General features: G+C 70.4%; 52 protein-coding genes and 3 pseudogenes (1 of these 55 cut by a window edge). 34 read left to right on the top strand and 21 right to left on the bottom strand.

Annotated features, from left to right (window positions below):
- The 7 genes from EEJ42_RS01310 to EEJ42_RS01280 form a co-directional block, all read left to right on the top strand.
- Nucleotides 1–197, top strand: the 3' end of a protein-coding gene (locus EEJ42_RS01310; protein ID WP_123098196.1) for an ATP-binding protein. The gene continues 1222 nt to the left of window position 1, outside the view; 197 of the gene's 1419 nt are visible here — the last part of the coding sequence; its start codon lies beyond the left edge, outside the window; the stop codon is at nt 195–197.
- 115 nt (nt 198–312) lie between these two features.
- Nucleotides 313–1467, top strand: a complete 1155-nt coding sequence (locus EEJ42_RS01305) for an acyl-CoA dehydrogenase family protein (RefSeq protein WP_123098195.1) — start codon at nt 313–315, stop codon at nt 1465–1467.
- 54 nt (nt 1468–1521) lie between these two features.
- Complete coding sequence (locus EEJ42_RS01300) at nt 1522–1890, top strand: hypothetical protein (protein ID WP_123098194.1); 369 nt, start codon at nt 1522–1524, stop codon at nt 1888–1890.
- Nucleotides 1887–2642: an SDR family NAD(P)-dependent oxidoreductase gene (locus EEJ42_RS01295; RefSeq protein WP_123098193.1), complete on the top strand. Its 756-nt coding sequence runs from the start codon at nt 1887–1889 to the stop codon at nt 2640–2642. Before EEJ42_RS01300 ends, EEJ42_RS01295 begins: the two co-directional genes overlap by 4 nt.
- Nucleotides 2643–2676: 34 nt before the next feature.
- Nucleotides 2677–3174 carry a flavin reductase gene (locus EEJ42_RS01290; protein ID WP_246095946.1) on the top strand — a complete coding sequence of 166 codons (498 nt, stop codon included), beginning with the start codon at nt 2677–2679 and terminating at the stop codon, nt 3172–3174.
- Nucleotides 3175–3249: 75 nt separating this feature from the next.
- A complete protein-coding gene (locus EEJ42_RS01285) occupies nt 3250–4725 on the top strand; it encodes a DUF1996 domain-containing protein (protein ID WP_123098192.1) in 1476 nt (491 codons plus the stop codon).
- Between the two features lie 136 nt (nt 4726–4861).
- The gene (locus EEJ42_RS01280; RefSeq protein ID WP_123098205.1) at nt 4862–5515 is read left to right on the top strand and encodes a TetR/AcrR family transcriptional regulator; all 654 of its coding nucleotides are present in this window, start codon (nt 4862–4864) and stop codon (nt 5513–5515) included.
- A 22-nt stretch (nt 5516–5537) separates the two neighbouring features.
- On the opposite strand, the gene EEJ42_RS01275 is transcribed toward EEJ42_RS01280, so the two are convergent.
- From EEJ42_RS01275 to EEJ42_RS01255, 5 genes are read right to left on the bottom strand one after another with little or no spacing between them, the layout of a single operon-like run.
- Complete coding sequence (locus EEJ42_RS01275; RefSeq protein WP_123098191.1) at nt 5538–6413, bottom strand: branched-chain amino acid aminotransferase; 876 nt, start codon at nt 6411–6413, stop codon at nt 5538–5540.
- A complete protein-coding gene (locus tag EEJ42_RS01270) occupies nt 6410–7672 on the bottom strand; it encodes an ATP-grasp domain-containing protein (protein WP_246095945.1) in 1263 nt (420 codons plus the stop codon). Before EEJ42_RS01270 ends, EEJ42_RS01275 begins: the two co-directional genes overlap by 4 nt.
- Complete coding sequence (locus EEJ42_RS52180) at nt 7669–8676, bottom strand: DMT family transporter (RefSeq protein ID WP_246095944.1); 1008 nt, start codon at nt 8674–8676, stop codon at nt 7669–7671. The genes EEJ42_RS01270 and EEJ42_RS52180 overlap by 4 nt, the downstream gene beginning before the upstream one ends.
- The gene (locus EEJ42_RS01260; RefSeq protein ID WP_123098188.1) at nt 8673–9941 is read right to left on the bottom strand and encodes a DUF6421 family protein; all 1269 of its coding nucleotides are present in this window, start codon (nt 9939–9941) and stop codon (nt 8673–8675) included. Before EEJ42_RS01260 ends, EEJ42_RS52180 begins: the two co-directional genes overlap by 4 nt.
- Nucleotides 9938–10519, bottom strand: a complete 582-nt coding sequence (locus tag EEJ42_RS01255; protein WP_123098187.1) for a type 2 periplasmic-binding domain-containing protein — start codon at nt 10517–10519, stop codon at nt 9938–9940. Before EEJ42_RS01255 ends, EEJ42_RS01260 begins: the two co-directional genes overlap by 4 nt.
- A gap of 342 nt (nt 10520–10861) precedes the next feature.
- Here EEJ42_RS01255 and EEJ42_RS01250 point away from each other — a divergent pair, with 342 nt between their 5' ends.
- From EEJ42_RS01250 to EEJ42_RS01205, 11 genes and pseudogenes are all read left to right on the top strand, one after another.
- Nucleotides 10862–11365 carry a hypothetical protein gene (locus EEJ42_RS01250; protein WP_184502875.1) on the top strand — a complete coding sequence of 168 codons (504 nt, stop codon included), beginning with the start codon at nt 10862–10864 and terminating at the stop codon, nt 11363–11365.
- A complete protein-coding gene (locus EEJ42_RS01245) occupies nt 11335–12759 on the top strand; it encodes a hypothetical protein (RefSeq protein ID WP_123098185.1) in 1425 nt (474 codons plus the stop codon). Before EEJ42_RS01250 ends, EEJ42_RS01245 begins: the two co-directional genes overlap by 31 nt.
- Nucleotides 12756–14282 (top strand): vWA domain-containing protein, encoded by a 1527-nt coding sequence (locus tag EEJ42_RS01240; protein WP_123098184.1) that lies wholly within the window; start codon nt 12756–12758, stop codon nt 14280–14282. Before EEJ42_RS01245 ends, EEJ42_RS01240 begins: the two co-directional genes overlap by 4 nt.
- Nucleotides 14283–14364: 82 nt before the next feature.
- Nucleotides 14365–15477 carry an ATP-binding protein gene (locus tag EEJ42_RS01235; protein ID WP_123098183.1) on the top strand — a complete coding sequence of 371 codons (1113 nt, stop codon included), beginning with the start codon at nt 14365–14367 and terminating at the stop codon, nt 15475–15477.
- Nucleotides 15474–18335, top strand: coding sequence for a DUF5682 family protein (locus EEJ42_RS01230; RefSeq protein ID WP_123098182.1), 2862 nt, complete (start codon nt 15474–15476; stop codon nt 18333–18335). Before EEJ42_RS01235 ends, EEJ42_RS01230 begins: the two co-directional genes overlap by 4 nt.
- A 98-nt stretch (nt 18336–18433) precedes the next feature.
- Nucleotides 18434–19521: pseudogene (locus EEJ42_RS52175) on the top strand (hypothetical protein); the annotation flags it as partial.
- Nucleotides 19433–19918: pseudogene (locus tag EEJ42_RS54410) on the top strand (DUF2201 family putative metallopeptidase); the annotation flags it as partial. The pseudogenes EEJ42_RS52175 and EEJ42_RS54410, both read left to right, overlap by 89 nt.
- On the top strand, nt 19888–20562 hold the full coding sequence (locus tag EEJ42_RS54405) for a vWA domain-containing protein (protein WP_425472836.1): 675 nt from the start codon (nt 19888–19890) through the stop codon (nt 20560–20562). The pseudogene EEJ42_RS54410 and the gene EEJ42_RS54405, both read left to right, overlap by 31 nt.
- A 110-nt stretch (nt 20563–20672) precedes the next feature.
- Entirely contained in the window at nt 20673–21791 is a 1119-nt protein-coding gene (locus tag EEJ42_RS01215; RefSeq protein ID WP_123098204.1) for an amidinotransferase, read from the top strand.
- Between the two features lie 102 nt (nt 21792–21893).
- On the top strand, nt 21894–22451 hold the full coding sequence (locus EEJ42_RS01210) for a carboxymuconolactone decarboxylase family protein (protein ID WP_123098181.1): 558 nt from the start codon (nt 21894–21896) through the stop codon (nt 22449–22451).
- Nucleotides 22448–23296, top strand: a complete 849-nt coding sequence (locus tag EEJ42_RS01205) for an RNA polymerase sigma-70 factor (protein WP_123098180.1) — start codon at nt 22448–22450, stop codon at nt 23294–23296. Before EEJ42_RS01210 ends, EEJ42_RS01205 begins: the two co-directional genes overlap by 4 nt.
- Nucleotides 23297–23325: 29 nt before the next feature.
- Here EEJ42_RS01205 and EEJ42_RS01200 read toward each other — a convergent pair whose 3' ends face one another.
- On the bottom strand, nt 23326–24108 hold the full coding sequence (locus tag EEJ42_RS01200) for an MBL fold metallo-hydrolase (protein WP_123098179.1): 783 nt from the start codon (nt 24106–24108) through the stop codon (nt 23326–23328).
- Nucleotides 24109–24188: 80 nt separating this feature from the next.
- Here EEJ42_RS01200 and EEJ42_RS01195 point away from each other — a divergent pair, with 80 nt between their 5' ends.
- Nucleotides 24189–24806 carry a CGNR zinc finger domain-containing protein gene (locus EEJ42_RS01195; protein WP_123098178.1) on the top strand — a complete coding sequence of 206 codons (618 nt, stop codon included), beginning with the start codon at nt 24189–24191 and terminating at the stop codon, nt 24804–24806.
- A 42-nt stretch (nt 24807–24848) separates the two neighbouring features.
- Here the strand turns inward: EEJ42_RS01195 and EEJ42_RS01190 are convergent, their stop codons facing one another.
- The 6 genes from EEJ42_RS01190 to EEJ42_RS01170 all read right to left on the bottom strand — a co-directional run bounded on the left by EEJ42_RS01190 (nt 24849) and on the right by EEJ42_RS01170 (nt 32344).
- Complete coding sequence (locus EEJ42_RS01190) at nt 24849–27218, bottom strand: transketolase-like TK C-terminal-containing protein (RefSeq protein ID WP_123098177.1); 2370 nt, start codon at nt 27216–27218, stop codon at nt 24849–24851.
- A gap of 538 nt (nt 27219–27756) precedes the next feature.
- Nucleotides 27757–27879, bottom strand: coding sequence for a hypothetical protein (locus tag EEJ42_RS53710; RefSeq protein ID WP_281291383.1), 123 nt, complete (start codon nt 27877–27879; stop codon nt 27757–27759).
- A gap of 7 nt (nt 27880–27886) precedes the next feature.
- Nucleotides 27887–28723 (bottom strand): carbohydrate ABC transporter permease, encoded by an 837-nt coding sequence (locus tag EEJ42_RS01185; RefSeq protein ID WP_123098176.1) that lies wholly within the window; start codon nt 28721–28723, stop codon nt 27887–27889.
- Nucleotides 28720–29709: a carbohydrate ABC transporter permease gene (locus EEJ42_RS01180; protein WP_123098175.1), complete on the bottom strand. Its 990-nt coding sequence runs from the start codon at nt 29707–29709 to the stop codon at nt 28720–28722. The genes EEJ42_RS01185 and EEJ42_RS01180 overlap by 4 nt, the downstream gene beginning before the upstream one ends.
- Nucleotides 29710–29711: 2 nt before the next feature.
- On the bottom strand, nt 29712–31013 hold the full coding sequence (locus EEJ42_RS01175; RefSeq protein WP_123098174.1) for an ABC transporter substrate-binding protein: 1302 nt from the start codon (nt 31011–31013) through the stop codon (nt 29712–29714).
- An 86-nt stretch (nt 31014–31099) separates the two neighbouring features.
- Entirely contained in the window at nt 31100–32344 is a 1245-nt protein-coding gene (locus tag EEJ42_RS01170) for an aminotransferase class V-fold PLP-dependent enzyme (RefSeq protein ID WP_123098173.1), read from the bottom strand.
- Nucleotides 32345–32582: 238 nt separating this feature from the next.
- On the opposite strand from EEJ42_RS01170, the gene EEJ42_RS01165 reads away from it, so the two are divergent.
- The 6 genes from EEJ42_RS01165 to EEJ42_RS01140 all read left to right on the top strand — a co-directional run bounded on the left by EEJ42_RS01165 (nt 32583) and on the right by EEJ42_RS01140 (nt 38932).
- Entirely contained in the window at nt 32583–33281 is a 699-nt protein-coding gene (locus EEJ42_RS01165) for a FadR/GntR family transcriptional regulator (RefSeq protein WP_123098172.1), read from the top strand.
- Between the two features lie 67 nt (nt 33282–33348).
- A complete protein-coding gene (locus EEJ42_RS01160; RefSeq protein ID WP_123098171.1) occupies nt 33349–34200 on the top strand; it encodes a TetR/AcrR family transcriptional regulator in 852 nt (283 codons plus the stop codon).
- Nucleotides 34201–34262: 62 nt separating this feature from the next.
- Nucleotides 34263–34835, top strand: coding sequence for a thioesterase family protein (locus tag EEJ42_RS01155; RefSeq protein ID WP_123098170.1), 573 nt, complete (start codon nt 34263–34265; stop codon nt 34833–34835).
- A gap of 57 nt (nt 34836–34892) precedes the next feature.
- Entirely contained in the window at nt 34893–36065 is a 1173-nt protein-coding gene (locus tag EEJ42_RS01150) for an acyl-CoA dehydrogenase family protein (RefSeq protein WP_123098169.1), read from the top strand.
- A 7-nt stretch (nt 36066–36072) separates the two neighbouring features.
- A complete protein-coding gene (locus tag EEJ42_RS01145) occupies nt 36073–38154 on the top strand; it encodes an acetate--CoA ligase family protein (RefSeq protein WP_123098168.1) in 2082 nt (693 codons plus the stop codon).
- Entirely contained in the window at nt 38147–38932 is a 786-nt protein-coding gene (locus tag EEJ42_RS01140) for an enoyl-CoA hydratase-related protein (RefSeq protein WP_123098167.1), read from the top strand. The genes EEJ42_RS01145 and EEJ42_RS01140 overlap by 8 nt, the downstream gene beginning before the upstream one ends.
- Before the next feature lie 15 nt (nt 38933–38947).
- Here the strand turns inward: EEJ42_RS01140 and EEJ42_RS01135 are convergent, their stop codons facing one another.
- On the bottom strand, nt 38948–39373 hold the full coding sequence (locus EEJ42_RS01135; RefSeq protein WP_123098166.1) for a VOC family protein: 426 nt from the start codon (nt 39371–39373) through the stop codon (nt 38948–38950).
- A gap of 64 nt (nt 39374–39437) precedes the next feature.
- Nucleotides 39438–41702, bottom strand: a complete 2265-nt coding sequence (locus EEJ42_RS01130; RefSeq protein WP_123098165.1) for a heavy metal translocating P-type ATPase — start codon at nt 41700–41702, stop codon at nt 39438–39440.
- A gap of 178 nt (nt 41703–41880) precedes the next feature.
- Here EEJ42_RS01130 and EEJ42_RS01125 point away from each other — a divergent pair, with 178 nt between their 5' ends.
- A complete protein-coding gene (locus EEJ42_RS01125; protein WP_123098164.1) occupies nt 41881–42864 on the top strand; it encodes a hypothetical protein in 984 nt (327 codons plus the stop codon).
- A 9-nt stretch (nt 42865–42873) separates the two neighbouring features.
- Here the strand turns inward: EEJ42_RS01125 and EEJ42_RS01120 are convergent, their stop codons facing one another.
- Nucleotides 42874–43350, bottom strand: coding sequence for an acyl-CoA thioesterase (locus EEJ42_RS01120; RefSeq protein ID WP_246095943.1), 477 nt, complete (start codon nt 43348–43350; stop codon nt 42874–42876).
- Between the two features lie 199 nt (nt 43351–43549).
- Between EEJ42_RS01120 and EEJ42_RS01115 the strand changes: the two are divergent.
- Nucleotides 43550–43864, top strand: a pseudogene (locus EEJ42_RS01115) (sensor histidine kinase); the annotation flags it as partial.
- A gap of 8 nt (nt 43865–43872) precedes the next feature.
- On the opposite strand, the gene EEJ42_RS01110 reads toward EEJ42_RS01115, so the two are convergent.
- The 4 genes from EEJ42_RS01110 to EEJ42_RS01095 all read right to left on the bottom strand — a co-directional run bounded on the left by EEJ42_RS01110 (nt 43873) and on the right by EEJ42_RS01095 (nt 48422).
- On the bottom strand, nt 43873–45273 hold the full coding sequence (locus tag EEJ42_RS01110) for an LLM class flavin-dependent oxidoreductase (RefSeq protein ID WP_123098162.1): 1401 nt from the start codon (nt 45271–45273) through the stop codon (nt 43873–43875).
- Nucleotides 45274–45581: 308 nt separating this feature from the next.
- Nucleotides 45582–46376: an IclR family transcriptional regulator gene (locus EEJ42_RS01105; protein ID WP_123098161.1), complete on the bottom strand. Its 795-nt coding sequence runs from the start codon at nt 46374–46376 to the stop codon at nt 45582–45584.
- Nucleotides 46377–46454: 78 nt separating this feature from the next.
- Nucleotides 46455–46895, bottom strand: coding sequence for an NUDIX domain-containing protein (locus EEJ42_RS01100; protein WP_148081805.1), 441 nt, complete (start codon nt 46893–46895; stop codon nt 46455–46457).
- 156 nt (nt 46896–47051) lie between these two features.
- The gene (locus EEJ42_RS01095; RefSeq protein WP_221179299.1) at nt 47052–48422 is read right to left on the bottom strand and encodes an MFS transporter; all 1371 of its coding nucleotides are present in this window, start codon (nt 48420–48422) and stop codon (nt 47052–47054) included.
- Between the two features lie 377 nt (nt 48423–48799).
- On the opposite strand from EEJ42_RS01095, the gene EEJ42_RS01090 reads away from it, so the two are divergent.
- From EEJ42_RS01090 to EEJ42_RS01065, 6 genes are read left to right on the top strand one after another with little or no spacing between them, the layout of a single operon-like run.
- Nucleotides 48800–49297 carry a flavin reductase family protein gene (locus EEJ42_RS01090; RefSeq protein WP_123098159.1) on the top strand — a complete coding sequence of 166 codons (498 nt, stop codon included), beginning with the start codon at nt 48800–48802 and terminating at the stop codon, nt 49295–49297.
- A 20-nt stretch (nt 49298–49317) separates the two neighbouring features.
- The gene (locus EEJ42_RS01085; RefSeq protein ID WP_123098158.1) at nt 49318–50106 is read left to right on the top strand and encodes a 2-keto-4-pentenoate hydratase; all 789 of its coding nucleotides are present in this window, start codon (nt 49318–49320) and stop codon (nt 50104–50106) included.
- A 39-nt stretch (nt 50107–50145) separates the two neighbouring features.
- Nucleotides 50146–51447, top strand: a complete 1302-nt coding sequence (locus EEJ42_RS01080) for a flavin monoamine oxidase family protein (RefSeq protein WP_123098157.1) — start codon at nt 50146–50148, stop codon at nt 51445–51447.
- 35 nt (nt 51448–51482) lie between these two features.
- Nucleotides 51483–52964, top strand: a complete 1482-nt coding sequence (locus EEJ42_RS01075) for an aldehyde dehydrogenase (NADP(+)) (RefSeq protein WP_123098156.1) — start codon at nt 51483–51485, stop codon at nt 52962–52964.
- 47 nt (nt 52965–53011) lie between these two features.
- Complete coding sequence (locus EEJ42_RS01070; RefSeq protein WP_123098155.1) at nt 53012–53779, top strand: SDR family NAD(P)-dependent oxidoreductase; 768 nt, start codon at nt 53012–53014, stop codon at nt 53777–53779.
- 12 nt (nt 53780–53791) lie between these two features.
- The gene (locus tag EEJ42_RS01065) at nt 53792–54553 is read left to right on the top strand and encodes an SDR family NAD(P)-dependent oxidoreductase (RefSeq protein ID WP_123098154.1); all 762 of its coding nucleotides are present in this window, start codon (nt 53792–53794) and stop codon (nt 54551–54553) included.
- A gap of 12 nt (nt 54554–54565) precedes the next feature.
- On the opposite strand, the gene EEJ42_RS01060 is transcribed toward EEJ42_RS01065, so the two are convergent.
- Both EEJ42_RS01060 and EEJ42_RS01055 read right to left on the bottom strand, forming a co-directional pair.
- Nucleotides 54566–55423, bottom strand: a complete 858-nt coding sequence (locus EEJ42_RS01060; RefSeq protein ID WP_123098153.1) for a 3-hydroxybutyryl-CoA dehydrogenase — start codon at nt 55421–55423, stop codon at nt 54566–54568.
- Between the two features lie 125 nt (nt 55424–55548).
- Nucleotides 55549–56229, bottom strand: coding sequence for a TetR family transcriptional regulator (locus tag EEJ42_RS01055; protein ID WP_123098202.1), 681 nt, complete (start codon nt 56227–56229; stop codon nt 55549–55551).
- A gap of 203 nt (nt 56230–56432) precedes the next feature.
- Here EEJ42_RS01055 and EEJ42_RS01050 point away from each other — a divergent pair.
- The coding region (locus EEJ42_RS01050) for an electron transfer flavoprotein subunit beta/FixA family protein (protein ID WP_425472835.1) at nt 56433–56689 on the top strand (257 nt) is incomplete at its 3' end.

Genomic DNA, 56689 nt, shown 5'->3' with positions numbered 1-56689 from the left:
CCGTCACCGACTGGGGAAACGGTCTGCCGCCCGGCGACCGCATCTTCGACGGTGTCTTCACGTCCAAGGAGAACGGCAGCGGCATCGGCCTGGCGCTGAGCCACCGCATCATCACACGCCACGGCGGCCGGATCGAGGCCACCCCGAACCAGCCGCACGGCGCGGTCTTCCGGTTCACGCTGCCCGCGGGCGCGTAGGGGAATTCCCCTACGCAACGCCGCCGAATCCCCAATGGCCGACGGCCCGTTGGCGGGCGTAGCGTCGTCGCCAGGCGGGAGAGGGAACCGCCGGGCAACGCGAGGAGCATCTCCCATGACCCATGCAACTCCCATCACCCAGTCGCCGGATTCCCCGGACCCGACCCGGATCGACGACGTGCTGACCGTGGTGGCCGAACGGCGACTGGAATTCGAGGAGAAGCGGCACATCCCACGGGATGTGATCGATGTGTTCAAGCGCGCGGGCCTCTACCGGGCGAGCACCCCGAAGCGATTCGGCGGCGACCCCCTGCCGCCCGCACGATTCCTCTCGCTCATCGAGCGGATATCGGCCGTCGACGGCTCCGCAGGATGGGTCGCCAGTTTCGGCTCGTCCCTCGTCTACCTGGCCGCGCTGCCACTGGAGACCCAGGCCGAGCTGTACGCCGACGGGCCCGATGTGGTCTTCGCGGGCGGGCTGTTCCCGGTGCAGACCGCCGAGCGCGTGGAGGGCGGCTACCGGGTCCGCGGCCGGTGGAAGTTCGCCAGCGGCTGCCCGGGCGCGGACGTCCTCGGCGTGGGCATCAAGGCCGGTGAGGACGCCACCGGCCGACCCCTGACCGCGGTGCTGCGTCCCGGGCAGGTACGGATCGCCGACAACTGGAACGTGGTCGGCCTGCGCGGCACCGGCAGCCACGACCTGGTGGTGGACGGCGCCGTCGTCCCCGAGGAGTGGACGTTCGTCCGCGGCGGCGAGCCCACCGTGGACGAGCCGCTGTACCGCTACCCGACCGTCCCGTACGCCGCCCAGGTCCTGGCCGTCGTCGGCCTCGGCGTCGCCCGTGCCGCGCTCGACCAGGCCATCGCCGCAGGGGGCCGCGCGAGCTACACCGGCGCACCCCGGCCCGCCGACCGCGCCACCTACCGCATCGCCGTCGGCCAGGCCGAAGCCCAACTCCGGTCCGCGCGGGCCTTCTTCTACGAGGCCACCGAGGAGACCTGGGAAACGGTGGTGGCGGGCGGCCCCGCGACGGCCCGGCAGACCGGTCTGCTGCGGCTGGCCGCCGCCCATCTCGCGAAGACCTCCTTCGAGGTCGTACGGGCCGCGTACCAGCTCGGCGGCATTGCCGCCATCGCCGACGACAGCCCCATGCAGCGCTATCTGCGCGACGCCTCCGTGGTCCCGCAGCACGCCTTCCTCCAGGAGGGCATGTACGACGGCGCCGGGGCCGTGCTCATGGGCGTTCAGCCCTTCCCCGGCTTCCTGTGAACGCCCGCCCCTTCCGATTTCTCCGAACCGATTTTCCGAAAGGCAAGAACCCTCATGCCGGATTCCCCCTCGGCGCCCCTGCGGGTGCTCTTCTGCATCGGTGTCAACCAGAACTTCTTCGACCTGCCCACCGGCCAGGGCAAGGCGGTCTGGGACGGCTTCATGACCATGCTCACGCGACTGCGCGAGCTGCCCGGGGTGACCGTCCTGGGCACCATGGACGACGACCAGCACATGGTCGGCCCGTCCGGCTCGTGGCCCTGGACCTCGTACCTCCTCGCCGATGTGGTCGACCAGCCGACGGTCGCCGCCGCCTGCAACCTCTTCCGCACCGTCCAGGTCGGCGAGCACGGGTTGTGGCGCTACATGCAGATCGAGGCGCGCATCGGCCGTCCCCTGCCGGAGCCGGAGGCTACCCGATGACCACCACGACCCCCGCCCGGGTCGCGCTCGTCACGGGCGCGGCCCGCGGGCTGGGCGCGTGCATCGCGGGCAGGCTGTACGGCGCGGGCTACCGCGTCGCCCTGACCGACCTGGACGAGGCGGCCGTCGTCGCGGCCGCGGCGGATCTCGACCCGGACGGGCGGAACGCCATCGGCCTCGGCCTGGACGTACGTGACAAGGACGCCTTCGTCCGCGTCCGCGACCAGCTCGTCGAACGCTGGGACGCCGTCCACGTCCTGGTCAACAACGCCGGGTACTCGAAGGTCGAGCCGCTGATGGAGATCACCCCCGACAGCTTCGGCTCGGTCGTGTCGTCCAACCTCGACGGCACGTTCTTCGGCTGCCAGGTCTTCGGCGCCTACTTCGCCGGGCGCGGCTACGGCCGCATCGTCAACATCGCCTCCCTCGCCGGTCAGAACGGCGGCTCGGCCACGGGCGGCCACTACGCGGCGGCCAAGGGCGCGGTGACCACCCTGACCAAGGTCTTCGCCCGCGAACTCGGCCCGCAGGGGGTGACGGTCAACGCGATCGCCCCGGGACCACAGGATCTGCCCGTCGTACGCGAGCTGGTGCCCCCGGACCAGCTCGCCCGGATCGAGGAATCCATCCCCGTGGGCCGCCTGGGACGGCCCGAGTTCGTCGCGGACATGGCCGTGCTGCTCGCCGCGGACCACGCGGACGCGGTCACCGGAGCGTGCTGGGACGCCAACGGCGGCCTGTACATGCGCTGATGGCCGGACACGACACGAGAGGAGCGGTATCGCCGTGACCCCCAGCCAGGCCGATTTCCGGGAGGCGATGGCGCACCTCCCGGCGGCCGTCAACATCCTGACGACGGACGGCCCGAACGGCCGCTGCGGCATCACCGTGAGCGCCGTCTGCTCCGTCACCGACGACCCGCCGACCGTCCTGGTGTGCGTCAACCGCCGCAGCGCCATGCACGACGTGTTCCGGGCCAACGGCCGGGTCTGCGTGAACGTCCTCGGAGGCGAACAGCAGGATCTCGCGCTGCACTTCGCCGGTGCCACGAAGGTGGCGATGGCGGAGCGCTTCACCTGGGACATCTGGGACCACACCCAGGAGGTGCCGGTCCTCAAGGACGCCCTGGTGACCGCGATCGGCACCATCACGGACGCGATCCCGATGGGCACCCACAGCGTCCTCTTCGCCACCATCGACCGCATCACCACCCGTGCGGGCGGCCAGAGCCTGGTCTACTTCAACCGGGCGTTCCACCGGATCGACGCCGGATCGGCGGCCTGATCCACCCCGCTGCCCGGGCCCGGTCGCATGGCTATACCCTTCCGTCGAACGCGTCCGACATGACTAAGGAGTTCCATGCGACGCAACACGCGTAGACGGTCGAAGGTTGCGAGACGGGCGATCGTCGCCACTGCCGCACTGGCCCTGGGGGCGGGCGGACTGGTGACGGTCAACATGTACGCCTCGGCCGACGCGGGCGACTCGCAGCAGAGTGACACCCGCGGCCGGGAGTTATCCGCCCGAGCCTCCACCATCGACTGTCCCGACGTCGGCCAGCGCCTGAGCGCGGTTCCGCAGCGGGCCAGGGCCGAGGTGGACCGGGAGCTGGCCCTGCTGGACAAGCAGGTCGCCGAGGCGTACCAGCGGCTGGCCGGTTCCCAGCGGGCGATCCAGCAGGATGCCAACTTCGCACAGAACGCGATCATGGGTCCGCTGAAGGACAAGCGCACGGCGGCCATCGACCGCATCTCGATCGCCATCGGCAGGGTGGCCGCCACCCCGCAGGGCCTGGACGGGCTCGCCACCTGCACGCTCAAGGCCTCCGGCAACCAGGGCGGCGCTGGCCAGGGCGGCGGTCAGGGCGGCGGTCAGGGTGAGAACCAGGGTGGCAACCAGGGCGGCAACCAGGGCCAGAACGGCAACGGCCCGGTGGCCGCGGACTTCGTGGACATCACCACCGTCAAGCCCAACGCGCGCACACCGCGCCCGGCGCGGAACGCCTCCAAGGGCCTCTTCACCACCAAGTGCGGCGTCAACGCCAACAAGCTCTACAACACCGACAACGTCATCGTCGCCCCGGGCGTGTCCAACGGGGCACACCACACGCACGACTACGTCGGCAACCAGGCCAACAACGCCTTCGCCGACAACAACACCTTCGCCCGTGGCCGCACCACCTGCCAGAACCAGGGCGACAAGTCGACCTACTACTGGCCGGTGCTGCGTCTTCAGGACGGCACCCGGGAGTTCGACGCGGACCGGCAGGGCGGTGGCGCCGAGGGCAACACCGGCCGCATCCTGACGGCCAAGAAGGTCACCCTGGAGTACGCGGGCAACCCGCGCGGCAAGGTCGTGGCGATGCCCAGGTTCCTGCGCATCATCACCGGCGACGCCAAGGCCTTCAGCAACGGGACGGCGAACGCCAACGCCTCCTGGAGCTGCACCGGCTTCGAGGACCGGCAGCTGAAGGACAAGTACCCGATCTGTCCGCAGGGCAGCGACGTGGTGCGTACGGCGAAGTTCCAGAGCTGCTGGGACGGCAAGAACGCCGACAGCGCCAACCACCGCTCCCACGTGGCATTCACGGACGCCGACGGCCGCTGTCCCAAGGGCTTCGTGGCGATTCCGCAGCTGGTGCAGCGCCTGGTCTACGACGTGGACGCGCCCAGTCTGAAGGACAACGGGAAGACCCGGCCGTTCTTCGCCGTGGACGGTTTCCCGGAGCAGTTGCACAAGCCGGTCACCGACCACGGGGACTTCATCAACGTCTTCGACGAGCGGGTGATGAAGCAGATGGTGCGGTGTATCAACACCGGACGCACCTGCCGCTGAGGCGGAGCGCCCTGCCGACGGCCGTACGCCACACCGCCGGCAGGGCGCGCACGGCCGCCCGGAGCGACACCGGGTATGCTTTAAAGCAAGGGATTGATTTAAGGCGGTGTGTGCGGAGCGGAATAGGGTGGTGATGATGACGGCCAGGACGAGGCAGGACGAACGGGTCAGCGCGACACGGGAGGCGCTGCTGACGGCGGCGGAGCGGCTGTTCGCCGAGCACGGCGTGCACGCGGTCGCCAACCGCCAGATCAGCGCGGCCGCAGGACAGGGCAACAACGCCGCGGTCAACTACCACTTCGGCACCAAGACCGACCTGGTCCGCGCGATCGTCCGCCGGCACGCCGAGCAGATGGAGCGGATCCGCGCGGGGATGCTGGCCGACATCGGCGACTCCACCGAGCTGCGGGACTGGGTGGCCTGTGCGGTCCGGCCGACCACCGAACACCTGGCGGAGCTGGGCCATCCCAGCTGGTACGCGCGGTTCATCGCCCAGGTCACGGCCGACCCTGCGCTCCAGGCGGTCACCACCGAGGAGGCCTTCGCCGCCGCCCCGTCGCTGCACCCGTTGCAGGACGGGGTGAACCGCTGCCTGCCCGACCTGCCCGACGAGGTGTACGCGGAGCGCGGCGCCATGACACGTCACCTCATCACGCAGATGACCGCCGAGAGGGAGCGCGCCCTCGCCGACGCCGCCCCCACCTCCCGTACGACGTGGCACGACACCGCCACCGGGCTCATCGACGCGATCGTCGCCCTGTGGCAGGCCCCGGTCACCCGGGAGCCGTGACCGGGGCCATCGCTTCCGGACCCTAGGGCGTGCGCACCAGACGGGCGTACGCCTCGGCCAGCGCCGACGTCACCTTGCCGACGCCGTACCGGTGGCCGTCCACCGCGCGGACCGGCTGCACCTCGTAGGCGGTGCCGGTGAGGAACACCTCGTCGGCGTCGGCCAGGGCGTCCGGCTCCAGGGGGCGCTCATGGACCGGGATGCCGAGGTCATGGGCGAGGCCGATGACGGTCTGGCGGGTGATGCCGTTGAGGAAGGTGTCGGGGACGGGGGTGTGCAGGGCGCCGTCGATGACGAGGAAGAGGTTGGCGCCGGTGGCCTCGGCCAGCAGCCCCCGGTGGTCCAGCAGCAGCGCGTCGTCGTAACCGGCGGCCTCGGCCTCGTCACGGGCGAGGGTGCAGATGTTGTACAGCGATGCCGCCTTGGCGTGCACCGGCGCGGTGTCGGGCGCCGGGCGGCGCCAGCGGGAGGTGCCGAGGCGGATGCCCTCCTCCTGGGTCGCGTCCCCGAAGAGCCGCGGCCACTCCCAGGTGGCGATGGCGACGTGGACGCGGTTGCCCGTACTGGACACGCTGAGCTGCTCGCCGCCCCGCCAGGCCACGGGCCGGACGTATCCGTCGGTGATGCCCTGCCTGCGGACGAGTTCCCTGCCGGCCTCGGCGAGTTCGGGCACCCCGAACGGGATGGCGAAGCCCAGGGCGCGTGCGGAGGTGTGCAGCCGCTCGGCGTGCTCGGTGAGTTTGAAGATGGCGCCGTCGTAGACGCGCATCCCCTCGAAGACGCCACCGCCGTAGTGCAGCCCGTGGGAGAGGACGTGCAGGGTCGCGTCGCGCCAGGGCACGAAGGCGCCGTCGTACCAGATGACGCCGTCACGGTCGTCGAAGGGGAGGGAGGTCATCGGCCACCTTCCGGGGCGTACTCGATGCGGATGGCGGTCTCCAGCGCGCGGTGGAACTCCTCGGCCTCGGCGGTGGTGGCGTGCCGGGACAGGACGAACGCCGGGTATCCGGTGAAGTCCGGGTAGGGGCGCACCACGTCGCCGGGGAAGAGCATCTGCACGATGTGGTCCACCCGGGGGTCGGCGCGCAGCTCGTCCAGGCCGTGGATCGCGGTGATCCGCCCCGAACCGCCGCACGGCACGATGTAGTTGGCCGCCGCGCCCGTGGCGGCGGGCGGGCGAGCGGAATCGAAGGAACGTGGCGGCAGCCCGGCGGCGATGCGCAGCGCGTCCGCGGCGAAGTCCCGCCCGGTGACGTTCCGGACGATGTACTCCGAGACCCCCGAACCGCCGATGCGGGCCCCCAGCTCCAGCAGGTACGGCCGGTCGCCGCGCAGCCGCAGTTCGGTGTGGGTGGGCCCGTCGGCGATGCCGAGGGCCGCGTGTGCGGCGGTGACTTCGTGCCGGATGGCGTCCCGTACCGCCTCGGGCAGGACGGCCGGGGCGCGGTAGACGCTCTCCTCGAAGTAGGGGCCCTCGGGCTCGCCCTTGTAGCCGATGCTGCACACCGTCACCTCACCGCGGTGGGCGAGGGATTCCACGGCGAATTCGGGCCCGTCGAGATACTCCTCCACGATCAGGCCCCGGGCCTCGCCCAGCTTGCCGCGGCAGACCTGCCCCACCTCCTCGACCACGGCCTTCAGCTCGTCCGGGTGTTCCGCTTTGGTGACGCCGAGGCTGGAGAAGCCGTGCGCGGGCTTGACCACGACGGGAAAGTCCAGGTGCGCGGCCTCCTCCCAGGCGGAGGGGTCCTTCAGGCCCACGAAGCGGGGCACGTTGAGCCCCGCCGCGGCCAGCCGTTCCCGCATCACCCGCTTGTCCTGCGCGCCGAGCGCCGCGTCCCGCCCGATGCCGGGCAGCCCGAGGAGTTCGGCGGCCTCCGCGACGAACGGCACGGCCGGGTCGTACAGGGTGCAGATGCCCTGGAACGGAGTGGCCTCGTGCACCTGCCGCAGCGTGGCCAGCGCTCCCGCGCGGTCCCCGTCGATGTCCAGGCGCAGCACGTCGGCCACGGCCGGGGGCAGCCGGTCCGCGGTCACGGTCTCGTCGGGGCGGGGGACCAGGATGAGGCGGATGCCCGCGCGCTCGGCGCTGTCGAAGACCCAGGGCAGCGTCGTCCGCTGGTACACCAGGACGACGCGGGGCTGCTGTGTGCTCACGATGTTCCTCGTATCTGTGGTACTCCGGCTCCTTCGCCGGTGTCGTCGGTCGTGCCGGACCCGGTGGCCGGGGTCTGCGCCCGGCGGGAGCCGCCCACCGTCAGCCACACCCCGGCCGAGCAGGCGACGATCAGGACGAGCACCAGCGGACCGGGCGCGCCCGCCCACCCCAGCGCCCATTCACCGAGGCGGATCAGGAACGGCACCACCAGGGCCACGGCGGAGGTGTGCAGCGGGCCCTTGCGCAGGATGAGTTCGTGCGAGATGAGGAAGACCGGGGCGGTGAGCCCCGCGCCGAGCAGCGCCACCCCGCCCCAGTCGGCCGCCGTGACGCCGCCCATCGGCACGAAGACGGCCGTCGTCAGCCCCAGCATGACGGCGCCCGCCCCGGTGATGGCGGGCAGCGCCGCCAGCGGTGAGATGTCGGCCATGCGCTGCCGGTAGACATAGCCGTAGAGCGCGTACGTGAACGTGCCGCCCAGCGCCAGCAGGACACCGGCCGACAGGGTGGCCCCGTCCGCCGCCGCGTCGCCGCCCGCCCCGTCCGCCACCGCGTAACCGCACGCCGCGGCCACCGCGAGCAGGGTGCCGCACACCTTGCGGACGGTCCCGCGCTCGCCGAAGGCCACGATGCCGATGACGAACGTCACGCACGGCAGCAGCGAGACGATCAGGCCCACCCGGGAGGCGCCGATCCGGCCGATGCCGAGCAACGTACCGGAGTAGTACGCGAAGAACCCCAGGAACGCCAGCAGCACGAACCCGCCCGGGCGGCCGAACCCCTTCCGCACATCCGGCCAGCTGCGCGGGCGGAGCGCGGCGATCGCCGAGATGGCCAGGAAGCTGGCCGCCGTACGGCCGCTCGCCACGGCGAGCGCGGGAACACCGTCGACCAGCCGGGCCGACATCAGCCAGCCCGCGGCGAGCAGCAGCACCATGAGCACCGACAGGGCGGGCACCACCAGCGGGCCGCCCCCTCGGCGCGGCTCGGGGTCGCCCCTCACCACTGCGCGAGGCCGAACGTCAGTGGCGGCAGCCGGTCCAGGCTCTGCTTGGCACGCAGCAGCACCCGCTGGTCCTCGGTGAACCGGTAGCGCTGCTTGGCCTCCCCGGCGGGCAGATAGGTGCGTACCAGGGCCTTGGCGGCGGCCCGGTACTCGTCGTCGGTGGTGACCTCGGACTCCAGCTTCTCGACCGTGGTGACGTAGTCCCGCAGCGCGGTCACGGTGGCGTCCCGGTCCAGGCGCAGCAGCCCGCCGTCACGTACGGAACCGGTCAGCGCGCCCCGCTCGCGCAGCCAGGAGTAGAGGAAGACACCGGTGCCGGAGTCGAAGTTGCGGGTGGCATCGTCGGCCTGCGGGTAGCGGAAGACACGTTCCAGCAGAATCATGGCGATCTGCTCCTCGGCGTACGGGACTTCGCCGTCGGCGCAGGACAGCGCGGTCTTCGCGTCCACCTTGATCTCTTCGAGCAGGCCGACGAACCAGTTCATCTTGAGCGAGATGTGTTCGTCGAACGGCCACAGCCCCTGGTAGTGCATGCGGTCGTGCAGATAGCCCCACAGGGCACGGGCCTCGTAGCACACGTCCGGGGCCAGCCCGGTGGAGGCGCGGGGTATGGAGTCCGGGGTCAGGACGGCCGCCGCGCCCGGGAGCGCGTAGGTCGCGTGGATGGCGCGCATCTTGTTGAAGAAGAACATGGCGTACGGCTGGTCGGTGATCTTGTCGTGGGCGGCCACGTTCTCCGGGAAGACCACCAGGCAGTTGCCGTGGGCGAAGCCGTCGCTGCCGGTGATGAGGATCAGGGACTGGCAGTTGTTCTTGGGGTGCGGGTGGGTGACGGCCAGGCCGGGCAGCGCGTCGGGCTCCTTGCGCAGCGCGTAGAAGCAGTCCAGCCGCTTGCCGACGGGCGGCGCGCTGTTGGTGGTCTGGAGCGGCGCGAGGAAGAAGACCACGCCCCCGTCCTCGGGCGGGCGCAGCGCGTCCCGGGAGCGGGCGAAGTGGGGCGGGGTGTCCAGCCCGGCGTCCAGCCACCCGGCGACGTCGGCGTCCAGGGCGTCGGCCTGGTGCCCCAGCCCGTTGCGCCGGTACCAGGCGCACGCCTCGTCCTTGATCCGGGTGAGCAGCGCAACGTCGTCCGCCGTGGGGGCGGTGACCGTGCCGTCGTCGGCCTGGCGCGCCCGGAAGCGGTTGACCTGCGGTATGAGCGATTCCGTCAGGGGCCGCGCCTCGGCCAGGTGCGCGGGGCTCAGGGGTGCCTGGGCGGTCACAGCGACACCGCCCCCGCAGCCAGCGGCTCCCCGGCCCCGGCGTCCACGCTCAGGACCTGGTGGACGGTGAAGACCATGGGGACCGGGCCGAAGTCGCGGAGGACCCGCAGTCCGTGCCGCTCGGCGGCCACGATCGTGGTGATGCAGCCCTCGACCTTCCCGGCGGCGCAGTCGATGGCGGCCTGCGAGTTGCTGAGCACCTCGTGGACCTCGGCCGAGTCGGGGACGAGCCCCCTGGGTGCCGGATGTGAGGCGACGGTGGCGGGGACCGGCGTTCCCGCGGAGGCGAGCACCATGTTGTGCGTCGGCATGATGAAGCTGTCCACCATCCGTAACCGGTGGAGGTTGCCGAAGACCAGGGTGTGCAGGGCCGGGTAGACGGCGCAGGCGGTCAGGGCGTGCTGCCCGTCGGCCGGTACGGCTTCCAGGGCCGATTCGATGGAGGAATGCAGATGAACCGTTCCCTCAACGCCGCGTCTGCGCAGCCATTCGTGTGAGGCGGCCTCCAAGTTGGTCCCGTGCGGACCGAGTGTGTGCAGGTTGCGGACACGGTCCGGCCCGGCATGGATATGCCGCATGGTCTCCCCATGTTCTGTTCTTGTTCTGGTGGTTCCCGATCGGCTTCGACGGGTGCTTCGTTGAAGCTGAGAGGATGAAAACAGGAGCAAACGGCAATAAACAAGGGTTTTCTGTAAAACATTCCACATGGCGAGATCCGATGCCTGTTCGAGGATGTTATTCGGCCAACTGGTCCTCCAGGTAACGGAACTAGATATTCCGCCTCTCGCCGATCCCTCTCCCCGGCTCCCTCTGCCCCGCCTCCTCCGCTCCGAGGGGCGTTGTCAGTGGGCGCACGTATGTTCATTCGTGCCGCGCCGCTGTGGTGCGGAACTACCCCTGTGTGCAGAGGAGATGGCGCGTTGTCCGATTGGGAGAGGTCGAGTACGGCGCGGGTGATCCCGTCCGCACGGCCGCGCAAGCTCGCCAAGGTCCCGTTCGTCGAATTGGCCGACGGACGCCTCCAGGGCGTGGTGTCCAGCGGCTCGGACATCGGGCGGGTCTATGTCTCGTCCGTCGCGGCCGGTACGTACGCGTTCGCTTGCAGCACCAACAACAACCGCCCCTGCGGGGGCGCGCGCGGCTCGTACTGCAAGCACATCATGGCCCTGATCAGCGAGGCGGTGCTCCAGTACGGCGCCGAGCGCGTCGCCCGCTATCTGAAGGTCGAGACCGCGGACGGGCAGCCCACCGCGCTGTCCATCGCCGCAGATATGACCGACACCCATCCTTCGCAGGCGGGCTCCCAGGCCGCCGCGGCGGTCTTCAGCCGCTTCCTGCGCCATCTGACCTACCTCGAACTGGCCCCGGTCACCGCGCCGTTGCCGGAGATGCAGTGGTTCCCGTCGACCAGGGCGGTGGCCTGATGCGCGCCGATCTGCTCGCCGAACCCATTGCCGACCTCGACTCGGCCCTGGCCGCCGTCGACGCCTTCGACCAGGCACTCGTCACCGGTCTGCTCCGCCCCCAGCTCGGCCGGGCCACCGGCCTGACGGATCTCGCCCAGGCCGTCGCGGGCACGCCGCTGGCCGCCCGGGTCGCCGAGGCGGCGGAGAAGGCGGCGGCCGGAGCGGCGGGCGAGGACCACTTCGTCGCCCTCGCCGCCGCCCGCACCGCACTGCTGGGGTCCGTCCACGACGCGCTGATGACCCGGATCGAGGAGGCGACCGCCCGGCCCCGCGCCGAGGAGACCGCCACTCTCCCTGCGCCCGGCGGGCAGGAAGCGGTGAACCTGCGCGCCGCCGCCCGTTCCTGGCTGTCCGACCTGGCGCGCTCCGGATGGCAGGGCATCGACCACGACGTGGTCTCCGGGGCGGCGCAGATCGTCTCCGCCATGCTTCCGGACCCGGCCCTGCGGCGCCTGGCGACGCTCCTCGACGGCTTCGCCGCCGAACTCGCCGCGTCCTGCCCCGGCGCCGCCCTGGACCGCGTCCCGGCGCGCCGATGGGCGGACCTGTGGGCGCGGGCGCTGCTGCTGACGCTGCCCGGTGCGGCCGACGCACCCGCGACCGGCGCGGTCACCGGCCGTCTCCTGCCCCTCGGCGTCGATGTGCAGGAACACGCGACGGCGGCACAGGCCCAGGTCCACGCGGTGTTCGAGCCCGCCGACGGCGGGGCACCCCGCCTGGTGCGCGCCAGCGTGTCGGTCCCCAAGCCCGATACGGTCGTCGGCGTCGGCGTCTGGCAGCTGCTGCGGCCGCACATGTCGCTCCTGGCGGCCGTCAGCGAGGGCCGCTCGATGGATCTCACCGACATGCCGGTCACTGCCGAGGGCGACCTGCTCTGGAGCGACGCGTACGCACGTCAGGGCGAGCCCGCCGACCCCTTCGCCACCGCCCGCGTCGCCCTGCCCACCGCCGCCGACGCACCGACCGTGCCCCTGGACCGGCATCCGGCGCGCATCGCCGTCCCCGTCTTCCTGGAGCGCTACGACTCCCAGAAGGGTGACGACGCGCTGACGTTCACCGTCGCCGGACACCCTCTCGCCGTCGACACCGACCGCATTCCGACCGCCGGTCCGCTCACCCCCGAGACCGTCGTGGGGTCGAGCGCCTGCATCGGGCTGCTCCGCTGGGACGCCGGGGCGTATCGCGTCCAGCCCCTGGCCGTCGAGAAGACGGTGCGGAAGAAGGCGGTCGTCCTGCACGCCGGGGGATGGGCCGGGGGTACGACCGACAAGGCCGGAGTCAAGGCCGAGAAGGCCGCCACCGAAGCGGTGGCCGCGCTGCGGGAACGGGCCGGGAGGCTGCTGCGGACATGACGGAGCACACCACCGAACACACCGACCCGCACACCACCGAGCACACCGACCGACAGGCCACCGAGCACACCGACCACACCGACTCGCACGCGGCTCATGACAACCGCCGTCAGGTCCTGTACTGGCGGCTGCTCGCCCGTCTCTTCGACGCCGAGGAGCAGGCCACCCTGGAATCGGCGAGCCTCGCCGTCGTGGAGGACATCGGACTGCCGTCCGCCCTGCTGGACCCCCAGGCCTCCGTCGACTCGATCGTGCAGCGCCACCCGGAGCTGGCCGCCGAGTTCGACGGTCTGATGGCGATCGACCCCGGCGACGACGGAGGACGCGACCGGGCCGCCGAGGTACGGCGCGCGGCGCTCGCCTCGAAGGTCCTGCTCAACGTCTTCGCCCGCGGCTCCGGCACGGTCACCGCCGGACAGCTGGCGCGCTGGCAGTCCGACGCGGGCTGGCTGGAGCGCGCCCTGGGCTGCAAGCCCGGCGAGCTGCGCGGGGGCCGCTCGGCCGGGAATTCCGGCGGGCACCCCGGTGGCTCTTCCGCCGGGCAGTCCGGCGGAAGGGCGGCGGGCGGGCCGGGCGTCAGCCCGACCGGCACCGGCGGCCCGGGCGTGACGCCCGACCTCAGCCGGCTCATCCCGGAGATCGGCCCGGAGCTGGGCGCACTGGAGGCCGACCTGGTCAAGCGGATGCGTCTGCGCGAGGTGCTGGCCGACCCCCAGCTCGCCGCGCAGCTGACCCCGAGCATGTCGCTCATCGAGCAGCTGCTGCGGGACAAGGACAACCTCTCGGGCGTGGCCCTGGCCAACGCCAAGGCGCTGATCCGCCGCTTCGTCGACGAGGTCGCCGAGGTGCTGCGCACCCAGGTGGAGAAGGCGACGGTCGGCGCCTTGGACCGCTCCGTCCCGCCCAAGCGGGTGTTCCGCAACCTCGACCTCGACCGCACGATCTGGAAGAACCTCACCAACTGGAGCCCGGAGGAGGAGCGGCTGTACGTCGACCGCCTCTACTACCGGCACACCGCCCGCAAGACGACGCCGCAGCGGCTGATCGTCGTCGTGGACCAGTCGGGCTCGATGGTCGACTCGATGGTGAACTGCACCATCCTGGCGTCCATCTTCGCCGGGCTCCCCAAGGTGGATGTCCACCTGATCGCGTACGACACCCAGGCGCTCGACCTGACGCCGTGGGTCCACGACCCCTTCGAGACGCTGCTGCGCACCAACCTCGGGGGCGGCACCGACGGCACGGTCGCCATGGCACTGGCCCAGCCGAAGATCGCCGAGCCTCGCAACACCGTCGTGGTGTGGATCTCCGACTTCTACGAATGGCGGAGCGAGCCGCTGTTCGAGAGCATGGCCGCCATTCACCGCTCGGGGGCCAAGTTCATCCCGGTCGGCTCGGTGACCAGCTCCGGACGCGGCAGCGTCAACCCGTGGTTCCGGGAGCGCTTCAAGGATCTCGGTGCGCCGGTGCTCTCCGGCCACATCCGCAAGCTCGTCCACGAACTCAAGACGTTTCTCGCCTAGTTCGCCGCTCACTGAGTTTCCCGCTCGCCTACTTTCCTGCTCGCCTACCTTCCCGCTCCGACCTGCTCAGAAAGGCCCTGTGATGTCCGACCTGTTGCGCGCCCCCGCCGAGATCAAGTACGCCGAGGAGCTGGACTGGCTGGAGTCCATCGACGACAACCCCAAGCCCTTCTCCTGGCGTCTGTCCCCGAAGATGATCCGCGTGTTCATCCTGGGCTCCGAGCGCTCCGACGGCCTGGACCGGGAGATCGCCCAGAAGTGGTTCGGCGACCGCAGTTTCGTCGAGCGCTCCATCGTCACGCTGGCCTCCGACCGCGGCCTGCTGCTCATCGGCGACCCCGGCACCGGAAAGAGCTGGCTGGCCGAGCTGCTGTCCGCCGCGATCTCGCGCAACTCCACGCTGGTCGTGCAGGGCACGGCCGGCACCACCGAGGACCACATCAAGTACTCCTGGAACGTGTCCATGGTCATCGCCAAGGGTCAATCGCGGGAGTCGATGATCCCCTCGCCGATCATGACCGCCATGGAGAGCGGCGCGATCGGCCGATTCGAGGAACTCACCCGCTCCACCAGCGATGTCCAGGACGCGCTGATCTCGATCCTGTCCGAGAAGTACATCTCCGTTCCCGAACTGGACAGCGACGGCATCGTCTTCGCCAAGCCCGGTTTCTCGATCATCGCCACGGCCAACAGCCGTGACCGGGGCGTCAACGATCTGTCCTCGGCCCTCAAGCGCCGCTTCAACTTCGTCCGCATCCCGGTGATGACGAACAAGAAGAGCGAGGCGGAGATCGTCCGCTTCCGCACCGAGGAGCTGCTGCGCCGCCACCAGATCGAGCTGGATGTGCCGCCGACGCTGCTCGACGTACTGCTCCAGAGCTTCGCCGATCTGCGCGCTTCGGCGGCCGCGGCCGGAAGCGACGACGAGAAGCTGGAGTCCGCGCTGTCCACAGCCGAACAGATCGGTGTGCTCGAGGACGCGATCCTGCACAGCAATTTCTTCGGCGAGCGCGCCCTGACCGCCCACACCCTCGCCACCTCGCTCGTCGGGTCGCTGGCCCGGCGCGAGCCCGAGGACCTGGCCATCCTCAACAAGTATCTGCACGGTGTCGTGGAGCCGCGCAGCAAGGACGAGGGCGGATCCTGGCCGGAGTTCCTCGAGGGCGGCCGCGACGCGATCGCCACCCTGTCATGAGCGGCACCCACCAGGGGACCTTCGAAGCGCTGCGCACGCAGCTGCGGGAGGCCGCCGCGACGTTCGCCGACGGGCCCGACGCCCTGGAGGGCATCCTGCTCGGCCTCGTCGACGACGTCGACCGCGCGGCGGGCGAGCCACTGGAGATCTTCCCCGTCTGCCACCACTCGCCCGCCTCGGCGATCGCGATGGCCCGCCGTCTGCGCCAGAAGCAGCCGAAGGTCGTGTACCTGGAGCTGTGCGAGGACATGGCGCCGCTGCTGACCGAACTACGCAATTGCAGACTCCCGGTGGCGGTCCAGGCGTTCGCCACCGACGTCGACGGCTTCCCGCCCGAATGGTCTCCGCTGTCGGTGGTCGCACCGGTCACCGAGGCCTCGGCCGAGTACCAGGCGATCGCCTACGCGCTCGACACCCCCGGAGTCGAACTGGTCCTCGTCGACCGTTCCTCGGACCACGTCTTCCAATGGGACGCGCGCGGAATACCGTCCGACGAGCCCGCCGCCGACGTGGGGGAGCCGGACGCGTCCGCCGCCGACGAAGAGGCCGCGCTGCACGGCGACGCGGTCGGCGTGGAGATCGGCGACCTGCGGCCGCGCTTCGCGGAACTGGAGGAACACCTGCTGCGCCACGGCAAGGTGCGGCACTGGTCGGAGTGGTGGCACCAGTACGTCGAACTGCCGCTCGGCGACGGCGACCACGACACCTACCGCCAGGTCATGTTCCTGATCGGCAGCCTCTTCCGGCGCCTCGCCCCCGGCGACCCACACCGGGTGCGCGTGGATGAGGACCGCGAGCGCTACATGTGGACCAGGATGCGCGAGCACCTGGCCGCGACCGGCACCGATCCCGCGGACTGCCTCTACGTTTGCGGCGCCTTCCACGCCGCCAGCCGCGTCGAGGAGTTCGGCGTCCACGGCGCGGACACCTATCGGATCAGCCCGCGCACGGCCACCACATGGCAGTACGGCCTGATCCCGTCCAGCCACGCGGCGATCGAGGCTCAGTTCGGCCTCGCCGCCGGTTCGGTGTCGATCGCCGCCACGGTCTGGGCGAAGAACGTCAAGCGCACCCGCGTGGAGCCGTACCGCCTGGAGGGCCAGGCGGGCCAGACGGACGCGCAGAAGACCAAGGCGCAGAAGGCCAAGGCACAGAAGGGCAAAGCGCAGAAGACCGCGCCCGCCACGGCTCCCGCGCCCGCCACCCCGCAACCGGCCTCCGACAGGCTGACCGGCTTCCTGCGGCAACCACCCGTACTGGACCGGCTGGACGAGACCGAACTGCTCGGCTGGTCGGTGGAGATCGTGCGCGCCGCCCGCCGGAACGGCTACCTCGCCTCCACCGCCGACGCCATCGCGGTGTTCGAGACGTCGATCCTGCTGGCCGGGATGCGCGACCGGGCCAAGCCCACCCCGTACGACTTCCAGGACGCGGCCGTCACCTGCATCGAGAAGGACACCGTGCCCGGTCGGCGCGATGTGCGCCGCCTCGTGGAGATCATGATGGGTGGCGACCGGATCGGAAAGGTCGGCTACGACGCGCTGCCACCGCTGGCCCGCGACGTGCACGACCGGCTCGCGCCGCTGAACCTCAAGCTCCAGCAGCGCGGTGTGCAACGGGCGCTGCTGGACATCGCCTCCCGGCCGGAGCTTCAGCAGTGCTCCGACGTGCTGTGGATCCTGCGCTACCTCATGCCCCACGGCACCGCCCGCCCGATCATGGGCGAGCGGACCCTGGGGGAACGGCCGATCCAGGAGTCATGGGACGTGGCGCTGGGCACCCACCAGCGTGCGCTCATCGAGCTGGGCTACGAGGGCGTCAGCATCGAGCAGGTCCTGGAGCAGCGCCTCCGCCGCACGGCGTACGACCCCCAGGCCACCGCGGCGACCGTCCTCCGAGCCGTCGAGGACGCGACGCTGTACCTGCGTAGCCGCCGTCTCGCCGACGAACTGGGCACCCGCGCCCTGGAGGTGCTGTCGGCCGAGCGCAGCGTCGACGGGGCGCCGGAGGTGCTGCGCCGGGTGCGGCGGCTGCTGGCGTACTACCGCACCAGCGAGCCGGTGCTGCCGCCGTGGATCGAGTCCTTCGTCACGACCGGATACGCGCACTACTGCACCCTGCTGCCGACGGCGTTCACCGACGACGACGCCACCGTCCGCCAAGTGGCGGCGATGCTGGGCTTCCTGTTCAGCATGGAGAGCCTGGCGCTCTCGCTGGGGTGCGACCGCACCCAACTGGAGCTGGCCGTCGCCCAGTCGCATCCGCGGGACCCGTCGAAGACGGCGCTGCTGTGGGCGGCACAGCAGCAGCTCGGACACCTCTCCCGCACGGACCTTCGGGCGCGGTGCGACGAACTGCTGGCCAACCCCATGGTGCTGCCCGCGTATCCGCGCTACCTCAGCGGCTTCGTCCACGCGCTGGAGCCCGTCCCGGGCCTCACCGACTTCGTCGTGGAGGCGGTGTCGAGCGCCTTCGCACGGCTGCCGGACACGGTGCTCCTGCCGTGGCTGCCGACCCTGATCACCACCCTGCGATCGGGCGGCGCCGAACTGGCCCCGCTGCTCATCCGCGAGGCCGGACGGATCTTCCCCGGCCGTCTCTCGGCGCTGGACGCGTGGGTGCCGCCGTGGCAGGCACAGCCGGAACCGGAAGCCACGCCATCCGCGGCGCACGCGGACGGCAACCGGCGCAGTGCGCTGCTCGCCGCCCACCCGGCGACGTGCGACGCGGTGGCGAACCTGCTGGGCTGCGACGGGACATGGGCGACTGCGGACTCCCACCACCCGGCGGGCGCGGCACTGGCCGGTCGCCATCCGGATACGGCCGTGGCCTTGGAGGCGCTGCTGACCAGCGCGTGATTTTTCACCTGACAGATCATCGCGGGGAGCGTTACGCTCCCCGCGATGACTCATTCTGTAGACAGATTGGGGGTCCCGTCCGCGCAAGGTGAGTGCTGATGCTCACCGACACCGCGACGGGATACTGCTGCCTTTTCTTCCGGCGCCTTTCCTTCTGGCGGCGCGTGCGGGAGTTCGCCGTGCCGCCGTCCATGATCGAGACTGCGACCGCCCGCCGCCGCAGGCTTCGACGTCGACATCCATCCGCGTTCCGTGGCGCGTACCCACGGCCGGGAACTCGCGGCCCGGGTGCGGGACGACCTCCGCCATCTGGCGCCCGACCTGTTGCGCTGGCACATGCCGAGGATCGCCGCCCCTGACGGACTGCTGCGCCCCGGCCTGACCATCGCCCTCGCGCGCTACGACGCTCCGGGGCGCGATGGCACCGGCCCCGTCCACCTCGTCGCCCGGACGCCGCCCGCCTGGGCGGATGCCGGGCAGCGCATCAGCCTCGCGCTGTGGGACGGATCCCGCTCCGGCCGTCATCCGCATGCCGGGGCCGGTGCCGCCGGGCCGTCGCTGTGCCGTCCACCGGGGGGCGGCCGAGGCGCGGCTCGTGCTCCACGCCGAGGGCGCGTCCGCCGATGCCGTCCTCGTACGGCTCGGCGGCCGCCACCGGCTGGTCCTGGACCTCGCCGCGGATGGCGCGGACCACGCAGGCGACCCGAGCGCTGCCGGGCCGCTCGCCACGTTGCCGATCCTGCCCGACGCGGCGACCTGGGTCCTGCCGAACCTGGAACTGCTCCGCACCGGCCCGTCCCGGCTCCCGGACCGGGCAGGACAGCCGCGCCTGGTGGAGTGCCGGGGAGCCCGGCACCGGATCGGCCTGGTCAACGGGGTGTTGGCGCCGCTGGACCACGCCCCGGCCGACATCCGGCGCGAGGAACTGCTCGCCGCACTCACCGGCACGCCGCTTCCCTGTCTCCAGGCCGTCGATGAGGCCCACCGCCATCCGGACTGCCTCGCCGGGGTCCGCGAACGGCTGGACCACGGCGACACCGCCGGTGCGCTGGCCGTCGTCGAAGGGCTGCTGGGCCCCGACGCACTGCTGCGCGACGGTGCGCTGCGGGACGAACTGGACGCGGCCGCGCAGCGCCGCCCGCGCCCGTCCCTACCTGGCGACGGCGCTGTTCGCCCTGCACACCGTCGAGTCGCGGCAGGTACCGACGATGGCCGTCGACCGGCACTTGCGGTGCTGCGTGTCCCCCGCGTTCGTGGACCGGACACCCGTCGAGGAACTGGCCGCCGTGTGGGTGCACGGGGTGTCCCAACTGCTGCGCGACCACTACGGGCGCGGCGACCGGGTCGCGCGGGAGCGCGGGCTGACCGGTCCCGCGGAGCGGCTGCGGATGAACATCGCCGCGGACTGCGAGATCAACGACGATGTGTTCGGCGACGGGCTGGTCCGTCCCGAAGGCGCCGTCGACCCCGCGTTCCTGACGCTGCCCGAAGGGGAGCTGATGGAGGACTACCTGCGGCAGTTCCGGCTCGGGCCGCCCACCCAGAGCATGGCGTGGCTGGACTGCGGGACGCGGTCCGGTTCCGGGTGGCGCAGGGCATCACCGCCCGTCCGGGCAACGCGCCGAAGGGGTGGCAGCGGTGGGCGGAGGAGGCGTTCCACCCGCCGCAGCCGTGGCGCGAGTTGCTGGGCGCGGCCGTCCGCTCGGCGGCCTCCGGGCCCGGCGCGGGCGAGGGCCCGTCGCGGCGCTCGGCCGCCGTGGCAGGCGCCGTACTGCCGAACCTGCGGCGGCGGCCGCCCCGGGTCTCGGTGGTCATCGACACCTCCGGCTCGGTCAGCGACAGCGAACTGGGCAGCGCGCTCCTCGAGGTCGCCGCCATCTCCCGTGCCGCGGGCGGCCGCCGCGACCTGGTCAGCGTGCTGCCGTGCGACGCGGCGGCCGACACGGTGCACCCGCTGTGCCGCGCCGAGGGAATACCCCTCGTGGGCGGCGGGGGTACGGACCTCCGTACGGGCTTCGCCCGGGCCCTGCGGGCACGCCCCCGCCCCGATGTCATCGTGGCCCTCACCGACGGCCAGACATCCTGGCCGGGTACCCGACCGCCGTGCCGGACGGTGGTGGGTCTCTTCCCCCGCCACCGGGCAACCCGGTCATGGGACGAGGACAACCCGGATTACGTGCCGGATACGCCACCCGACTGGGCGCGCGTGGTGGCCATCGGGGAGTGAGGCCAAATGGATGGTTCTGCTCGCCGAGGTGGAGGAGTACACCCGGTCGCTCGGGGAACCCCGTTGAATACTTTAAGTTGCCTGACTTCGGTGATCGGAAGCGATTGACCATGGTGGTAGTAGAGCGATCCGAGCTTCCCGCGGAGCATCTCGTTTCTCCGGTCAATTCACACAATGAATGGGATCCGCTGGAGGAAATCATCGTGGGCCGCCTCGACGGCGCGACGATCCCCTCCAGCCACCCCGTGGTGTCCTGCAACCTCCCCCGGTGGGCGGCGCGGTGGCAGGGGCTCGCCTCCGGCATCAAGTATCCGCGCAAGCTCATCGAACCGGCGCGGGAGGAACTCGATCAGTTCATCGCTCTCCTGCGGTCCCTCGGCGTCACGGTCACGCGCCCGGACGCGGTCGACCACAGGAAGCGCTTCGGCACTCCCGACTGGTCGTCGCGCGGTTTCTGCAACACCTGTCCGCGCGACAGCATGCTCGTGATCGGCGACGAAATCATCGAGACACCGATGGCATGGCCGTGCCGGTATTTCGAGACCCATTCCTATCGCCCGATTCTCAAGGACTACTTCCGCCGCGGCGCACGCTGGACGGCGGCGCCCAAACCACAGCTCACCGACGCGCTGTTCGAGCCGGATTTCCGTACCCCGGAGGACGGCGAACCGATGCGCTACATCCTCACCGAGTTCGAGCCGGTGTTCGACGCGGCGGATTTCGTCCGGGCGGGGCGTGACCTGTTCGTCCTGCGGAGCAACGTCACCAACTGCATGGGCATCGACTGGCTGCGCCGTCACCTCGGTCCCGAATACCGCATCCACGAGATCGAGAGCCGCTGCCGTACGCCCATGCACATCGACACGACGTTCCTCGTGCTGGCGCCGGGAAAGGCGCTGGTCAATCCCGAATACATCGATGTCGACCGCCTGCCCGACCTTCTGAACTCATGGGACATCCTGATCGCCCCCGAACCCGACCGGATCGAGGAACGCCTGCTCAGGCTGACCTCGATGTGCGGCAGGTGGCTCAGCATGAACATCCTCATGGTCGACGAAAAACGGGTCATCGCCGAGCGCCACCACACCGACATGCTGCGCGCGCTCGAAGGCTGGGGGTTCGAGCCGATCCCGTGCGACCTGCTGCACTACGCGCCGTTCGGCGGCTCCTTCCACTGCGCGACGCTCGACGTCCGGCGCCGCGGCACGCTCGAATCCTATTTCCCCTGAGCGACCCGCTCAGCGACCCGCCCGGATGTCACACTCCGGCGGTCTCCCTTGTCACACCTCCAGAAGACACGACCAACGGATACGACAAGAGGAGCGCCTGCCATGGCCCGGATCTCGCTCACCCCGCCCAACACCCTGCTCAACCGCATCGGTGCCTGGTACTCCCGGCGCACCTACGGCAAGGCGCTCGACCCCGGGCTGGCCCTCGGACACAACGCGCGGGTGCTGCTCACCTATGTGCGGCAGGAGCGCGGCGCCGCCAAGTGGAACCGCCTCGACCGGAGCCTCAAGCACCTCGCCGTCATGGCCACGGCCACCAGGATCAACTGCTCGTGGTGCATGGACTTCGGACACTGGGAGGCCGACGTCCTGGGGCTGCCCATGGACAAGATCTCCAAGGTCCCGCAGTGGCGCGACCACCAGGAGGACTTCACCGAGCTGGAGCTGCTCGTCCTGGAGTACGCCGAGGCCATGACCGAGACTGAGCCCCGCGTCACCGACGAGCTGGCCGCCGTCCTGGTCGAACGGCTCGGTGAGGCCGCGTTCGTCGAACTCACCGCCATGGTCGCCCTGGAAAACTACCGTTCGCGCGTCAACAGCGCCTTCGGCCTGACCAGCCAGGGCTTCTCGGACGCCTGCGAGGTACCGTCGCGGACGTGATCGACGCAACCACCTTTGAACACCACCGAGGCATGCTGTTCGGCATCGCCTACCGCATGCTCGGCAGCGTCGCCGACGCCGAGGACCTGGTGCAGGACACCTGGCTGCGGTGCAGCCAGGTGTCCACCGCCGTGGACAACCCGGCCGGCTATCTGACCCGTACGGTCACCAACCTCGCGCTCAACCGGCTCACCTCGGCCGCCGCCACCCGCGAGCAGTACGTCGGGCCCTGGCTGCCCGAGCCGCTGGTCACCCAGCCGGACGCCGCCGAGGAGGTGGAGCTGGCCGAGTCGGTCTCGCTCGCCATGCTCGTCGTCCTCGACACCCTGTCGCCCCTGGAGCGCGCGGTCTTCGTCCTCAAGGAGGTGTTCGGCTTCTCGTTCCGGGAGATCGCCGGAATGCTGGAGCGCGGCGAAGCGTCCGTACGGCAGGTGGGTCACCGCGCCCGGTCACACGTCCAGGCCCGGCGGACGCGCTACGACACACCGGCCGAGGTGCGGCGCCAGGTCACCGACGAGTTCCTGGCCGCCTGCATCGGCGGAGACATCAACCGGATGATGGAGCTGCTCGCCCCCGATGTGACGGCGTGGAGCGACGGCGGCGGCAAGGTGAAGGCCGCCCTCCGCCCGCAGCGCGGCGCGGACAAGGTCGCCCGTTTCCTCGCCGCTGTCGCCACCCAGCCGATGGAGGACCCCCGCGTGCACGCGGTCGACGTCAACGGTCGGCCGGGACTGCTGCTCACCGTCGCGGGCCGCCCGGACACCGTCGCCTGCGCGGAGGTCGTCGACGGCCGGATCACGGAGATCCGCATCATCCGCAACCCGGACAAGCTGCGACACCTCTAGCCGCCTCGGCGCATCAGCCCGTCAGCACATCAGCCCAGGTCCAGCCGGTCGGCCAGCCCGGTGGCGGTGAAGGCGGCCACCACGTCGCCGCGGCCCTCGGTGAAATGGGCCCAGCTGTCGCAGTGGACGGGGACGACGCGGCGGGCGTCGAGGATCTTCGCCGCCTCCGCGGCCTGCGCGCTGTCGAGCACGATCAGCGCGCCGTCGTACAGATTGGGGAAACGGGGCGCACCGGCGAAGAGGATGGCGGTGTCCACCGGGGCGAAGCGCCGGGCGATCTCCTCGACCAGGGCGAGCTGTGCGTTGTCGCCGCTGACGTAGACCGTGGGCAGATCCTCGGCGGTCAGGACGAAGCCGACCACCTCACCGGTGGTCGCCTCGACCTCCGCGCGCGGTCCGGGGCCGTGGAGGGCGGGCACGCCGGTGACGGTCACGGTCCCGCCGCCCGGGCGGTCCAGCTCGATCGACTCCCAGTCCGCAAGACCCTTGGCCCGCCCGCCCAGGCGCCGCCCGCCGCCGGGCGTGGTCAGGGTGAGCGGGACGTCGGCGAGCAGGGCGCGGCCGGAGTGGTCGAGGTTGTCGGGGTGCTCGTCGTGGGAGAGCAGGACCACATCGACGCGGCCCAGCTCGGCGGGGCCACCGGCGGCAGGGGCCGTCTTGGTCAGGAACCGGCCGTCGTGCCTCGGGTAGTCGCCGGGGGCGTCGAAGGTCGGGTCGGTCAGGAAGCGCAGTCCGCCGTACTCGAAGAGGGCGGTCGGTCCGCCGAAGACACGGACGGGGAACCGCTGGTCGGCAGGGCTGGTCGCAGACATGACGAAAAACCTCACGGATAGAGGGGTGTGTATCCGTGAAGTACGGTACGGGTTTCTCACGCATAAAGGCAACCCGTACCATGAGAACCATGAGGGAGACCGAGACAGCCGAACCCGCCGTGCCGCCGGCGCCCGGCGCGGAGCAGCACCCCGCACTCGACTTCGCCAACAGCGTCATCGCCCTCCCCGGCGGGCACCACCTCGACCTCCTCGCCACCCCCGGCGCCGCCGAACAGTGGCTCGTCGACCGCGGCCTCGCCCCCGCCGACACCGGCATGATGGAGCTGTGCGCCAACCTGCTGCGCGCCCTGCGCGAACAGGTCCGGGCGCTCCTCGCCGCCCACACCGCCGACCTGCCCGCCCCCGACGGGGCGCTGGCCGCCGTCAACGACGCGCTCACCCGCGCCCCCGCCGCCTCCCTGCTCCGCTGGGACGCGGCCCGCGGCCTCTACCGCGAGACCGCCCACCCCACCACGCAGATCGTCGAGCACGCCCTCGCGGTCCTCGCCGCCGACACCGCCGACCTGCTGACCGGCCCCGACGCCCCCCGTCTCACCGCCTGCGGCTCCGCCCCCTGCAACCGTTTTCTGCTGCGCACCGGACGCCGCCACTGGTGCTCCACCCGTTGCGGTGACCGCGCCCGCGCAGCCCGCGCCTACGCCCGTCGCACCCGCACCACGACGCACCCCGAACGCTGACGTGTCCCAAGCGTCGCCATTGATGCGCCGTGCTCGGGAAGCTCAGTCGATGAGGTCGAGGGCGGCGGCGATGACGCTGTCGCCGTCGATGCCGTGGTACCGGTAGACGTCGTCGAGGGCACCGCACTGGCCGAACCGGGTCACGCCCAGGGTGGTGACGGGCACCTGATGCACCGTGGCGAGGAAGGCCAGGGTGTGCGGATGGCCGTCGAGCACGGTGACCAGCGGGGTGGCCCGGTCGGCGGGGAAGGCGCGGTCGAGGATCCAGTCCGGGTCCTCGGCGAGGCCACGCCGCGCCTGGAGAGCGCGGAACAGCAGATCCGGGCTGGTCACGCACACCACATCGGCGCCGTGGCCGAGAGCGTCGAGCCGTTCTGCGGCGGCCAGGGCCTCGGGGACCAGGGCGCCCATCGCCGCGATGGTCACCACCGGCTCGTCGTGGCGCCGCAGCCGGTACGCGCCCGCCACCACCTGCCGACGCCGTCGCTCACGCGCCGCGGGGTCGGTGGGCACGGCGGCCAGGGACTGGTCCACCGGCCGGGTGGACAGCCGCAGGTACGCCGAACTCCCCTGCGGCTGACCGAGGTTGCCCAGGGCGGCGAGCAGACACCACTCGGTGTCGATGGCGAAGGCGGGCTCGTACGACACACACCCCGGCTGCTCGATGCCGAGCGACGGAGTGGTGATCGACTGGTGTGCACCGCCCTCCGGGGCGAGCGTGATCCCGGACGGGGTGCCCACCAGGATGGACTGGCCGCCCGCGTACATGCCGAACGACCACGGCTCCAGCGCCCGGTTGACGAAGGGGTCGTACACCACGCCGATGGGCAGCAGCGGCTGACCCCAGCGGCTCCAGGTGGCGCCCAACTCGCCCAGCAGGCCCACCAGGTTGGTCTCGGCGATGCCCAGTTCCACATGCTGTCCGGTCGGCTTCTCCCGCCAGTGCAGGATCGTCTCGGCGTCGTCGGCGAACCAGTCGGTGCCTTCCGTGGCCGACCACACGCCGACCTTGTTCAGCCAGCCGCCCAGGTTGGTGGTCGAGCTGACGTCGGGGCTGACGGTGACGATCCGGCCCGCCGCGTCCGGCGCCCGGCGGGTGAGGTCCAGCAGCGCCCTCCCGAGCGCCTGCTGGGTGTGGCCGGTCCCGGTGGGCACCGGGCGGCCGAGGTCGGCCGGAAGGGCGGGCGGCTGCTGCGGCTCGCGCTCGGGCCTGCGCAGCCGCTCGGCGGCGGCCGCGCACAGCGACGCCTCCGCCGAGCCTTCGGGGAAGAGGGCCCAGGGGCGGTCCAGGTCCGCCCCCAGCCGCTCGGCCAGCGGGCGCATCTGGTCGCCGGTCAGCAGCGAGGAGTGGTTCTGCGGATGGCCCTCGGTGGGCAGCCCGTGACCCTTGACCGTGTACGCGAAGATCACGGTCGGCCGGGTGTCGTCGATGGTGTCGTACGCCTCCAGGAGGGCACCGAGATCGTGGCCGCCCAGGTTGCGCAGCGCGGCGAGCAGCGTGGCGTCGTCCAGTTGCGCGATGAGCCCGGCGATGGGACCGGCGGTGGAGCCGGTGCCGGGCAGCCGCTCGCGCAGCTGGTCGGCGGTGCAGCGCAGCAGCCGCTGGTATTCGGGGTTGCCCATGGCGTCGATGCGCGTGCGCAGGGCCTCTCCGCCGGGCCGGGCGAACAGCTCGCGCAGCAGGTGCCCGTACTTGAGCGTCAGCACCTGCCAGCCGGCGGCCGTGAACATGCCCTGGAGCCGGCCGGCGGCGATGCCGGGCACCACCCGGTCCAGGGACTGCCGGTTGAGGTCGACGATCCACGTGACCTCGCCCAGGGAGGACACCACCGGGTCCTGGACCGCCTCCCAGATCGCCCCCTCGTCCAGCTCGGCGTCACCGAGCAGGGAGTACTGCCGCCCGGTCCCGGCCCCGCCGAAGCGGCCCTCCACATACCGCCGGGCGAGCGCACCCCACAGCGGAGCGGTGGCGCCGATCCCGACCGAGCCGGTGGAGTAGTCGACCCGGTCGGGATCCTTGGACCGGCTGGGGTAGCTCTGGAGTCCGCCGAAGGCGCGAAGAGTCGTCAGGTACGACGCGTCCAGCTCGCCGAGCAGGTAGTTGATGGCGTGCAGCACCGGTGAGGCATGGGGCTTGACCGACACCCGGTCCTCGGCGGTCAGCGTGTGGAACCACAGCGCCGTCATGATCGAGGCCATCGACGCGCTGGACGCCTGGTGGCCGCCGACCTTCAGCCCCGTGGGGTTCGGCCGGACCCGGTTGGCATGGTCGATGATGGCCGTGGAGAGCCACAGCACCCGGCGCTCGACCGCTTCCAGCGTGCCGAGCGTCCCGGGGTGTTCCCTCCCGGCCGGGTCCTTGCCCGGGACGCCCGAGAAGGTCGCGTCCATGACCACGTTGACCACCTCCATGGCCTGGACCTGGCGTCCAGGAATGCTGTGTGATGCGAGAAGTAGACAGAGACCCCACCTTCTGCGCAACATGTCGCCTTCCGGCTGGGCAATCTGCTCACTGCGCCGGGCTGAAAGAGCCCTCGACTGACCAAAGTGCCCAATGACTGCGGAGGTTCAGAGCGGAAGCGCGGCCACGCGCCCCAGGGCTGGGACCACGCGTACGTGCGCTCCGTATCGCCCGTCCGCCAGCGGCGCGGGGCCGTGGTCCCGAGCCAGTCCAGCGGTTCGACGCCGCCGGGCGCCCCGTCGTCCAGCGCCGGCCGGACGGCCGAGCCGAGGTCGGCGTCAGTCTGCGGGGTGCGGGCGACCGGGCCGGCGGAGACGTGGCAGGCCGCCTGCAACTCGCCGTACGAGCGCTCCCACGCATCGTCGAGCACCAGGGCGGGGCGGTGCCCGCCGGGGTGGTGGCGCCAGCGCAGCGCCACCGTCGACACGCCCTCCGGACCCGGCGCGGCGAGCGCCACCCGCAGGGCGCCGTACGGATCCTGGCGCGCCGTCACCTCGGCGCGCCGGGCACGGTCCAGCGGCCCGGCCCCGCCGGTGCGGCGGTGTGCGGGTCCCCGGACGGGCCGTTGATCACATGGACGGAGTCGGGCGGCGGAACGTCGATCACGGACATGGGTACCTCACCCCTTCACCGCGCCGGAGGTGAGCCCCTGCACGATGTGGCGGCTCGCGAAGGCGAAGAGCACCATCGTCGGCAGGATCGTGAACACGGCCGCCGCGGACATCGAGCCCCAGTCGATGTTGAAGCTGGAGATGAATCCGTTGAGGGCCGTGGGGATGGTCTTGTTGGCGTCGCTGTTCATCAGGGTCACCGACAGGAACAGCTCGTTCCAGCAGTTGACGAAGTTGAAGATGAACGCCGCCACGATGCCCGGACGCATCACCGGGAGCAGCACCCGGAACAGCGCCGCGAACCGGGAGAGGCCGTCGATCATCGCGGCTTCCTCCAGCGCGTCGGGGATGTTCTCGAAGAAGCCGCGGAGCATCACCGTGCAGAAGGGGATGCACACGGCGATGTAGACGAGGATGAGCCCGAGCCGGTTGTCGACCAGCTTCAGGTCGGTCATGAGCAGATACAGCGGACCCAGCGCGATGAAGGTGGGGATCATCTGGGTGACCAGGGCGGCCGTCAGCAGCGCGGACTTGGTGCGGAACTCGAAGCGCGCCAGCACGTACGCCGACAGCATCGAGATGGCGGTGGCGACCGCGCCCGCGACGGTCGCGACGATGAGGCTGTTGGTGAGATAGGTCCCGAAGTCGGCCTTGTTGAACAGCTCGCTGTAGTTCTCCAGCGAGAAGTGCTCGGGCCAGTAGGCGAGGGGGAAGGAGAAGATGTCGCCCGGCGCCTTCAGCGACGTGATGGTGATCCAGTACAGCGGGAACACGGTGAAGGCCAGCCACAGCCCCAAGAAGACGATCCGGACGGCCCGGCCGCCCGCGGTCTCTTTGCCGATCACGACCTCACCTCTCGCTTCTCGCGCGTGGCCAGCAGGAAGAACACCGTGAACAGCAGCAGCCCCGCGACCACGAGGAGACCGAGTGCCGAGGCCTTGCCGTAGTCGCCCTGCTGGGTGATCTTGATCATCCAGGTGGTCACGATGTGCGTCTCGTTGTTGGGCCCGCCACCGGTCATCCCGAAGATCAGATCGGGGAAGTTGAAGATCCAGATGACCCGCAGCAGCACGGTGAGCACCAGGGTGACCCGGATGTAGGGGATGGTGATCTGGAAGAGCGTGCGCACCTTCCCGGCCCCGTCCAGCGCCGCGGCCTCGTACAGCTCGTCGGGGACCGACTGGAGCGCGGCCAGGAGCATGATGGCGAAGAAGGTGACGCCGTACCAGGTGTTGGCGATCAGCACGGCGATCATCGCCTTGTGCGGATCGGCCAGCCACGCCACCGGCTCGTCGATCAGCCCCGCCTTCTGGAGGAGGTCGTTCACGACGCCGAACTCGCTGTTGAACATCCAGCGGAACAGGATGCCGATGAGGAACCCGGAGATCGCCCAGGGGAAGAAGACCAGCGCCTGGTAGACGCCGCGGAACCGGAACCGGCGGCGCAGCCACAGGGCGAGCGCGAAACCGATCACGAGCTGGGGCACGATCGACCCGATGACCCAGAGGCCCGTGTTGCCCAGCACGGTGCCCCAGTTGGGGTCGGAGAACACCTCCTGGAAGTTCCGCAGGCCCACCCAGGAGGTGTCGGTGAGATCGTTGAGATCCCAGTGGCGGAAGGCCATCTGGCTGCCCGCGATCATCGGGTAGTACGTGAACACCGCCACGAAGATCGCGGCCGGTGCCATGAAGGCGGCGATGAGCAGGCCCCGGCGGGTCGTGAACTCCCGCTTGCGGCCGTCCCGTGGCCCGCTCCGGGACCTCGGGACGGCTTGCTTCCGGACGGGGCGCGAAGGCTTCGGCCCGGTCGTCGTCGCTGACGTGGCGGGCATCCCTACTTCTCCTGCTCCCACTTCTTGGTCCAGTACGCGTCCCAGCCCGCCAGCAGCTCCTTGGGCGACATCTTGCCGATCACCATCTTCTGCACGTCGGCGTCGGACTTCTGCTCCCAATCGCTCCACCAGGCGACGCCGCGCGGCTGGCTCACATTGAGGTAGGTACCGGGGTGCTCGGTCATGGTGACGTAGGACGACCACGGTCCGGTCTTGTAGAACGGGTCCTCGGTCGCCGACTTGAGGATCGGCACCAGGCTGTTCTTCTTGGTGAAGTCCGTCGACGCCTTGCCCTGGGACAGGAACTCGATCAGCTTGACGGTCTCGGCCTTGTGTTTGCTGCCCTTCGCGATGCCCCACCCGGCGGTGGCCAGCGGCTGGACGGTCTTCCCGCTGGGCCCGGCCACGAGCGGAGCGGTGTCCCACTGGTCCTTCGAGATCGACTTGGACTCGGAGACCGTGGCGATGACCTCGGGATCCTGGAGCAGGAAGGCCGTGGAGCCATTGGAGAACGCCTCGACCATCTCCGGATAGCCCCAGGAGACGGACGACTTGGGCGATGCCTTCTTGAAGAGCGTGAGGTAGGTCTTGAGGGCATCCAGGGCCTCGGGCGCGGAGAAGATCGTGCGCCCGTTCTTCAGCTTGTAGCCGTTGGCGAGGTCGACCTTGTCGGCGACGTACGCCTCGATGATGGCGGTGGCGTTGCTGTTGGCGTTGGCCCCGCCGCGGAACGCGTATCCGTAGCGGCGCTTCGCCGGGTCGTTGATGGCGGACGCCTGCTTCAGCAGCTGGTCCCAGGATGCCGGGGGCTTGCTGAACCCGGCCTCCTTGATCAGGTCCTTGCGGTAGAAGAGGCTCAGCCCGTAGAAGCCGTAGGGGACGAAGAAGGTACGGCCTTCTGTGTCCGCGGACGCCTTGACGGCGTTCTCCGTCATGGCGTCCCAGCCCTGCCAGCCCTTGAGGTCCTTCTTCATGTCGTACAGCCAGCCGTTGTTCGACCACGGGCCGACCGTGATGTCCCGTACCTCGAGCGCGTCCACGCCGCTGCCGGACTGGAGCATCTGCTGGATCTTCTGGTCGGCCTGTTCGGTGGGCGGCGAGATCAGATTGACCTTGATCTTGGGGTTCTGCTTCTCGAAGTCGGCTATGAGCCCCTTGAGCAGATCGGTACGGGCGGGATTGGTCAGGCTCTCGACCATGTTGAGCGTGACCGTTCCGTTCGCGTTCGGGCTCATGGTGGAACAGCCGGTCAGGACCATCGCGGCGGCGGTGCCGAGGGCGAGGGCTGCCGTCCTTCTCCTCATCGTGCTGACCTCTTCCGTGGGTGCGGGCCGCGCTTGGAGCGGCTTGGGGGAGTCGGGGGTGGGGAGGGGTTTTCGGTGTCGTGCCGCTACGGCGCGCGGTGCCGCCCGCGAGCCGCGCGGGCCCACTCACCGAGGACGGGGACGCAGCTCTCGGCGAAGTACTCGTAGTCGGCTGCGGTGTTGTAGACGTGGGCGGACACCCGCAGATAGCCGATGCCGCCGAAGCTGGTGAAGGCCGCCTCGACCCCCAGCTCCCCGGCGACCCGGTCGCGCAGCGCGTCGGCCTCGACGCGGGTGGCACCGAGCCCCTCGGGCAGCCGCACCAGACGCATTCCGGGAACCGGCATGCCGACGTCGACGGCGCTGTCGGCGCCGGTCAGCTCGGTGAACGCGGCACCGATGACCTGCGCGGCGTAACCGGCCAGGTGGTCCATGTAGCGGCGGGCGCGCTGCCAGCCCCAGGTGTGCTCGATGAAGCCGAGCGCCGTCGGCGCAGCCAGATAGCAGGTGGCATCCACCGTGCCCTGCTGGTCGAAGCGGTCGGGGTACGGGTCCTCGGCGCCCCATGAGTCGATCGGCGGGTAGAGCCGCTCGCGCAGCGGGCCACGGGCGACGAGCGCCGCGGTGCCGCGGGGCGCGCACCCCCACTTGTGCAGGTTTCCGACCCAGAAATCACAGGTCAGACCATCGAGCGGGGCGGGGAGCAGACCGGGTGCGTGCGCCCCGTCCACGAGCAGCGGGATCCCGCGCCGCCGCGCCTCCGCGCCGATCCGCTCCACCGGCATCAGGCGGGCGGTCGCCGAGGTGATCTGGTCCACCACGATGAGGTCCGTCGCGTCGGACACTTCGGCGAACACGGCCTCGCACGCCTGCTCCTCGTCCGCGTCCAGGGGCACGTGCGCGGTGCGGACGCTGCCGTCCCAGCGGTCGCGCGCCAGCCGCTCGGCGCCCATGGTGACGGCGCCGTAGCCGTGGTCGGTGACGACGATCTCCCCGCCGCGGCGGCGGTCGAGGGCGGCGTACACGACGCTGATGCCCGCGCTCGCGTTCGGCACCAGGGCCAGGTCGTCGGCGGCCACCGCCAAGAAGTCGGCCACCTCGACCCTGGTGTCGGCGATCCGCTGCGGCAGCGCCGGGAACCACACCACCGGGGAGCGCTCCATCTCCACCCGCAGCTGCTTCTGCCGCTCCTGTGCCACCAGGGGTACCGCACCGAAGGAACCGTGGTTCAGGTGTCTCATGGCGGGGTCCAGCGACCACGCCCGGTCGGCGGGATGGCCGTCGGCCAGCAACAGGGGGCGTGGCGCCGCGATGACATCGGTCTCGCTCACATGACTCCCGATCTGCCGGGGTCCGAGTGTTCCGAGGGGCGTCAGAAAGGAGAAAGGTCTGATCGCGACCAGAACACGTATGATGACTCGGCATCTTGCATGACGGATTCCGCGCAATCAAGGTTGTGCAGCGCAGATCATCAGATGACTTCCAATCGATACCTCCGAGACATCTGATGAATCGGTACAGTGCGGCGAAGGGCGCGGGACCGCGCCCCGCCCGTTCGGGAGGAATCGGATGTCCGCAGTCGACAAGGCATTCCACGGCCTGCGCCACATGATCGCGACCGGGCGCCTCAGCGCCGGAGGGCGCATTCCGCCCGAGGGTGAGCTGTGCGAGGAACTCGGCGTGTCCCGGGGGTCGTTGCGCGAGGCCGTGCGGATGCTCGCGGCCCTGGGGGTGGTCGAGCCGCGACACGGCTCCGGTACCTATGTCTCCCAGCTCAGGCCGGAGGACATCATCGGCAGCCTGTCGCTCACCCTGGAGCTGCTGCCGCTGTCCGGCCTGCTGGAGGTGTACGAGATCCGGCGCGTCCTGGAGTCCCACGTCGCCGCGCAGGCCGCGGCCCGCAGCACCCCGGAGACGGTGCGGGAACTCTTCGCGCTCATCGAGGCCATGGACGCCACCGACGACCCCACCGAGGCATCGGACCTCGACCACCGCTTCCACGCCGAGATCGCCACCGCGGCCGGAAACCCCGCCCTCGCCTCGCTGCTCTCGGTCTTCCGCGCCCGCTCCCGCAAGTACCAGATCTTCACCCTCCCCGAGGGCGAGCAGATGCGGCGCAAGAGCGACGAGGACCACCGCGTGCTGGCCACCGCGATCGCCGACCGCGATCCGCGCGCCGCCGCCGGCGCGGCCGAGGCGCACGTCGCCCAGACGGAGCGGTGGCTGCGCGCCTTCATGCCGCCCATGGAGGAGGACTCCCCGGCCTGATGCGTTGCGTTGCGATTGACGCGTCAGACTATTGCGGGTTTCGCAATGCGCCCCTAGGGTCGGCGGCATGCTGCACACTGCGGACGCGACGCGTCAGCGGGTGCGTGAGGTGCTGCGCGGATACCCGGGCAGTCAGCGCGCGTTCGCCGACGCCATGGGGCTGGACCCCACCAAGCTGTCCAAGTCGCTGACCGGGGCGCGGCGGTTCACCCCCGCCGAGCTGACCAGGATCGCCGAGCTCGGCAACGTCACGGTGAACTGGCTGATCAACGGCAGCGACGAGGCGGACACCGTGTCCGCCGTTCCGCAGCGCAGCGCCCGACGGCCCGTACGCGACGGGGACACGGGCCGGTACCGGCAGATCCTCGACGCGGCCTGGCGCCTCATCGCCGAGCGGGGCTACCACGCGGTGCGGGTGTCGGACGTCGCCGAGGCCTGCGGTACGAGCGCCGCAACGATCCACTACCACTTCCCGGGCCGCGACGGACTGCTGACCGAGGCGCTGCGCCACTCGGTGCAGCAGGCCTTCGACCGCCAGGTCGCGGAGCTGCACAGCATCGAGGACGCGCACCAACGGCTGCTGCGCCTGGTCGAGTTGCAACTGCCCACACCGGGTGCGTTGCAGCGGGAATGGTCGATCTGGTTGCAGGTGTGGAACGAGACCGCGCTGCGCCCGGAGCTGCGCGTGCTGCACACCGATTCCTACGCCCGCTACCACGAGACGGTCGCGCGCACGATCGCCGAAGGCCAGGCCCAGGGCGTCTTCACCGACGCCGATCCCGAGGAGCTGGCGGTGTCCCTGACGGCCCTGATCGACGGGCTGGGCATCCAGGTGCTCACCGGCCGCCCCGGCCGCAGCGTCGAGCGGATGCGGCGGATTCTTTACGACTTCGTGCAACGCGAGATGGTCCGGAGCTGAGCGACCCTCGCGCCGAACCGACACGAACCCGGAAACAGCACCGTCAGGAACAGGAGCCGGGTATGGCAGACGACGATGAGCATGCCGAGGAAGGAACGAGTCGGGTGGTCACCCCCTACGAGGGCACCGGCCACCGCACCTGGGACGACACCGCCGACATCCCCGCACCGTTGTCCCTGCACCACACCACGGTCAGCCCGGCCTGGGTGGACTACAACGGCCACATGAGCGAGTCGTGTTACCTGCTGGTCTTCGGGGACAACGCGGACGCGTTCTTCCGCTACATCGGCATCGACGAGCAGTACCGGGCCGCGGGCCACTCGCTGTACACGGTGGAAACCCACCTGCACAACCGCCGCGAGGTGGCCGAGGGCGAGCCGATCCGGCTGACCCTCCGCGTCCTGGACCACGACGCCAAGCGGGTCCACATCTTCCACGACATGCACCACGGCGCCACCGGCACACTGCTGGCCACGGCCGAACAGATGCTGGTGCACGTCGACATGGAGCGGGGGCGGTCGTGCCCGATGCCCGCGGCCTTGCTCCAGCGGCTGGCCGCGATCCGGCAGGCGCACACGGCCCTGCCCCGACCCGAGGTCGTGGGCCGCCCGATGGGGATCCCCCGCCGCGGCTGAAGCCCACGCCACGCCCGAAGCCCATTCGCTCCCGTCCCGCCGTCCTGAGGAGCCGCCATGGATTTCGAACTCACCGACGAACAGCGCATGATCGTGGACACGGTGCGCAGGTTCGTCACGACCGAACTGGAGCCGCACGAGGACGAGGTCGAGCGGCTCGACGACGTGCCGCCCGCACTGGCCGAGCGGATCCGCCGCAAGGCCCTCGACGCCGGGCTCTACGCGGGCAACATGCCCGAAGAGCTGGGTGGCGGCGGCCTGGACGCCACCAGCATGACCCTGGTCGAGCGCGAGCTCGGCCGCACCGGCTACGCCCTCCAGATGCTCGTGGCCCGGCCGAGCAACATCCTCCAGGCCTGCGAAGGGGAGCAACGCGAGCGCTATCTGCTCCCGACCATCCGCGGGGAACGCCACGACTGCCTGGCCATGACCGAACCCGGCGCCGGGTCCGACGTACGCTCGATGACCATGAGCGCGGTGCGGGACGGCGACACGTACGTCCTCAACGGCACCAAACACTTCATCAGCCACGCCGACGCGGCGGACTTCGTAATCCTCTTCGCCACCACCGGCGCCGCCGAAGCGGTCCAGGAACCGGGCCGCGCGCGGAAGAACCCGATCACGGCGTTCCTGGTGGACCTGGACGCCCCGGGCCTCACCGTCACCCGTGGCTCGGCGGCCGTATCGCACCGCGGCTACCACCAGTGCGAGCTGTCGTTCACGGACTGCCGGATCCCCACGGACCAGCGCCTCGGCGAAGAGGGGCGCGGCTTCGACCTGATGGGGGAGTGGCTGGGCGCCAGTCGGCTCAGCGTCGCCGCCACCAGTGTCGGCCGCGCCCGGCGCGTACTGGACCTCGCCACGGGGTGGGCGGCCGAACGCAGCCAGTTCGGGCGGACGATCGGCCGGTTCCAGGGCGTCGGCTTCCCCCTGGCCGACATGGCCACCGAGCTGGAGGCCGCGGAACTGCTCACCATGCGGGCGGCGTGGAAGCTCGACCAGGGCACCATGACCGACCGGGACGCGGCGATGGCGAAGCTGTACGCCTCGGAGGCGCTGGGCCGGATCACCGACCGGGCCGTGCAGATCTTCGGCGGCATGGGGCTGATGGCGGAACTGCCGATCGAACGGTTCTGGCGGGACGCCCGGGTGGAGCGCATCTGGGACGGCACCAGCGAGATCCAGCGCCACATCATCTCCCGCTCCCTGCTGCGTCCCCTCGGATCGTGACGCGGGGATGGGTACCAGGGACAATCTCCGGCGCCTGCTGAGCCCGCGCCACATCGCCGTGTTCGGTGGCGACACCGCCGCCGAAGCGATCCGGCAGTGCCGCCGCGCGGGCTTCACCGGGACGATCTGGCCCGTCCATCCCCGGCGTACGACCATCGAGGGCCTGCGCTGCTACCCGAACACCGCCGCGCTGCCCGATCCACCGGACGCCGCGTTCCTCGCCGTGCCGCGCGATGCCACCGTCGAGGTGCTGACGGAACTCGCCGCACGCGACGCGGGTGGAGCGGTCTGCCACGCGGCGGGCTTCGCCGAGGACGGGCCGACCGGTGCGCGGTGGCAGCGCGCGTTCGTCCGCGCCGCGGGACAGATGGCGGTGATCGGGCCCAACTGCATCGGGATGCTCGACTACCTCGACGGCGCCGCCCTGTGGGCCGACCAGCACGGCGGGCGGCGCGTGGACAGCGGCGTCGCCATCATCACGCAGAGCGGCAACATCGGCCAGAACCTCACCATGCAGCGCAGATCAATGCCGCTGGCCCGGCTGGTGACGGTCGGCAACGCCGCCGTGACCGGGGTGGCCGAACTCGTGGACGCCCTGCTGGAGGACCCCCGGATCACCGCGATCGGCCTGCACCTGGAGGGCATCGACGATCCCGCGGGCCTGTCCCGGGCCGCCGTACGCGCGCTCCACCGGCGGGTCCCGATCGTCGTGCTGAAGACGGGCCGGTCGGAACTGGGCGGCCGGGCCAATCTGAGCCATACGAGCTCGCTGGCGGGCTCCGACGTGCTCTGCGACGCCTTCTTCCGGCGCCTGGGAATGGCCCGGGTGCACCAGGTCGGCACCTTCCTGGAGACGTTGAAATACCTGCACGTCCACGGGGCACGGCCCGGGGCGCGGATCGCCTCCGCGAGTTGCTCGGGAGGCGAGGCGTCGCTGCTGGCCGATCTCGCCCACGACCACGAGGTCGAACTGCCACCGTTCCCGGACGACACCGCCCAACGGCTGGGCGAGGTGCTCGGCGCACGCGTATCCGTCGCCAACCCCTTGGACTACCACACCTACATCTGGGGCGACGCCGACGCACAGCGGAACTGCTTCCGCGCGTTCCTCACCACCGGTTTCGACATGCACCTCCTGGTGCTCGACTTCCCGCGCGCGGACCGCTGCTCCCCGGAGACGTGGCAGACCACCCTGGACGCCTACCTGGCCGCGCACCGGTGTGCCGGCGCGCCCGCGTGTGTGGTCAGCTCGCTGCCGGAAGGGCTGCCGGAGCCGGTGCGCACCCGGCTGCTGGACGAGGGCGTCGCCCCGATGCAGGGCATCGCCGCATGCCTGACGGCCGTCGCCGCGGCGCGCCGCATCGGCCTGGCCCAGGAGGCGGCCGGTACGGTCCTGCCACTCGACCCGGCCACCGCGCCGCCGACCAGGACGCCCCCGCTCGACGAGTGGCAGGGAAAACGGGTCCTCGCCGAGTGGGGCGTGCCCGTACCGGCAGGCGCCGTGGCCACCGCCGCGACCGCCGCCCGAACGGCCCGGGACATCGGATTCCCCGTCGTGGTGAAGGCGCTGTCGGAGGCGATCGCGCACAAGAGCGACGTCGGCGGCGTACGCCTCGGGCTGACCGGGGAACAGCAGGTGCGCGACGCGGTGGACGGCATGGCGGGCCTCTCGGACCGCTTCCTCGTGGAGCGCATGGTCCACGGCGCGGTGGCGGAACTGATCGTCGGGATCCACCGGGACCCGCAGTTCGGCCCGGCGCTCACCATCGGCGCGGGCGGCACCCTGGTCGAACTCCTCGGCGACGCGGCGACCCTGCTGCTGCCCGTACGGCGGGACGAGATCCGCGCCGCGCTGCGGCGCCTGCGGATCTGGCCGCTGCTGACCGGCTACCGCGGACAGCCGCCGGGCGACGTCGACGCGGTCGTCGACGCGGTGGCGGCCGTGGCCGACTTCGCGCGCGCCCACGCGCACACACTCGTGGAACTCGACATCAACCCCCTGCTGGTCCTGCCCGGCCACGGCGGCGTGGTGGCCGCCGATGTGCTGATCAGCCTGGGGACCGACGAACGAGGAGGACGGCATGGCTGACCCGGTACGTACGGAGGTCGACGGCGGCATCCTGGTGGTGACCCTGGACCGCCCCAAGGCGAACGCGATCGACGTGGCCACCAGCCGCGCGCTCCACTCGGCCTTCGACCGGCTGGCCCGGGACGAGACGCTGCGCGTGGCGGTGCTCACCGGCGCCGGACAGCGGTTCTTCTCCGCGGGATGGGACCTCAAGGCCGCGGCGTCGGGCGAGGCGATCGACGCCGATCACGGCCCGGGCGGCTTCGCCGGCCTCACCGAACTCTTCGACCTCGACAAGCCCGTCATCGCGGCGGTGGGCGGCCTCGCCCTGGGCGGTGGTTTCGAACTCGCCCTGGCCGCCGACCTGATCGTCGCCGCCGACCACGCCGAGTTCGCCCTGCCGGAGGTGACCCTCGGCATGGTCCCCGACTCCGGCGGAGTGCTGCGGCTTCCCCGGCGCCTCCCGCAGGCGGTGGCCAAGGAGCTCCTGCTGACCGGGCGCCGGATGCCCGCGCACGAGGCGGAGCGGTGGGGCCTGGTCAACCGTGTCGTCGACGGGTCCGAACTCCTGGATGCGGCCATGCAGCTGGCACGCGACATCTGCGCCGGGGCGCCACTGGCCGTGGCGGCGGTCAAGGAAATCCTGCGCACCACGGCCGGTACCACGATCGAGGAGGGCTACGAGCACCTGCGCCACGGCCACCTGCCCGCCTACCGGGCCATGCTGACGTCTGACGACGCGGCGGAGGGCCCGCGGGCCTTCGCCGAAAAACGCCTCCCCCGGTGGACCGGCCGCTGAGCGTGTGCCATCGGCTCAGACGACCGGCTCGCCGACGCCCAGCATGTTCCCTTCGCTGTCACGGAACCAGGCACCGCGTTCCCCCCGCGCACCCTTGCTCGGGTAGTTGCCGTCGATCTCGGCGATCCCGTCCCGCGTACGCAGCCCGGGCAGGTCGACCTCCTCGAACACCACGCCGCGCCGTTTCAGCGCCGCCACGGCTGTCTCGATGTCGTCGACCTCCCACCCCATCTGGGTGAAGGTACCGGGGGAGGCGCCCGCCGATTGGAACAGGGCGAAGTCCACGCCTCCGCACCGGTAGAGCAGCCCACCGGGCCGTTCGTCGACGGGCTCCAGCCCGAGCTTTTCCGAGTAGAAACGCCTCGCCCGGTCCAGGTCCTGGGCCGGAAGCCTGGTCGCCGCGCGGGCCCGGGCGAGAACGTTGCTGTCGTCCGCGTTCATGGCCCTACTGTGCCCTGCGCGGTGGCCGATGCGATGGAGGCGACGGGGTGTGCGTGCCGTCGGCTCACTTGCCCGCCGGCTGGAAGCCACGCAGCCGGAGGCTGTTGCCGACCACGAAGACGGAGGAGAAGGCCATCGCGGCTCCGGCGATCATCGGGTTGAGGAGTCCGGAGGCGGCGAGGGGGAGCGCGGCGACGTTGTAGGCGAAGGCCCAGAACAGGTTGGACTTGATGGTGCCCAGGGTCTTGCGGGACAGCCGGATGGCGTCGGCCGCGGCCCTGAGGTCGCCGCGCACCAGGGTCAGGTCTCCGGCCTCGATGGCGGCGTCGGTGCCGGTGCCCATCGCGAGGCCGAGGTCGGCCTGGGCGAGGGCTGCGGCGTCGTTGACGCCGTCGCCGACCATCGCCACCGAACGGCCCTCGGCCTGGAGCCGCTTGACCACGTCCACCTTGTCCTGCGGCATGACCTCGGCGATCACCTGCCCGGCATCGATGCCCACCTCGGCCGCGACCGCCTCGGCGACGGTCTTGTTGTCGCCGGTCAGCAGGACGGGGGTCAGGCCCAGGGCGCGCAGCCGCCTGATCGCTTCCGGGCTGGTGTCCTTGATGGCGTCGGCCACTTCCAGGACCGCGCGGGCCTCGCCGTCCCACGCGACCGCGATGGCGGTACGTCCTGCGGCCTCGGCTTCTGCCTTGGCCCGCTCCAGCTCCGTGGGCAGGGAGATCGCCCACTCGGCCAGGAGCTTGGTCCTGCCGACCAGGACCGCGTGGCCTTCCACGATGCCCTGGACACCGAGTCCGGCCACGCCTGCGAAGTCCTCCGGGGTCGGCAGGCTGCCCACCCGGGCGGCCGCCCCCGCGGCGACGGCCCGGGCGATGGGGTGTTCGGAGGAGTGCTCCAGAGCCCCCGCGAGCCGCAGCACGTCCGTCTCGTCCGTGCCGTCGGCGGTGTGCACCGCGAGCAGGGTCATGCGGCCGGTGGTGACGGTGCCGGTCTTGTCCAGGACGATGGTGTCCGCCTTGCGCGTGGTCTCCAGGACTTCGGGCCCCTTGATGAGTATGCCGAGCTGGGCGCCGCGGCCGGTGCCGACCATGAGCGCGGTAGGGGTGGCCAGGCCCAGGGCGCACGGGCAGGCGATGATGAGGACGGCGACCGCGGCGGTGAAGGCGGCGGTCAGCCCCGCGCCGTTGCCGAGCCAGAAGCCGAGCGTGCCGAGCGCCAGGGCGATCACGACCGGGACGAACACCGCCGAGATCTTGTCGGCGAGCCGCTGCGCGGCCGCCTTGCCGTTCTGCGCGTCCTCCACCAGCTTGGCCATGCGGGCGAGCTGGGTGTCGGCACCGACCCGGGTGGCCTCCACGACCAGGCGGCCACCGGCGTTGAGCGTGGCCCCGGTGACGTTGTCGCCGACGCCGACCTCGACCGGGACGGACTCACCGGTGAGCATCGAGGCGTCGATCGCGGACGTACCCTCGACGACCGTGCCGTCGGTGGCGACCTTCTCGCCGGGCCGGACCAGGAACCGGTCTCCGACCGTCAACTCACCGACGGTGATGAGTACTTCGCGACCTCCGCGTAGCACCGTGACGTCCTTGGCGCCCAGCTCCATCAGCGCCTTCAGCGCCGCGCCCGCCTTCCGCTTCGATCGTGCCTCGAAGTACCGTCCGGCGAGGATGAAGGCGGTGACACCGGCCGCGGCCTCCAGGTAGATGTTCCCGGTGCCGTCGGTGCGGGTGATGGTGAGCTCGAAGGCGTGTGTCATACCGGGCGTTCCGGCCGTGCCGAAGAACAGGGCCCACAGCGACCACAGGAACGCCGCGGTCGTGCCGACGGAGATCAGCGTGTCCATGGTGGCCGCGCCGTGCCGGGCGTTGGTCCAGGCCGCTTTGTGGAAGGGCCAGGCGGCGTACGTGACCACGGGTGCCGCCAGCGTCAGCGACAGCCACTGCCAGTACTCGACCTGCAACGCGGGGACCATGGCCATCGCGATCACCGGGACCGCGAGGACGACGGCGGAGGTCAACCGCTGCCGCAGCGGCCGTAGTTCGGCGTCTCCCTCGTGGTCAGTATCGGTGCCGGGCGTCGTGTGTGCGGGGTCCGGTTCGGGTTCCCGCGCGGTGTATCCGGTGGCCTCGACGGTGGCGATCAGTTCCGCGACGGCGATGTCCTCCCGGAAGGTGACCTTCGCCTTCTCGGTGGCGTAGTTGACGGTGGCCTCGACCCCGTCCATGCGGTTGAGCTTCTTCTCGATCCGGGCGGCGCACGAGGCGCAGGTCATGCCGCCGATGGCGAGTTCGACCTCTTCGGCGCCGGGTGTGGCGGTGGTCATGTCTGCTCCTCGCAGTCGATGGCGGATACCCCGCCTGGGTATGTTCGCGACGTCGTCCTGTATACCCCCAGCCCGTATCTATGGCAAGGCCGGGCCCGGCTTGACTTTATACCCCCTAGGGGTATTGTGACGTGCGGAAGGCCGCGAGGAGAGGCGGCCGGGAGACGAGGAGTGGGCCATGAAGACCGGACTGCGGATCACCGCATTCGCCGCCGCGCTCGCCGCGACCTTCGGCACCGCGTACGGCGTGGGCAGCGGGGTCGGCGAGATCTCGCCCGAGCCCAAGAGTGCGGCTCACGGCGAGCATGCGGACGCCGCGCGCCCCGAGAAGAGCGGCGGCCCCGAGCAAGGCCCCGAGCAAGGTCCCGAGCAAGGCCATGAACAGGGCCAGGAGGCCGACCTGCCCGGAGGTCTACAGATCTCCGACGGTGGCTACACCCTCGACGTGGAGACCCCGCGCCTCCAGGCAGGCAAGAGCGCCGACCTGCGCTTCGCCATCGTGCGGAACACCACGGGGCGACAGCTCACCCGCTACGACCGGGAGCACGACAAGGAACTCCACCTGATCGTCGCCTCACACGACCTGACGGAGTATCGCCACCTGCACCCGACCCGGGCGGCCGACGGCACCTGGTCCACTCCCGTGGATCTCCCCAAGGCCGGTGGGTACCGTGTCTTCGCGGACTTCAAGCCCAAGGGCGGAGAAGCGCTCACGCTCGGCGCCGACCTCGCCGTGGCCGGAGCGTACGAGCCGAAGGAACTGCCCGCGCGCAACACCACGGCCAGGACGGGCGATTACGAGGTCCGGCTGGGTGGCGATCTGACCCCCGGCAAAGCCGGTGAGCTGACGTTCACCGTCACCCGGAACGGCAAGCCGGTGCGCGACCTCCAGCCCTACCTCGGCGCCTACGGCCACCTGGTCGCCCTGCGCTCCGGCGACCTCGCGTACCTGCACGTGCACCCCAACGGCGAACCGGGCGACGGCAAGACCAGGCCCGGCCCCGGCATCTCCTTCACGGCAACGGCACCGAGCCCCGGCGCGTACCGCCTGTTCCTGGACTTCAAGCACCAGGGCACGGTCCGGACGGCGGCCTTCACCGTACCCGCGCAAGGCGCGCCCGGGACGGCGGCGAGCGCCACCGAATCCGAGCACTCACATTGAACGAACCGTCTAGTCGGCGCCGAGCAGGGAGGGGATGGTGGCCAGCCGGCGCCAGTGAGAGGCCGGGTCGCGCACGAGGCGGCGCGTCGTGAGGTCGAGCACGCCGATGACGCTTTCCACCGTGGCGGCCAATGTGCCGTCGATACACCGGAGTTCCTGGGTGGCGCGGCCGGTCTTCTTGTCGGCGCCGTCGTACGTGAACACGCAGGTGACGTCGAACTCGTCACCCGCGCGCAGTTCACGGTGATAGCGAAGGGTGGTCTCCAGGTTGACGGGCCCCAGCCCGGCCCGTGACATCTCCAGCGGGTCGACCCCGGCTTCCCGTACGCAGGCCCAACGGGCGTGGTCGGCGAAGTCCACGTAGGCGGAGCCGCGTACATGGCCGTTGGTGTCCAGATCGCTCTGGCGGACAGCCAGGCGGACGCGAAACGGCCGGTCGGGGGCGTCGGTCGTGGACTCGGGCGTCGATGTGTCTTTCGTGGTCACGGCGCCCATCATTCCCGGTCGGGGCCGGGTATGTCGTGAATAAAAAACGCCAACCGGCATAGCGCCCCGGGGCAGCACACCGAGGCCCGCGGCCTAGGACGCCGGGGTGGTGCGCCCGAAGCACCGCTCCAGTTCGTTCAGGTCGGAGCTCGGACGGAGCCCGCGGCACGGTGCGTCGGGCGACGACCGCCAGCGCCGCGACCGTCACGGCGACGAGCCGATCGAGGTGCACCTCCGCCGCGGCATGATCACCGTCCGCGACCGTGGGCCCGGCATCCGCGCCGACGACGCGGAGCGCGTCTTCGACCGCTTCTACCGGGCCGACACCGCCCGCGGCCTGCCCGGCTCCGGGCTCGGCCCGGCCATCGTCCGTGACGTCGCCGAGGCACACGGCGGCACCGTCTTCGCGAGGGCCCGGCCCGGTGGCGGGGCCGCGGTCGGGTTCACCGTGGACCCCACCCGGATTCTGCCGCCCCCGGAGGAGAGCTCGCACCGGGAAAGGCCCGGAGCCTGACGGAGGGGTCATACCAGAGGGGCGCCCTCGTGCAGGGCGGAGCGGATCTTCGAGGCCGGGTGGTCGGGCAGCGTGCGGCTCCGGCCCGCCCCGTAGAAGCTCTCGCGGAGCGTGGTGGCCCGCACGTCGTAGCGCTCGCGCGCCAGGCCCTGTCGGCGCAGCTCCGGAAGGGCCAGCTCGATGAAGTCCTCCCAACCACCGGGCTTGGTCGCGTAGCTGACGTTGAAACCGTCGAGGTCGGCCACATCCCGCCACCTGCGCAGCTCGGCCGCCACCGTCTGCGGCGAGCCGACGATGACCGCGCCCGTGCCGCCGATGCCGATGAACTCGGCGATCTGCCGGGTGGTCCAGGTCCGCGTGGGGTCCGCCTTGGAGAACATCTCCACCATCGAGCGGGAACCGTCCACGTCCACGTACTCCAGCGGCAGGTCCGGGTCCACACCGCTCAGGTCGATCCCGGTCCAGCCCGCGAACCGGGCCAGTGCGCCCTCGTAGCTGACGTTGCGAAGGTGCCGCTCGTACTTCTCCTGGGCCTCGGCGTCGGTGGGCGCGACGATCACGGTGATCAGGGCGAGGATCTTGATGCTACGCGGGTCGCGGCCTGCCTCGGCCACGGCGGTGCGGATCTTGTGGACGCTGCGCTGGGTCAGCTCGGGGGTCATGGTGTTCACGAAGACCGCTTCGGCGTTCTCCGCGGCGAAGAGCATCCCCCGGGAGGAGGCACCGGCCTGGAAGAGCATGGGGGTGCGCTGTGGGGACGGCTCGCACAGGTGCAGGCCCGGCACATCGAAGTAGGTGCCCTTGTGGTGAATGGAGTGGATGCGCCGCGGGTCGAGATAGGACCCGGCCCGCGCGTCGCGGATGACCGCGTCATCCTGCCAGGAGCCCTCCCAGAGCTTGTAGCAGACCTGGAGGTACTCGTCCGCCATGTCGTAGCGCTTGTCGTGCGGGATCTGCGTGCCGAGCCCGAGGTTGCGCGCGGCCGATTCGTTGTAGGAGGTGACGATGTTCCAGCCGACCCGTCCGGCGGTCAGGTGGTCCAGTGTGCTGAACTTGCGGGCCAGGGCGTAGGGCTGCTCGTACGTCAAGGACGACGTGACGCCGAAGCCCAGGTGGCGCGTGACCGACGCCATGGCCGAGACCAGCAGTGCGGGGTCGTTGATCGGAAACTGGGCGGCATCGCGCATGGCGGCGTCGGGCGACCCGCCGTAGACGTCGTGGTAGCCGACGGTGTCGGCGAAGAAGATGCCGTCGAAGCAGGCCTCTTCCAGCATGCGAGCCGTATCGGTCCAGTAGCTGAGGTCGGTGTAGCGCCGTCCCTCGTCATCGGGGTCACGCCAGGAACCCGCGGTCAGATGGGCGGGGGCGGACACGTCGAAGGCGAAGAATTTCATCGGCTGATTGCTCATGGCTGCGCTCCAGGGCGAGAGGCGGGGCCTTCCTGCGGTGTAGAGACCCGCAGAGCACACCGGTAGGAATCCGAGGCGTTCAATAAGCGAACGTGGCGTTCATGTTGTGGCTTGCTGAAGGCGCGTGTCAACAGGGGGTCGCCGGGAATCGCGTTCCGCTGGGAAGTAGCCCTGATGGCGGGCGTGGACCTGCCGCTGGAGGGCAAGGGTCGGCACTCGGACGCACGCCTTCGCGGCCGAGCTATGAACGCTACGTTCGGTTAGCGGTCGCCTGAGCTATGGCCTGGCCAGGCGCAAGGATGCTTTGGTCACGCGGATGTCGAGTCCTGCCAGAACACGTCGACCAGTCGGTCCACGATGGTCTGCATCTGCTGGAGCGCCTCGGGAATCTGGGCCCGGCCGAACCGGTACCGGGGCCCGTTGACGGTCAGGATCGCCACGAGGGTGCCGGACGAGTCGCGGATGGGGCGCGACAGCGACAGCAGCTCCTCTTCGAGTTCGTTGTCGATGACGGCGAAACCCTGCTCGCGGATCTCATCGAGCTGCTGGAGCAGGGTCGCCCGATCGGTGATGGTGCGCGAGGCGTACGACTCCAGTTCCTCGGGCAGGAGCGCGACCACCTTCTCCACGGGCAGCTCCGCGAGCAGCACCTTGCCGGTGGAACTGGCGTGCAGGGGGTAGTGCTGGCCGACCATGTTGTGCGGCACGATGCCCACCACGTGTGATCCGGTGGCCTCGGCGACCAGCTCGAGCCCGTCCTGGAGATTCGGTACGGAGAGGGTCACCTGCTCGTTGAACTTCTCCGACAGCTCCTCCAGCAGGGGCTGCGCGCGGGCGACGAGGCCCGCGTGAGGATCGGCGTAACGGCCGAGCCGGGCCAGCTCCCAGCCCAGGACGTAGTTGTTGCCGATGCGGTCGACGAAGCCGCTCACCTCGAAGCTGTGCAGCAGACGAAACGCGGTCGGCCGTGAGATGCCCGCTGCTTTCGCGAGCGTCGTGACGGTGGCCCCGGACCGGGGCTGGGCTGCCAGCTCGCGAAGCAGTCGCACACCCTTGGTCACCGACTTGTTCGTCATCTCTACCGGTGCGGATGCGTCGCTCATGGGGCCCTTTCGTGGTGCGGAACGCTGCGCGCACACGCAGCTCAAACCATTCTCGCTCCCACTCTAACGCCTGGATGTTCAGATAGTGAACGCACGGTCCGCCCCCAGGATGGCGCGAAGCCATGGCGCCTGACCGTCGAAGCGCACCACGGACCGGGGACGCACCCATCGGTAGGTGTCGTACTCCCAGCTCAGCCGCAGCTTCTTCCGCTCGGTCCCGGCGCGGAAGGTGTGCGCCCGCCACCGGTTGCCCCGGGCGTCCGGAAGGTCCAGGACCGGCCCGGGCCGGAAGTCCACGAGTTCGGCGACCGATATTCCGGTCGCCTCGTACAGCTTGAGCAGCGCCTGGGCGTGTGCGTGGTTCCCGTCCTCGAGGAAGCCCGTGACGCAGTGCCACAGGCCCGCATCGTGTCCGACGTGGCGGCCGCGTTTGAACAGGCCGATACGCCCGCGCCAGGCGAGGACGACGGCCACGACGGTGCCGGGCACGGCTGCCTGCTGCTCGGGCTGTGCGGGCATGATCATCCTTGAGGTCCTGGTGGGGGCGGCGGTGAGCAGCCGGTGTGGAGGTCGCACGCACCGCGGGGAAGCCGCTCGCGATGTCGGCCCGTGCCGTTCCGCGAGCGGCTTTCCGTGTGTCCCGCTGTCGTGCTCGACGTTTTGAGTGGCGCCCGTTCAGGCCGGGATCTTCTCCCGGCGGGGCCTGCCGCGGTGTGGGGCGGAGGTTTCGCTCAGCGGGCGGCCGGTGGTCTCCGGCGCGAGGACCTGGGAGACCACGGCACCGACGACGCAGACGCCGGCGGCGATGAGCATGCTCGGCCCGGGGCCGAGGTTGTGCATCGACCACGGCAGCAGGAAGGTGCCCAGGCCGGCGCCGACGCGGCTGAAGGCGCAGCCGAAGCCGGTCCCGATGCCGCGGATCTCGGTCGGGAAGACCTCGCCGGGGTAGACGCCCGTGATGGCCGTGGGTATGGCGTTGGCGAAGGCGAAGACGAGGAAACAGGTCAGCACCAGAGCGGGGGGCGCCGAGGTCCACAGTCCGATGATCAGGAGGACGACCGCGCACACCCACTGCGTGGGAAGGATCAGCTTGCGGCGGCCGACGCGTTCGATGAGTGCCAGGGAGACCAGCACACCGACCAGGGCGAGCCCGTTGAGGCCCAGCGCCCCGCCGAAGCCGTCGCCGAGTCCGTAGTCGGACAGCACGCTGGCCGCGAAGGTGGCGATGGCGAAATACGGGGTGACGGTGCAGAACCAGAACACGGAGACGAAGGTCGTCGTCCTCCAGTAGTCGCGGGAGAACAGCATCCCGAAGGTGCCCTGACGGGTGGATTCACCGGCGAGGTCGAGGACGTCGGAGGGGGATTCGAGGTAGTCGTGGGCGATCCGGTGTGCTTCCTCGGTGCGGCCCTGGTTCATCAGCCAGCGGGGGGATTCGGGAAGGCCCAGCCGGGCCAGGAACAAGATCAGTGCCGGTACCGTGCTGGAGCCGAGGATGATCCGCCAGTCTGCCGAGAACACCGTGCTCATCGCATAGCCGACGCAGAAGGCGAACATGAAGCCGACGTACCAGGCGACCTCTGAGAGGGACATCAGCCGTCCGCGCAGGCGCGCCGGGGCGAATTCGGCCAGCAGCGGCCAGCTCACCGAGTAGTCGGCCCCGATCGCGATCCCCATCAGCAGCCGCACGCCGAACAACTGCCAGGTCGAGTCGACGAAGAACTGAAGGATCGAACCGACCAGGAAGAGCGCCAGGTCGAGCGTGAACGTCGGCTTGCGGCCGAGCTTGTCGGCCAGCCAGCCACCGAGAGGTCCGCCGATGAAGATGCCGATCAGAGCGGACGCCCCGGTCAGCCCTTCCCAGAACAGGGACATGTTGAGCTCGGCGGTGGCGGCGGCGATGGCGGTCCCGATGATGCCGAGGATGTAGCCGTCGATGAACATGCCGCCGACCGTCAGGCCGGTCAATTTGATCATGAAGCGCCGTTTGTCGACCGGACCGGCCTCGTCGGTCGCTACAGGATCGGGGTTGCTGAGGGTGGTCACACTTCAGTCCTTCCTGAGGTGAGCGGATGCGGCCCGAGATCGCCCGCATGACGCCGATGAGGCGTCGGCGCGACGTGGTCGAGTGAGGGGCGACGAAGGGTGGGTGCTCACTTCGTCGGTGAGTGTTCGAATAGTGAGCGCCTCGACCAAAATTTTCGGAAGCGTGGCATGAACCTCAGGGCTCGTCAAGGCTTCCGGGCCGCACTGCCGTTTCGCCCGACGTCGGTGCGCGCGTTGCCTTTACTGCCTCGTGCCAGGTGCGGTGAACGGTATTGAGAGCTGTGCGCACCTCTTGACAGCGCAGTGCGTGCCGCCCACCATCGCTCACACGTCACTTGAACGCGCAGTTCACTATGTGAACGGAGAAGGGGTATGCAATGCACACCGCGATCGACCAGGCACACTTCCGCGACGTGATGGGTCACCTCCCCACCGGCGTCGTCGCGCTCTGTGGCCTCACTCCCACCGCGACCCACCCCCACGGCCTGGTGGTCGGCACCTTCCAGTCACTGTCCCTGGAGCCGCCGCTGGTGACCTTCAGCGTCGCCCACACCTCCACCACCTGGCCGAAGCTGCGCACCGCCCGCCGCGTGTGCGCAAGTGTCCTGGCCGCCGGGCAGGAAGACGTCTGCCGCGCCCTGTCCAGCAAGCAGCCCAACAAGTTCGCCGACATCGACTGGGCCCTCTCCGACCTCGGCACTCCGCGGATCGCCGGAGCCCACGCCTGGATCGAGTGCGACCTGACCCAGGAACTCGAGGGCGGCGACCATGTCATCGTCGTCGCCCGCGTGGTGCGGATGGCCACCGGCTGGGGTGATCCCCTCATCTTCCACAAGGGACGTCTGGGCGGCTTCGGCGCACCCAGCATGGTCTGAGCGGGCCGAGGCGAACATCGATGCAGACATCAGAACTCCACGACATCGCCTCGACCCTGCGCAGGGCACGAGCCGATGCCGAGCCCGTCACCGCGCCGACGAAGACCTGGCCCGCCCTCGACGCGGACAGCGCCTTCGCGGTCCAGCGGATCAACACGGAAGCGGCCGTCGCCGACGGCGACCGCGTGGTCGGTTACAAGCTGGGGAACATCGCCAAGGTCATGCAGGACGCCTTCGGCCTCGACCAACCCGACTACGGGTACCTGCTCGGATCGACGTTCGCCTACGAAGGCGTTCCGCAGGAACGGCAGCGCTACATCGAGCCGTTCGTGGAACTCGAACCGGCCTTCATCCTCGAGCACCCCCTGCGCGGTCCCCACGTCACGGTCGCCGACGTCATCAACGCCGTCGAGTACGCCGTGCCCGCGATCGAGATCATCGACTCGCGCGTGGAGAACTGGGCGATCGACCTGCCGGACACCCTGGCGGACAACGGCTCGACCGGCGCCGTCATCCTCGGGGGAACGCCGCGACGCGTCACCGACCTCTCGCTGAGCGACACGCGGGGCATCCTGCACTTCAACGGCCGCCCCGTGATCGAAGGAAACACCAGGAACATCCTCGGCAACCCCTTCGCCGCCACCGCGTGGCTGTGCAACCGGCTCGCCACCTATGACATCGCCTTCGAACCAGGGCAGGTCATCCTCCCCGGCAGCTGCCTCCAGGCAGTGCCCATGAACGAGACCGGCCGCTGGGCAGGCACCTTCGAGGGCTGGGGCACGGTCGAGTTCGGCGTGTCCACGGCGTAGTCGGCATCCGAGACACCTGCGAAAGAGGAAAGGGCAGACATGCAACAGCAGGCGGACGTCGTGGTGATCGGAGCCGGGGTCGCCGGTCTGATCACCGCCCGTGAACTGGGCCGCAGGGGAGTGCGGGCCGTCGTCCTCGAGGCGCGCGACCGGATCGGCGGCCGGACGTGGACCGATCAGCGTCTCGGGCGGGACCTGGAGATCGGCGGCACCTGGCTGCACTGGATCCAGCCCCACGCCTGGGCGGAGGTCACCCGCTACGGGCTGGCCGTCACCCGGGGGCCTCGCTCGGAGGAAACGTACTGGCTCGCCGGTGACGAGGTGCGCCGCGGGACGCTGGACGACTTCATGAACCTGATCAACCCGGGCATGACCCGGCTGCTGGAAGACACCATGAAGTGGATCCCCCGCCCCGACGCGCCCCTGACCGTGCGGCGGCTGGCCGACGTCGACCAGTTCAACCTCCAGGAGATGCTCGACGAACTCGAGTTGCCGGTGGAGGAGAAGAACGCCAACGAAGCGGCCTGGGTCGGGCACTTCAACGCCCCGCTCGACCAGTGTGCCTACCTCAGTGCGTTGCGCTGGACCGCCGCGGCCGCCGGCTCCTGGCACCTGATGCACGAAGCCTCGGCGATCTTCCGACTCGCCGACGGCACGCGGAGCCTGGTGGAGGCCATCGCGGCCGACTCGGGCGCCGACATCCGCCTGGAAGCCCCGGTCCGCTCGATCACCCACGACGAGCGGGGAGCCGAGATCACCTACGGCGACGGTCACACCCTGCGGGCCCGGCGCGTGGTGATCACCCTGCCGCAGAACATGCTGCATCAGCTGGACATCACCCCCGCACTCCCGGACGGCAAGCTCCGCCCCAGCCGGGAGAAGACCGCATCCCGGGGAGCGAAGGCGTGGATCCGCGTCCGCGGCCCCGTCAAGCCGTTCTTCGCGTACTCCTCACAGCACCACGCGCTCTCCGTCGTGCGCACCGAGTTCATCGGGGAAGATGACGCCGTCTTGGTCGCCTTCGGCGCCGACTCCTCCCGGATCGACGTCAACGACCCGAAGGCCGTCGACGCGGCGTTGCGGGTATGGCGCGATGACCTCGACGTGCTGGACGTCGGCGGGCACGACTGGATGGCAGACCCGTACTCCCAGGAGACCTGGCTGATCCAGCAGCCCGGCCACCTCACCCAGTACCACCACGCCTTGCAGGCCGGCACCGGAGTCCTGCACTTCGCGAGCAGCGACCACGCCAACATCTGGGCCGGGTTCATCGACGGCGCCATCGAAAGTGGCACCCGAGTGGCCCGTCACGTCCACTCCAGCCTCGAACGGCAGCACTGAACCGCGCTACACCGTCACCGACGAGGAAACACAGCATGACCACCACTGCGGACGCACCGTCCACGACATCCACCGAGCAGCTCGATGAGCAGATCCGGGCGGCCCACACGGCGTACGAGCAGGCACACGATGTGACACCGCGCCGACGGGCCGAGTGGCTGGAGGCCATCGCCTCGGCGCTGGAAGAGCACGCCGAAGAGCTGGTACCGCTGGCCCAGAAGGAGACGCACCTCGCTACGGGACGTCTCCAAGGCGAGCTCAAGCGCACCGTTTTCCAGCTGCGGCTCTTCGCCGACGAGATCGTCCGTGGCGAGCACTTCGACGCCACGATCGACCACGAAGACGCCGCCTGGGGCATGGGGCCGCGTCCGGACATCCGACGCCTCAAGGTGCCGCTCGGCGTCGTCGGTGTCTTCGGTGCCTCCAACTTCCCCTTCGCCTTCAGTGTGATCGGAGGAGACTCCGCCTCCGCCCTCGCCGCCGGATGCGCGGTGGTGCACAAGATCCACGACGGTCACCGTGATCTTGCCGTACGCACCGGGCAGATCGTGGCCGAAGCGCTTCGGGCCGCCGACGCCCCGACGGGCCTGTTCTCCACGGTGACCGGACGTGCCGCGGCACAGGGCCTGGTGGACCATCCCCTCGTGCAAGCCATCGGATTCACCGGCTCCCCGAGCGGGGGACGCGCCCTCTTCGACCGCGCCTGCCGCCGTCCCGTCCCCATCCCCTTCTACGGAGAGCTGGGCAGCATCAACCCCGTCTTCGTCACCGAGAAGGCCTGGGCCACCCGTCGGGACGAGATCCTGGCCGGTTACGCCAATGCCTCCACCCTGGGCATGGGGCAGTTCTGCACCAAGCCCGGACTCCTCTTCGTTCCGGCTTCCGACATCGATGAGGTCACCGACGTCCTCCGCCGGGAACTCGGCACCAAGCCACGCACGGCGCTGCTGACCCCGCATCTGCGCGAAGGATTCGACGCAGCGCTCGCTTCGGTGCGTGCCCTGCCGACGGTGGACGAGCTCATCGCCGGTGACGATGCCGAGGCGCCCCACCCCACGGTGCTGATCACCAGCTCGGAGGACGTCCGGAACGACGCCACCGTGCTGGAACAGGAAATCTTCGGCCCGGCCACCGTGATCGTCCAATACCGTTCCGAAGGCGAGCTGGAGGAACTGGCCTCCCTGCTGGGCGGACAGCTCACCGCCACCATCCAGGCCGAGGCCGACGAGCGGCTCACCGGCCTGGTGAGCGCACTGCGCGGCACGAGCGGCCGGGTGCTGTGGAACAGCTGGCCGACCGGTGTCACCGTCTCCTACGCCCAGCACCACGGGGGGCCGTACCCGGCCACCACGGCACCCGCCACCACCTCCGTGGGCACCGCCTCGATCGGCCGCTTCATGCGGCCGGTGGCGTACCAGTCCTTCCCGGAGAGTCAGCTTCCGCCGGCCCTGCGGGAGGCGAACCCCTGGGCCATCGCCCGCCGGGTGGACGGACGCCGGGAACCCGCATCTGCCTGACGCCATAAGGCTCTCGATCGCATATCGCCCCGTGAAGGAGAAGCACGGTGAGGTTTTCGGGAAAGGTCGCCATCGTCACGGGCGGCGCGGGAGGCGTGGGCAAGGCCCTGGTGCGCAAGCTGACGGGGGAAGGGGCTGCCGTGATGGTGGCCGACGTTTCGGCGGAGGGATGCCAGTCGCTAACGAAGGACATCGAAGCGGCCGGTGGCGCCATGAAGTTCATCGTCGGTGACCTGCGCGAAAAGACCTACTGCGAGCGAGTGGTCGCGGAAACCGTGGAACACTTCGGTGGCGTGGATGTCCTGGTCAACAACGCCGGGATCATCCCCCGGGGGACGATTCTGGAGACCTCCGACGACATGTGGCACACCGCTCTCGACGTCAATCTCACGGCCATGTTCTACCTGTGTCGAGCCGCCATTCCTCCCATGAAGGCGCGTGGGGGAGGCGCCATCGTCAACACCTCTTCCGTATGGGGGGTGTACCCGGGGCCACAGCACGTCGCCTACTGCACCAGCAAGGGAGCGGTGGCCTCCTTCACCAAGAGCCTGGGGCGCGATCACGCACCCGATGGCATCCGCGTCAACGCCGTCTGCCCGCACGAAATCAATACACCCATGCTGCGCTCCGGGTTCGAGCGCCGGGGCCTGGATCCGGATCAGGCCGTTGCGGAGTTGAACAAGACCGTACCGCTGGGACACATCGCGGAGCCCGAAGAGATCGCGGACGTCATCGCGTTCCTCGCGTCCAGCGAGTCCCGCTACATCGCTGGAGAAACCGTCGAGGTCACGGGCGCCAAGCCGGTGGCGAACTGAGGAGACCGCGCAGTGCAACTGGACGGAAAAGTCGCCCTGGTGACCGGTGGCGGGCGCGGCATTGGCCGAGGCATCGTCGATCGCTTCCTCGAGGAAGGAGCTCAGGTTGCGGTCGTGCAGCGCCAGGCTCTGGACACCGCGCTTCAGAACCACCCGCAGGTCGCTCATGTGCACGCCGACCTGAGTGTCCCGGCATCGATCGCAGCAGCTGTCGAGGGCGCCGTCGAGCGTTTCGGCGGCCTGGACGTCCTGGTCAACAACGCCGGAATCATGTTCGAGCGCAGCGTGTCCCGCATTCTGGTGGAAGAGTGGGACCTCATGGTCGCCGTCAATATGCGCGCACCGATGTTCCTGGCTCAGGCGGCCCTGCCGCACATGCGAGAACGGGGCGGGGGAAGCATCGTCAACATCGGCTCCGTCGAAGGGCTCGGGGCGAACCCCGGACATGCGGCCTACTGCGCGTCCAAAGCAGGCATTCACGGCCTGACGCGCGCCCTGGCGGTCGATCTCGGCGAGCACAACATCCGCTGCAATGCGATCGCCCCCGGCTGGATCACGTCCGAACTCAGCGAGAACTACCTGGCGTCCCACCCGGATCCGTCCGCGGCCCGTGACGCTCTCAACGGCCTGCACCCTCTGGGGCGCGTGGGGCAGCCCACCGATGTCGGCGACCTCGCCGTCTACCTCGCAAGCGACAGGTCGAGCTTCCTGACGGGAGAGACCGTGGTGCTCGACGGCGGAAGGACGGCAAAACTGCCCACGCCGTCCGCCTAGTTGGTGGCGGCTTCAGTAGACGTAGAAGCCCTGGCCGCTCTTGCGGCCCAGGCGTCCGGCGGCGACCATGCGGCGCAGCAGGGCGGGCGGCGCGTACAGGGGTTCCTTGAACTCCTCGTACAGCGACTCGGCAACGGCCTGGGCGGTATCGAGTCCGATGAGGTCGAGCAGGCGCAGCGGCCCCATGGGGTGGGCACAGCCCAGCTCCATCCCGTGGTCCACGTCCTCCGGACGGGCGGTGCCGGTCTCCACCATGCGGACGGCGGCCAGGAGATAGGGCACCAGCAGGGCGTTGACCACGAAGCCGGAGCGGTCCGGGGCCTGAATCGTCTGCTTGCCCAGCCGCCGGGTGGCGAAGTCCCCGGCACGCTCCAGTGTCTCGGAGGCCGTGGTCAGGGCGGGGATCAGCTCCACCAGGGGCTGCACCGGGACCGGGTTGAAGAAGTGCATCCCGACGACCTGCTCCGGTCGGCTGGTCACGGCTGCGAGGTCGACGACGGGCAGGGAGGAGGTGTTGGTGGCCAGGATCGCCCGCGGGTCGACGACCTCCTTGTCGAGGGTCTGCATGACCGTGCTCTTGAGATCCCGCTGTTCGGCGACCGCCTCGATGACGAACTGACGGTCGGCCAGGTCACCGAGGTGGCAGGTGAATGTCAGCCGGGCCAGGGCCTGGTCGCGCTGCTCCTCGGTGAGCTTGCCGCGCCGCAGGCCACGGTCCAGGGAGTCCGTGAGGCGGCGGCGGCCTGCCTCGGCGGCGTCCTGGGTGGCCTCGGCCACCAGGACGTCCAGGCCCTGGCGGGCGGCGACTTCGGCGATCCCGGAACCCATCAGGCCGCAGCCGACGACACCGAGGCGGGAGACGTTATCCATGGCAGTCCTTCGTAGGGGAAGGGCAGGCTTGTGGAGAGGGGGCCGACGGTCCGGCTCGCGTTCCGACGCCGCACGCTATGGCACTGAGTACCCTCGGTCAAGGGGGCCGAGTGCCATAGCGGTGGCTACTCGTCTCCCAAGGTCTTCTCGATCTTCTGCACCACGCGCCACAGGGGAGCCCCCCGCGGCGCCACCATGACGATCACATCGTCCTCCGGTGCGGACGCGGTGCCGCCACTCTCCGCGGATTCACCGGCGTCGTCCCACGTCTGCCGGACGAAGGTCAGTGCCTGATCCACCGTTTTCGCGGCATCGCCGTGCCCGCCGCCTCGCAGCCAGGCCCGCAGCCCGTTGTTGTGCGCGGCGACGACGGCCGCGGCCTGTACCTCCGCCCGAAGTGCTCCGTTCCGGTCACCCGCGTAGCGCTGCCGGAGGTAGTGGGCCAGGGTCCGCTCGTAGCGGTGCACCACGGACAGCTCGTAGCCGCGCAGGCTGGGCACTTCGCGCGTGAGGCGATAGCGCTGCACCGAGAACTCGGGGTTCGCGGCGTACATCCGCATGACGAGGCGGGCCGCGTCGCAGACCGCGTCGAGCGGTTCGCCGTCGGTGCTCGTCGTGAGGAAGGCGCTCATCTCGGTCAGACAGCGCTCATGTTCGGGGAAGACGACGTCTTCCTTGGACGGGAAGTAGCGGAAGAACGACCGACGCCCCACTCCGGCCCGCGTCACGATGTCGTCCACCGTGGTCCGCTCGAAACCGTTCTCCATGAAGAGCTGGAACGCGGCCTCGATGAGCACCTCGCGCATGGGCGCCTTGCCGGACGGCCCGGGCCCGCCGGTCGCCGCGGTCGCCCCGCCTTCGTCGCGTACGTCCGTCATGGAGGGAACGTAGCATCAGCACCGGCATGAGTGACACTGAGTACCTTTACGAAGGGTACTGAGTGCCATACTCTCCTTCAGGTGCTCCGGTTCGGCAGCGCAGCCATCCGAGAACCGTAAGGAGAGCCGGCGTGAGCTTGAGGATCGTTGTCTGTGTGAAGTACGTGCCCGACGCCACCGGCGACCGGCACTTCGCCGAGGACCTGACGCTCGACCGTGACGATGTGGACGGCCTGCTCTCGGAGCTGGACGAGTACGCGGTCGAGCAGGCCCTCCAGATCGCGGAGGAGCGTCGGCGGGAGGATGACGACGCGGAGATCACGGTGCTGACCGTGGGTCCGGAGGACGCCAAGGACGCGCTGCGCAAGGCGCTGTCGATGGGTGCCGA

The sequence above is a fragment of the Streptomyces botrytidirepellens genome, from assembly GCF_003721215.1.
Classification (GTDB): Bacteria; Actinomycetota; Actinomycetes; order Streptomycetales; family Streptomycetaceae; genus Streptomyces; species Streptomyces himastatinicus.
This window is presented reverse-complemented; position numbering and strand designations above follow the sequence as displayed.

Bases quoted from the DNA above. Each gene is read 5' to 3' on its own strand.
- EEJ42_RS01275 (WP_123098191.1), bottom strand. From the start codon at position 6,413: ATGACCTCCCTCCCCTTCGACGACCGTGACGGCGTCATCTGGTACGAC.
- EEJ42_RS01140 (WP_123098167.1), top strand. From the start codon at position 38,147: ATGGCTGACCCGGTACGTACGGAGGTCGACGGCGGCATCCTGGTGGTG.
- EEJ42_RS01180 (WP_123098175.1), bottom strand. From the start codon at position 29,709: ATGCCCGCCACGTCAGCGACGACGACCGGGCCGAAGCCTTCGCGCCCC.
- EEJ42_RS01160 (WP_123098171.1), top strand. From the start codon at position 33,349: ATGCTGCACACTGCGGACGCGACGCGTCAGCGGGTGCGTGAGGTGCTG.
- EEJ42_RS01105 (WP_123098161.1), bottom strand. From the start codon at position 46,376: ATGAGCGACGCATCCGCACCGGTAGAGATGACGAACAAGTCGGTGACC.
- EEJ42_RS01055 (WP_123098202.1), bottom strand. From the start codon at position 56,229: ATGCGCGAGGTGCTCATCGAGGCCGCGTTCCAGCTCTTCATGGAGAAC.
- EEJ42_RS01280 (WP_123098205.1), top strand. From the start codon at position 4,862: ATGACGGCCAGGACGAGGCAGGACGAACGGGTCAGCGCGACACGGGAG.
- EEJ42_RS01080 (WP_123098157.1), top strand. From the start codon at position 50,146: ATGCAACAGCAGGCGGACGTCGTGGTGATCGGAGCCGGGGTCGCCGGT.
- EEJ42_RS01305 (WP_123098195.1), top strand. From the start codon at position 313: ATGACCCATGCAACTCCCATCACCCAGTCGCCGGATTCCCCGGACCCG.
- EEJ42_RS01125 (WP_123098164.1), top strand. From the start codon at position 41,881: ATGAAGACCGGACTGCGGATCACCGCATTCGCCGCCGCGCTCGCCGCG.
- EEJ42_RS01300 (WP_123098194.1), top strand. From the start codon at position 1,522: ATGCCGGATTCCCCCTCGGCGCCCCTGCGGGTGCTCTTCTGCATCGGT.
- EEJ42_RS01135 (WP_123098166.1), bottom strand. From the start codon at position 39,373: ATGAACGCGGACGACAGCAACGTTCTCGCCCGGGCCCGCGCGGCGACC.
- EEJ42_RS01090 (WP_123098159.1), top strand. From the start codon at position 48,800: ATGCACACCGCGATCGACCAGGCACACTTCCGCGACGTGATGGGTCAC.
- EEJ42_RS01235 (WP_123098183.1), top strand. From the start codon at position 14,365: ATGTCCGACCTGTTGCGCGCCCCCGCCGAGATCAAGTACGCCGAGGAG.
- EEJ42_RS01210 (WP_123098181.1), top strand. From the start codon at position 21,894: ATGGCCCGGATCTCGCTCACCCCGCCCAACACCCTGCTCAACCGCATC.
- EEJ42_RS01130 (WP_123098165.1), bottom strand. From the start codon at position 41,702: ATGACCACCGCCACACCCGGCGCCGAAGAGGTCGAACTCGCCATCGGC.
- EEJ42_RS01100 (WP_148081805.1), bottom strand. From the start codon at position 46,895: ATGCCCGCACAGCCCGAGCAGCAGGCAGCCGTGCCCGGCACCGTCGTG.
- EEJ42_RS01255 (WP_123098187.1), bottom strand. From the start codon at position 10,519: ATGCGGCATATCCATGCCGGGCCGGACCGTGTCCGCAACCTGCACACA.
- EEJ42_RS01145 (WP_123098168.1), top strand. From the start codon at position 36,073: ATGGGTACCAGGGACAATCTCCGGCGCCTGCTGAGCCCGCGCCACATC.
- EEJ42_RS01165 (WP_123098172.1), top strand. From the start codon at position 32,583: ATGTCCGCAGTCGACAAGGCATTCCACGGCCTGCGCCACATGATCGCG.
- EEJ42_RS01295 (WP_123098193.1), top strand. From the start codon at position 1,887: ATGACCACCACGACCCCCGCCCGGGTCGCGCTCGTCACGGGCGCGGCC.
- EEJ42_RS01155 (WP_123098170.1), top strand. From the start codon at position 34,263: ATGGCAGACGACGATGAGCATGCCGAGGAAGGAACGAGTCGGGTGGTC.
- EEJ42_RS01200 (WP_123098179.1), bottom strand. From the start codon at position 24,108: ATGTCTGCGACCAGCCCTGCCGACCAGCGGTTCCCCGTCCGTGTCTTC.
- EEJ42_RS01230 (WP_123098182.1), top strand. From the start codon at position 15,474: ATGAGCGGCACCCACCAGGGGACCTTCGAAGCGCTGCGCACGCAGCTG.
- EEJ42_RS01075 (WP_123098156.1), top strand. From the start codon at position 51,483: ATGACCACCACTGCGGACGCACCGTCCACGACATCCACCGAGCAGCTC.
- EEJ42_RS01150 (WP_123098169.1), top strand. From the start codon at position 34,893: ATGGATTTCGAACTCACCGACGAACAGCGCATGATCGTGGACACGGTG.
- EEJ42_RS01110 (WP_123098162.1), bottom strand. From the start codon at position 45,273: ATGAGCAATCAGCCGATGAAATTCTTCGCCTTCGACGTGTCCGCCCCC.
- EEJ42_RS01195 (WP_123098178.1), top strand. From the start codon at position 24,189: ATGAGAACCATGAGGGAGACCGAGACAGCCGAACCCGCCGTGCCGCCG.
- EEJ42_RS01240 (WP_123098184.1), top strand. From the start codon at position 12,756: ATGACGGAGCACACCACCGAACACACCGACCCGCACACCACCGAGCAC.
- EEJ42_RS53710 (WP_281291383.1), bottom strand. From the start codon at position 27,879: ATGTCCGTGATCGACGTTCCGCCGCCCGACTCCGTCCATGTGATCAAC.
- EEJ42_RS01085 (WP_123098158.1), top strand. From the start codon at position 49,318: ATGCAGACATCAGAACTCCACGACATCGCCTCGACCCTGCGCAGGGCA.
- EEJ42_RS01285 (WP_123098192.1), top strand. From the start codon at position 3,250: ATGCGACGCAACACGCGTAGACGGTCGAAGGTTGCGAGACGGGCGATC.
- EEJ42_RS01215 (WP_123098204.1), top strand. From the start codon at position 20,673: ATGGTGGTAGTAGAGCGATCCGAGCTTCCCGCGGAGCATCTCGTTTCT.
- EEJ42_RS01190 (WP_123098177.1), bottom strand. From the start codon at position 27,218: ATGGAGGTGGTCAACGTGGTCATGGACGCGACCTTCTCGGGCGTCCCG.
- EEJ42_RS01060 (WP_123098153.1), bottom strand. From the start codon at position 55,423: ATGGATAACGTCTCCCGCCTCGGTGTCGTCGGCTGCGGCCTGATGGGT.
- EEJ42_RS01175 (WP_123098174.1), bottom strand. From the start codon at position 31,013: ATGAGGAGAAGGACGGCAGCCCTCGCCCTCGGCACCGCCGCCGCGATG.